Origin of the sequence: Sinorhizobium terangae, assembly GCF_029714365.1 — a bacterium.
Classification (GTDB): domain Bacteria; phylum Pseudomonadota; class Alphaproteobacteria; order Rhizobiales; family Rhizobiaceae; genus Sinorhizobium; species Sinorhizobium terangae.
Genome location: NZ_CP121660.1, coordinates 802,659 through 859,785, shown reverse-complemented (window position 1 = coordinate 859,785; position 57,127 = coordinate 802,659). Strand labels below are relative to the sequence as shown.

55 protein-coding genes and 2 pseudogenes (1 of these 57 running past the window's edge) are annotated in these 57,127 nt (G+C 60.3%); 27 read left to right on the top strand and 30 right to left on the bottom strand.

From position 1 onward, the window contains the following. Window positions 1–7: 7 nt before the first annotated feature. From QA637_RS22705 to QA637_RS22665, 9 genes are all read right to left on the bottom strand, one after another. Window positions 8–886 carry a beta-keto acid cleavage family enzyme gene (locus QA637_RS22705; protein ID WP_283067046.1) on the bottom strand — a complete coding sequence of 293 codons (879 nt, stop codon included), beginning with the start codon at window positions 884–886 and terminating at the stop codon, window positions 8–10. Next, complete coding sequence (locus QA637_RS22700; RefSeq protein WP_283067045.1) at window positions 886–1,638, bottom strand: SDR family NAD(P)-dependent oxidoreductase; 753 nt, start codon at window positions 1,636–1,638, stop codon at window positions 886–888. The genes QA637_RS22705 and QA637_RS22700 overlap by 1 nt, the downstream gene beginning before the upstream one ends. Continuing rightward, on the bottom strand, window positions 1,638–2,576 hold the full coding sequence (locus tag QA637_RS22695; protein ID WP_283067043.1) for a dioxygenase family protein: 939 nt from the start codon (window positions 2,574–2,576) through the stop codon (window positions 1,638–1,640). Before QA637_RS22695 ends, QA637_RS22700 begins: the two co-directional genes overlap by 1 nt. Before the next feature lie 25 nt (window positions 2,577–2,601). Then, window positions 2,602–3,375, bottom strand: a complete 774-nt coding sequence (locus QA637_RS22690; protein WP_283067042.1) for a glutathione S-transferase family protein — start codon at window positions 3,373–3,375, stop codon at window positions 2,602–2,604. A 75-nt stretch (window positions 3,376–3,450) separates the two neighbouring features. Further along, entirely contained in the window at window positions 3,451–4,497 is a 1,047-nt protein-coding gene (locus QA637_RS22685; protein WP_283067039.1) for a branched-chain amino acid ABC transporter permease, read from the bottom strand. Next, window positions 4,494–5,372, bottom strand: a complete 879-nt coding sequence (locus tag QA637_RS22680; RefSeq protein ID WP_283067037.1) for a branched-chain amino acid ABC transporter permease — start codon at window positions 5,370–5,372, stop codon at window positions 4,494–4,496. Before QA637_RS22680 ends, QA637_RS22685 begins: the two co-directional genes overlap by 4 nt. Before the next feature lie 10 nt (window positions 5,373–5,382). After that, a complete protein-coding gene (locus QA637_RS22675; protein WP_283067036.1) occupies window positions 5,383–6,111 on the bottom strand; it encodes an ABC transporter ATP-binding protein in 729 nt (242 codons plus the stop codon). Then, window positions 6,111–6,860 (bottom strand): ABC transporter ATP-binding protein, encoded by a 750-nt coding sequence (locus tag QA637_RS22670; protein WP_153437303.1) that lies wholly within the window; start codon window positions 6,858–6,860, stop codon window positions 6,111–6,113. Before QA637_RS22670 ends, QA637_RS22675 begins: the two co-directional genes overlap by 1 nt. A gap of 74 nt (window positions 6,861–6,934) precedes the next feature. Beyond that, the gene (locus tag QA637_RS22665; protein WP_283067033.1) at window positions 6,935–8,224 is read right to left on the bottom strand and encodes an amino acid ABC transporter substrate-binding protein; all 1,290 of its coding nucleotides are present in this window, start codon (window positions 8,222–8,224) and stop codon (window positions 6,935–6,937) included. A 281-nt stretch (window positions 8,225–8,505) separates the two neighbouring features. Between QA637_RS22665 and QA637_RS22660 the strand changes: the two genes are divergently transcribed. The 8 genes from QA637_RS22660 (at window position 8,506) to QA637_RS22625 (ending at window position 19,613) form a co-directional block, all read left to right on the top strand. Next, entirely contained in the window at window positions 8,506–9,561 is a 1,056-nt protein-coding gene (locus tag QA637_RS22660; protein WP_283067032.1) for a LacI family DNA-binding transcriptional regulator, read from the top strand. Between the two features lie 149 nt (window positions 9,562–9,710). Further along, the gene (locus tag QA637_RS22655; RefSeq protein WP_283067030.1) at window positions 9,711–10,760 is read left to right on the top strand and encodes a glycoside hydrolase family 25 protein; all 1,050 of its coding nucleotides are present in this window, start codon (window positions 9,711–9,713) and stop codon (window positions 10,758–10,760) included. Window positions 10,761–11,110: 350 nt separating this feature from the next. Further along, entirely contained in the window at window positions 11,111–11,494 is a 384-nt protein-coding gene (locus tag QA637_RS22650) for a hypothetical protein (protein ID WP_283067028.1), read from the top strand. 420 nt (window positions 11,495–11,914) lie between these two features. After that, window positions 11,915–12,361, top strand: a complete 447-nt coding sequence (locus tag QA637_RS22645) for a hypothetical protein (RefSeq protein ID WP_283067026.1) — start codon at window positions 11,915–11,917, stop codon at window positions 12,359–12,361. A gap of 22 nt (window positions 12,362–12,383) precedes the next feature. Continuing rightward, complete coding sequence (locus tag QA637_RS22640; RefSeq protein WP_283067024.1) at window positions 12,384–13,331, top strand: glycoside hydrolase family 19 protein; 948 nt, start codon at window positions 12,384–12,386, stop codon at window positions 13,329–13,331. 77 nt (window positions 13,332–13,408) lie between these two features. Further along, entirely contained in the window at window positions 13,409–15,433 is a 2,025-nt protein-coding gene (locus QA637_RS22635; protein WP_283067022.1) for a C1 family peptidase, read from the top strand. Continuing rightward, window positions 15,381–17,300 (top strand): caspase family protein, encoded by a 1,920-nt coding sequence (locus tag QA637_RS22630; protein WP_283067021.1) that lies wholly within the window; start codon window positions 15,381–15,383, stop codon window positions 17,298–17,300. The genes QA637_RS22635 and QA637_RS22630 overlap by 53 nt, the downstream gene beginning before the upstream one ends. A gap of 489 nt (window positions 17,301–17,789) precedes the next feature. Further along, a complete protein-coding gene (locus tag QA637_RS22625; RefSeq protein ID WP_283067020.1) occupies window positions 17,790–19,613 on the top strand; it encodes a hypothetical protein in 1,824 nt (607 codons plus the stop codon). 83 nt (window positions 19,614–19,696) lie between these two features. Here QA637_RS22625 and QA637_RS22620 read toward each other — a convergent pair whose 3' ends face one another. Both QA637_RS22620 and QA637_RS22615 read right to left on the bottom strand, forming a co-directional pair. Next, on the bottom strand, window positions 19,697–20,431 hold the full coding sequence (locus tag QA637_RS22620) for an SDR family oxidoreductase (protein ID WP_283067018.1): 735 nt from the start codon (window positions 20,429–20,431) through the stop codon (window positions 19,697–19,699). Between the two features lie 139 nt (window positions 20,432–20,570). Beyond that, window positions 20,571–20,948 (bottom strand): Atu4866 domain-containing protein, encoded by a 378-nt coding sequence (locus QA637_RS22615; RefSeq protein ID WP_153437312.1) that lies wholly within the window; start codon window positions 20,946–20,948, stop codon window positions 20,571–20,573. Window positions 20,949–21,047: 99 nt separating this feature from the next. Between QA637_RS22615 and QA637_RS22610 the strand changes: the two genes are divergently transcribed. Next, window positions 21,048–21,944, top strand: a complete 897-nt coding sequence (locus QA637_RS22610; protein WP_153437313.1) for a LysR family transcriptional regulator — start codon at window positions 21,048–21,050, stop codon at window positions 21,942–21,944. 106 nt (window positions 21,945–22,050) lie between these two features. On the opposite strand, the gene QA637_RS22605 is transcribed toward QA637_RS22610, so the two are convergent. Together QA637_RS22605 and QA637_RS22600 are read right to left on the bottom strand one after the other, a co-directional pair. Then, window positions 22,051–22,842 carry an EAL domain-containing protein gene (locus QA637_RS22605; RefSeq protein ID WP_153437314.1) on the bottom strand — a complete coding sequence of 264 codons (792 nt, stop codon included), beginning with the start codon at window positions 22,840–22,842 and terminating at the stop codon, window positions 22,051–22,053. 67 nt (window positions 22,843–22,909) lie between these two features. Then, the gene (locus tag QA637_RS22600) at window positions 22,910–23,725 is read right to left on the bottom strand and encodes a hypothetical protein (protein WP_283067017.1); all 816 of its coding nucleotides are present in this window, start codon (window positions 23,723–23,725) and stop codon (window positions 22,910–22,912) included. A gap of 614 nt (window positions 23,726–24,339) precedes the next feature. On the opposite strand from QA637_RS22600, the gene QA637_RS22595 reads away from it, so the two are divergent. Beyond that, entirely contained in the window at window positions 24,340–25,740 is a 1,401-nt protein-coding gene (locus tag QA637_RS22595; RefSeq protein WP_283067015.1) for a sensor histidine kinase, read from the top strand. Further along, window positions 25,737–26,387, top strand: coding sequence for a LuxR C-terminal-related transcriptional regulator (locus QA637_RS22590; protein ID WP_153437018.1), 651 nt, complete (start codon window positions 25,737–25,739; stop codon window positions 26,385–26,387). Before QA637_RS22595 ends, QA637_RS22590 begins: the two co-directional genes overlap by 4 nt. Before the next feature lie 54 nt (window positions 26,388–26,441). On the opposite strand, the gene QA637_RS22585 is transcribed toward QA637_RS22590, so the two are convergent. From QA637_RS22585 to QA637_RS22530, 12 genes are all read right to left on the bottom strand, one after another. After that, window positions 26,442–26,924, bottom strand: a complete 483-nt coding sequence (locus tag QA637_RS22585; protein WP_283067013.1) for a hypothetical protein — start codon at window positions 26,922–26,924, stop codon at window positions 26,442–26,444. A 478-nt stretch (window positions 26,925–27,402) separates the two neighbouring features. Further along, window positions 27,403–28,347, bottom strand: a complete 945-nt coding sequence (locus tag QA637_RS22580) for a LysR substrate-binding domain-containing protein (protein ID WP_283067012.1) — start codon at window positions 28,345–28,347, stop codon at window positions 27,403–27,405. Next, window positions 28,295–29,185, bottom strand: coding sequence for an alpha/beta hydrolase (locus tag QA637_RS22575; protein WP_283067010.1), 891 nt, complete (start codon window positions 29,183–29,185; stop codon window positions 28,295–28,297). Before QA637_RS22575 ends, QA637_RS22580 begins: the two co-directional genes overlap by 53 nt. Window positions 29,186–29,195: 10 nt before the next feature. Then, window positions 29,196–30,305 (bottom strand): zinc-binding dehydrogenase, encoded by a 1,110-nt coding sequence (locus tag QA637_RS22570; RefSeq protein ID WP_283067009.1) that lies wholly within the window; start codon window positions 30,303–30,305, stop codon window positions 29,196–29,198. Window positions 30,306–30,317: 12 nt separating this feature from the next. Next, on the bottom strand, window positions 30,318–31,550 hold the full coding sequence (locus QA637_RS22565; protein ID WP_283067007.1) for an NAD(P)/FAD-dependent oxidoreductase: 1,233 nt from the start codon (window positions 31,548–31,550) through the stop codon (window positions 30,318–30,320). Beyond that, window positions 31,547–32,536, bottom strand: coding sequence for a fatty acid desaturase (locus tag QA637_RS22560; RefSeq protein ID WP_283067005.1), 990 nt, complete (start codon window positions 32,534–32,536; stop codon window positions 31,547–31,549). The genes QA637_RS22565 and QA637_RS22560 overlap by 4 nt, the downstream gene beginning before the upstream one ends. Before the next feature lie 150 nt (window positions 32,537–32,686). Further along, window positions 32,687–34,180 (bottom strand): sugar ABC transporter ATP-binding protein, encoded by a 1,494-nt coding sequence (locus tag QA637_RS22555; protein WP_283067003.1) that lies wholly within the window; start codon window positions 34,178–34,180, stop codon window positions 32,687–32,689. Between the two features lie 4 nt (window positions 34,181–34,184). Beyond that, window positions 34,185–35,735: a xylulokinase gene (locus tag QA637_RS22550; protein ID WP_283067002.1), complete on the bottom strand. Its 1,551-nt coding sequence runs from the start codon at window positions 35,733–35,735 to the stop codon at window positions 34,185–34,187. 137 nt (window positions 35,736–35,872) lie between these two features. Next, window positions 35,873–36,817, bottom strand: coding sequence for an ABC transporter permease (locus tag QA637_RS22545; protein ID WP_153437027.1), 945 nt, complete (start codon window positions 36,815–36,817; stop codon window positions 35,873–35,875). Between the two features lie 68 nt (window positions 36,818–36,885). Beyond that, entirely contained in the window at window positions 36,886–37,875 is a 990-nt protein-coding gene (locus QA637_RS22540) for an ABC transporter permease (protein ID WP_167528142.1), read from the bottom strand. An 83-nt stretch (window positions 37,876–37,958) separates the two neighbouring features. Then, window positions 37,959–39,254, bottom strand: coding sequence for a sugar ABC transporter substrate-binding protein (locus QA637_RS22535; protein ID WP_283067000.1), 1,296 nt, complete (start codon window positions 39,252–39,254; stop codon window positions 37,959–37,961). Window positions 39,255–39,339: 85 nt separating this feature from the next. Continuing rightward, a complete protein-coding gene (locus QA637_RS22530) occupies window positions 39,340–39,678 on the bottom strand; it encodes a non-heme iron oxygenase ferredoxin subunit (RefSeq protein ID WP_180942813.1) in 339 nt (112 codons plus the stop codon). Window positions 39,679–40,022: 344 nt separating this feature from the next. On the opposite strand from QA637_RS22530, the gene QA637_RS22525 reads away from it, so the two are divergent. The 4 genes from QA637_RS22525 (at window position 40,023) to QA637_RS22510 (ending at window position 43,204) form a co-directional block, all read left to right on the top strand. Further along, complete coding sequence (locus tag QA637_RS22525) at window positions 40,023–40,979, top strand: AraC family transcriptional regulator (protein WP_283066997.1); 957 nt, start codon at window positions 40,023–40,025, stop codon at window positions 40,977–40,979. A gap of 182 nt (window positions 40,980–41,161) precedes the next feature. After that, window positions 41,162–41,779, top strand: a complete 618-nt coding sequence (locus QA637_RS22520; RefSeq protein WP_283066995.1) for a nitroreductase family protein — start codon at window positions 41,162–41,164, stop codon at window positions 41,777–41,779. 34 nt (window positions 41,780–41,813) lie between these two features. Next, complete coding sequence (locus QA637_RS22515) at window positions 41,814–42,359, top strand: carboxymuconolactone decarboxylase family protein (protein WP_283067304.1); 546 nt, start codon at window positions 41,814–41,816, stop codon at window positions 42,357–42,359. 149 nt (window positions 42,360–42,508) lie between these two features. After that, a complete protein-coding gene (locus tag QA637_RS22510) occupies window positions 42,509–43,204 on the top strand; it encodes a glutathione S-transferase N-terminal domain-containing protein (protein ID WP_184108793.1) in 696 nt (231 codons plus the stop codon). Between the two features lie 134 nt (window positions 43,205–43,338). Here the strand turns inward: QA637_RS22510 and QA637_RS22505 are convergent. Then, a pseudogene (locus QA637_RS22505) lies at window positions 43,339–43,530 on the bottom strand (DUF2255 family protein); the annotation flags it as partial. A 120-nt stretch (window positions 43,531–43,650) separates the two neighbouring features. On the opposite strand from QA637_RS22505, the gene QA637_RS22500 reads away from it, so the two are divergent. From QA637_RS22500 to QA637_RS30920, 7 genes and pseudogenes are all read left to right on the top strand, one after another. Further along, window positions 43,651–43,851: a cold-shock protein gene (locus tag QA637_RS22500; protein ID WP_153437040.1), complete on the top strand. Its 201-nt coding sequence runs from the start codon at window positions 43,651–43,653 to the stop codon at window positions 43,849–43,851. 936 nt (window positions 43,852–44,787) lie between these two features. Then, entirely contained in the window at window positions 44,788–45,462 is a 675-nt protein-coding gene (locus QA637_RS22495; RefSeq protein WP_283066994.1) for a spermine/spermidine synthase domain-containing protein, read from the top strand. Between the two features lie 66 nt (window positions 45,463–45,528). Then, window positions 45,529–46,557 (top strand): annotated as a pseudogene (locus tag QA637_RS22490) (fatty acid desaturase). Window positions 46,558–46,903: 346 nt separating this feature from the next. Continuing rightward, window positions 46,904–48,283, top strand: coding sequence for an enoyl ACP reductase FabMG family protein (locus QA637_RS22485; protein ID WP_283066993.1), 1,380 nt, complete (start codon window positions 46,904–46,906; stop codon window positions 48,281–48,283). Window positions 48,284–48,638: 355 nt separating this feature from the next. Next, window positions 48,639–48,884, top strand: a complete 246-nt coding sequence (locus QA637_RS22480) for a type II toxin-antitoxin system MqsR family toxin (RefSeq protein WP_283066992.1) — start codon at window positions 48,639–48,641, stop codon at window positions 48,882–48,884. Between the two features lie 62 nt (window positions 48,885–48,946). Next, window positions 48,947–49,141, top strand: coding sequence for a hypothetical protein (locus tag QA637_RS30925; protein WP_346283783.1), 195 nt, complete (start codon window positions 48,947–48,949; stop codon window positions 49,139–49,141). Beyond that, window positions 49,117–49,374: a type II TA system antitoxin MqsA family protein gene (locus QA637_RS30920; RefSeq protein WP_346283782.1), complete on the top strand. Its 258-nt coding sequence runs from the start codon at window positions 49,117–49,119 to the stop codon at window positions 49,372–49,374. Before QA637_RS30925 ends, QA637_RS30920 begins: the two co-directional genes overlap by 25 nt. Before the next feature lie 519 nt (window positions 49,375–49,893). Here QA637_RS30920 and QA637_RS22470 read toward each other — a convergent pair. Both QA637_RS22470 and QA637_RS22465 read right to left on the bottom strand, forming a co-directional pair. Next, window positions 49,894–51,414 (bottom strand): methyl-accepting chemotaxis protein, encoded by a 1,521-nt coding sequence (locus QA637_RS22470; RefSeq protein ID WP_283066990.1) that lies wholly within the window; start codon window positions 51,412–51,414, stop codon window positions 49,894–49,896. Between the two features lie 291 nt (window positions 51,415–51,705). Continuing rightward, window positions 51,706–52,326, bottom strand: a complete 621-nt coding sequence (locus tag QA637_RS22465) for an FMN-dependent NADH-azoreductase (protein ID WP_283066988.1) — start codon at window positions 52,324–52,326, stop codon at window positions 51,706–51,708. A 234-nt stretch (window positions 52,327–52,560) separates the two neighbouring features. Here QA637_RS22465 and QA637_RS22460 point away from each other — a divergent pair, with 234 nt between their 5' ends. Further along, complete coding sequence (locus QA637_RS22460) at window positions 52,561–53,073, top strand: TetR/AcrR family transcriptional regulator (protein ID WP_428843161.1); 513 nt, start codon at window positions 52,561–52,563, stop codon at window positions 53,071–53,073. 109 nt (window positions 53,074–53,182) lie between these two features. Here QA637_RS22460 and QA637_RS22455 read toward each other — a convergent pair whose 3' ends face one another. Next, complete coding sequence (locus tag QA637_RS22455) at window positions 53,183–53,722, bottom strand: TetR/AcrR family transcriptional regulator (protein ID WP_428843160.1); 540 nt, start codon at window positions 53,720–53,722, stop codon at window positions 53,183–53,185. A 497-nt stretch (window positions 53,723–54,219) separates the two neighbouring features. Between QA637_RS22455 and QA637_RS22450 the strand changes: the two genes are divergently transcribed. Together QA637_RS22450 and QA637_RS22445 are read left to right on the top strand one after the other, a co-directional pair. Beyond that, the gene (locus tag QA637_RS22450) at window positions 54,220–54,426 is read left to right on the top strand and encodes a hypothetical protein (protein WP_283066983.1); all 207 of its coding nucleotides are present in this window, start codon (window positions 54,220–54,222) and stop codon (window positions 54,424–54,426) included. Window positions 54,427–54,533: 107 nt separating this feature from the next. Then, window positions 54,534–55,028: a Pycsar system effector family protein gene (locus tag QA637_RS22445; RefSeq protein ID WP_283066982.1), complete on the top strand. Its 495-nt coding sequence runs from the start codon at window positions 54,534–54,536 to the stop codon at window positions 55,026–55,028. Window positions 55,029–55,140: 112 nt separating this feature from the next. Here the strand turns inward: QA637_RS22445 and QA637_RS22440 are convergent, their stop codons facing one another. Continuing rightward, complete coding sequence (locus QA637_RS22440; protein ID WP_283066980.1) at window positions 55,141–55,770, bottom strand: TetR/AcrR family transcriptional regulator; 630 nt, start codon at window positions 55,768–55,770, stop codon at window positions 55,141–55,143. A gap of 205 nt (window positions 55,771–55,975) precedes the next feature. Here QA637_RS22440 and QA637_RS22435 point away from each other — a divergent pair, with 205 nt between their 5' ends. Both QA637_RS22435 and QA637_RS22430 read left to right on the top strand, forming a co-directional pair. Continuing rightward, window positions 55,976–57,040 (top strand): efflux RND transporter periplasmic adaptor subunit, encoded by a 1,065-nt coding sequence (locus tag QA637_RS22435; protein ID WP_283066978.1) that lies wholly within the window; start codon window positions 55,976–55,978, stop codon window positions 57,038–57,040. Window position 57,041: 1 nt separating this feature from the next. After that, window positions 57,042–57,127: the 5' end (the start) of an efflux RND transporter periplasmic adaptor subunit gene (locus tag QA637_RS22430; RefSeq protein ID WP_283066976.1), read on the top strand. 1,012 nt of this gene lie beyond the right edge of the window; the window shows 86 of its 1,098 coding nt (coding positions 1–86); it begins with the start codon at window positions 57,042–57,044; its stop codon lies off the right edge, out of view.

Here is a 57,127-nt window from a genome sequence, read left to right as displayed (position 1 = left end):
CGGCCGCTCAGGCCTTCAACTGCAGGATCTCTCGGGCTTCGAACGGGCTGGCGATTTGCCCGCCGAGCTTCTCGACGATGTCGCGGGCACGCTCGACGAGCTCGCCGTTGCCTTTCGCGAGCACGCCCTTGGCGATGTACGAGTTGTCTTCGAGACCGACGCGGACGTGTCCTCCCAGCAGGTAGGCCTGGGCGGCCATCGGGAATGACATGCGGCCGACACCGAAGCCGGTCCACACCGTGTCGCGCGGCAACATCCGCGCGGCTAGCGCCATGGCGTCGGGCGTCGACGGCAAGCCGTATTTCACGCCGGTGACGATCGTGAACATCGCCGGAGACTTGAGCACGCCCGCCTTCAGGAGGTCGTGCGCGAGTCGGATGTCGCCGGTGTCGAAGACCTCGAGCTCCGGCTTGACGCCGGCCCCATTGATGAGATCAGCCATGATCTTGACGTTGCCGGGCGTGTTGATCACGACTTCGGTGCCGAAGGTCATCGTGTTGAGGTCGAGCGTCGCGATATCCGGCTTCAACTCGAGAATATGTTCGACGCGCCGTTCCGGGCGCATCAGCGTCGTGCGCGGACCGGCGACCGCGGGGTTCTCGTCGCTCGGGTGATAGCGTCCGCCCGGCCCGGTCGTGACATTCAATATCACGGCGCTATTTTTCGCGCGGATCCGATCGATCACCTCGCGGTAATATCGGATCTCCATCGACGGCTTCGCCGTTTCTGGATCGCGCACGTGGATATGAACCACGGCCGCGCCAGCGTCCGCCGCGTCCAGGCAGGAGCTGGCGATTTCTTCCGGGGTCACCGGCAGGCCGGGGTGGTTTTCCCTGGTGGTCAAATTGCCGGTGACCGCGCAGGTGATGATGACTTTCGGCTGCATCAGAGGTGCCTCCCCCCGTCGACGACGATCCGGGTACCCGTCGAGAATTTCAAATGCGTGGCACAGGCAAGGATCGCCTCGGCGACGTCGGTCGGAGTCGTCAGGCGCTTGAGCGGCGTTGCGGCCGCTGCCTTCTCCTTGAACTCCTGCCCGCGGCCCGGAACGAATTCGGTATCGACGACGCCCGGCGAGACCGCCATGACGCGGATATCCGGTGCGAGCGCGCGCGCGAGCGAGTTGGTCATGATGTCCAGCCCTGCCTTGGCACCGCAGTAGGCGATGTTCGAGCCGATGCCGGTAAAGGCAGCAATCGACGAGACATTGACGATCAGCCCGTCCCGATGCGCTTTCAGCGCCGGGGCGAAGGCGCGCACGGTCGAGAAAACGCCCCGCCAGTTGTTGACGAAAATCTGATCAATCAGTTCATCGGTCAGGCCTTCGAGGTCGGCGTGGGCGACCGGGCTCGTCACGCCGGCGGTGTTCACGAGGATGTCGGCGCGCCCAAGCGCAGCGAGCGTACGGTCCCGAAACGCATTGATGGTCGACGTATCCTCGATCGACACCGGCAGGGCGATGTGTCCCTCGCCCGGCAAGGCTGCGACGATCGCCTCTGCCCTCTCTTTTCCGGAGCGGTAACCAACCACGACTCGGGCGCCGGCTTCGGCAAACAGGCGGCAGGCTTCCCGCCCGATGCCGCCGGAACCGCCGGCGACGACTGCAACTTTTCCCGACAGGGCATCAGACAAACGCATTACCGATGCCCTCCCGATTTGCTGCCGGAGATCGGCGGAACCGGATAGGTCGGTTCACCCTCGATCAGCTTGAACTGGTATTCGCAGCTGTAGAAAGGCAGCGGGGTCTCCGGGTAATCGGGATGCTGCTCGGTATGCTCGACGAATTTGCCGACGATCTGGGTCTTGGCTCCGAAGACCACATCCGTCACCAGCGCCTGCGGCGTGTCGGAAAAGATCTGGGTGATCAATGTCTTGTGACCCGGGGCCGATACGATGAAGTGGATGTGCGCGGGTCGCATCGGGTGGCGCCGCTGCGCCCGCAGAAGGTCGCCTACGGGCCCGCCGGTCGGCACCGGATAACCGGCCGGCTTCACCGAGGTGAAGTGGAAGCGTCCGTCGGCATCGGTGCGGAACACACCGCGGAGATTGAAATCGTCCTGCTCCGCGTCCTGATTTTCGTAGAGGCCGACCGGGGATGCCTGCCAGACGTCGAGTTTCGCATCGGCAATCGGCTTGCCGTCGACGCCCGTGACCCGACCCTTGAAATAAAGCGTCGGACCGGGCGTTTCGGAGCGCGCGATGCAGTCACCGCACTCGCAGGCCGGCGCTTGCCCACGATAGAAGGGACCGAGCAGCGCCGACATCGTCTCGCCCTGCATCCCGTCGTTGTTGATGAGGTCGATCAGCGTCGAAGCGCCGAGCACGTCGGCTGCGAGCACGACCTCGTTGTTGGTCTCATGGGTGTGGTGGCCGAGCGCCGCGATCCAGCGCAGTCCATATTCGAATTCCTCCTCGGTCGGTCGCGTCTCGATGATGAATTCGTGGAGATGGCGCACCATGGACTCCATCAGTTGCTTGAGCCGCGGGTTGGATGTGCGCGACATCGCGCCCAATACGGTCGGCGTGACGTCAGCGACGGTTTCGATCAGTTTCGGCTCGACTGTTACGTGTTGCATCCTGCTTCTCCTGTCGTTTGCCGTTTCAGGCGGCCGCTGTTTTCAAGGCCTGGAGATGTGGATATTTCTCCGTCAGCAGCGAGCCGTGGTAGTAGGTCTTGGGGAAGGCCTCGGTCGCGCGAATGCGATCGAGCCAGGCAGCGATTTCGGGAGAGCCGCCCCACAGGCGGCCGAGATTGATATCGTCCATCCGAACGATCACCGGCATGATGGCGACGTCGGCCAACGTCATCTCCTTGCCAATCAACCAAGGCCCGCCACTTTCGCTGAGCCAGCGCGCCATGCGGTCGATCCCGCGTTGCAGCCGGGCAAGTGCTTCATCCATTTCCGATTGCGGAAAGCCGGTACGTCCCATCTTCATCAGGAATTCGCGGCGGAGCGGCTTGCTCTCGCAGACCGCCAGGAATTCCTCCTCCGTCATCGCCTGGTAATGCGGCAGGAAGGCGAGGTTGTAGGACGGCACGCGCACGGCCGGCGTCGGCACTTCGTCGATGTAGCGCATCATCGCCCGCATCCGCGCGACCTTGAGCGGGTCCCGCGGGCGCAGCGGCGCAACGTCGCCAAGGATATCCTCGAGATATTCCATGATCACCGAGGAATCGATCACGGAGGCACCTCGATGGACGAGCGCCGGGACCAATCCGTTCGGATTGATGGCGAGGTAATCGGGCTTCAGCTGGTCACCCTTGAAAAGGTCCAGTTTGTGCTCCTCGAAGGTCCCCCCCTTGGCATGGAGCACGTAGCGCACCCGTTGGCTGCAGGTGGATTGCGGTGCGTTGTAAAGCACGTATTCCGACATGACTTCCTCCTCCCGCCATTCCGGCAGGTTTCAATCCTTGAAGTTCAGGAACAGGCACTCCGGCGGGACCGGCCATCAATCCCAGTTGAGCACGCGTGGCAGCTTGCCCTTTTTTGCGAGCGTGCCGACCAGCCCCAGCGGGAAAAATATGAGGCCCACCGCCATCACCAGGCCGGTCCCCAGGATGTTGACTTCGGATGCGCCCATCGTGGCGACGAAGAGTTCGTTGAGCGCAACGATCAGGATGGCGCCGACCACCGGTCCGGCAATCGTGCCTTTCCCTCCGAGGATCGACATCAGCACGAGGTTCGCCGAAACGAGGATCAGGAGAAAAATATTTGGGCGTAGATAGGTCAGATATTCGCCCCAGACCGCGCCGGTCATGCCGACGAAGAAGGCCGAAAGCGCGAAAGCCATGACCTTGTAGAAACGCGTGTCGATGCCCGCACTTTCCGCCTTGATCTCGTCCTTCGAGATCGCCCGAAGACCGAGGCCGAACTTGGAGTGCTTGATGCGGTAGGTCGCCCACACCGTGAAGGCCGCGATCACGATCATCCCGTAGTAATAGGGCAGCTTTGCCCACTGCACCGGCAGGTCGTTGGTCGGGAGCGTCAGGCCGTTGGCGCCGCCAATAAACTCCCAGTTGTCGAACAGGATACGGGCGATCATCAGAAGCGCGATCGACGAGATGATGAAACTGGGTCCGCGCACCTTGAGCGTGATCAGGCCAACCATGTAGCCGAGAACAGCCGCGACGAGACCGGCAAGAGGCGCCGTGATGATGGTCGAGATGCCGTAGCGCGCCAAGAGCATGCCGGCGAAATAGCCACCGACGCCGAAGAACACGCTGTGACCCAGCGAGACGTAGCCGGCGAAGCCACCAAGGATGTTCCATCCCGAAGCCATCGCCACGTAGGAGGCGGTGAACAGGACAAGATGAAGCACGTAGTTGTAGTTACCCACGAATTGCAGGAGCGGCAGCGCCAGCAGGACCAGCAGCAGCGCCAGGGGAAACCAGGTCGCTCTCGTCTGATCGGCCCTGCGGGCCAGTTTCTCGTTATGTGCGCGCCGTGCCTCGAGGACGGAACTGGCGCTCGATTGTTGAAGGGTGACGGTCATCATGCCATCTCCGGTTTTTCGCCGAACAACCCCTGGGGCCGGATCAGCAGGATGAGGAAAAGGGCGAGGAAGAAGGTCATGGTCGACCAGGTGGCTCCGATCCATGTGCCGACGAAGGCAGCAACGACCGACAGCAACAGAGCAGCCACGACGGTGCCCAGAATGCTGCCCATGCCGCCGAGCACCACGACCGACATCAGGATCGCCACCCATTCCCAATGCTTGGCCGGGAAAAAGCTGAAGACGAAGCTGACCAGCGAGCCGGCAGCCCCGGCAAGGCCGATGCCGATCGCAAAGGCGAGAATGCTGATGAAGTTGACATTGACGCCGAGGAGCTCAGCCGCCTCGCGGTTCTGGGTGGTGGCGCGGATGGCATAGCCGAGCCGCGAATATTTGAGAAAGAGCGTCAGCGCAGCGATGATCGCGAGCGACAGCACCCCGGCATAGAGCTGCCCCTTCGGAATGAAGACGTCGCCGATGAAAAAGGCATCCGTGGCATAATCGGGTGAGGTCACGCGCTGGGTGTTGGTGAACAGACCGCCGAGCACGCCTTCCGCCATCATCGCGAGTGCGAAGGTCAGAAGCACGGTCATCTCGGAATATTTCGCGTTCTTCGTCTCCCTCTCGAACATCAGGCGATAGAGCAGAACGCCGATCGCCGCCATGATGGCCGCCGACACCGGCAGCATCACGATCGGGTCGATGCCGAGAACTTTGAACGCCCAGTAGGCAATGTAAGCACCGGCGATGATCAGCGATGGATGCGCGAGATTGACGATGCGCATGACGCCGAAGACGAGCGAGAGGCCGGATCCCATCAAGGCGATGACGCCGCCAAGCGCCAGGCCAAGGATCAATATCTGAAGGATGTCTGCCATGTTTCCCCCTTCAGGCGGCCTTCTTGCCGCCAAGGTAGAGTTCCTGGATGCGCGGGTCGGCGAGCACGTCGGCGGCCGGCCCCTCGAACAGTGTGCGGCCGAGGTCGAGCACAACGCCCCAATCGGAATTCTTGAGTCCCATCAGCGCATTCTGCTCGACCAGCAGTACGGTGACGCCTTCGGCCGACATCATCTTCATGATGTCGAACATCTCCTGGATTACTTTTGGCGCCAGCCCGAGCGATGGCTCGTCGAGCATGACGATCGCCGGCTTGATGATCAGCGTGCGGGCCATGGCGAGCGTCTGCTGCTGGCCGCCCGACATCGTGCCGGCGTGTTGCTCGGCCCGCTCGCGCAAGATCGGAAAGCGCTCGAGAATTCCGTCGATCCGGCGGTCGAGCTCCTTTTGATCGTTGAGGATGAACCCGCCCATGCGCAGATTCTCGCGCACGGTCATCTTTGGAAACAGCGCCCGCTCCTGGGGTACGAAGCAGATACCCTCACGCAGAATCTGATCCGGCCGCATCCCGTTGAGGCGCTTGCCCTTGAAGACCACATCGCCCTTGCGGATGGTCAGCATGCCGCATATCGACTTCAGCAGAGTCGACTTGCCTGCGCCATTCGGTCCGATGATGCAATGGACCTTGCCGGGCTCGACGGTCAGATGCGCACCGTCGAGGATGGCCGGTCCGTCGCCATAGCCGGCGGTGATATTGTTGACCTGGAGCAGTTCGCTCATCAGGCAGCCTCCTCTTCGAGGACGCCGCCGAGATAGGCGTCGAGCACTTGTGGGTCCTTGCGAACCATCTCCGGCGGTCCGTCACAGATCACGCGGCCTTGCGCCATGACCACCACCCTGTGGGAAAGCCGCATGATCAACTCCATGTTGTGCTCGACGATCAGGACCGTGAGGCCCTTCTTCTCGTTGAGAGCCCGGATGTGGCCGATGATCTCCTCCATCAGGGTCGGGTTGACGCCACCGGCCGGCTCGTCGAGCAGGATGATCTTCGGGTCCGACATCAGGAGGGCGGCGAGGTCCATCAGCTTCTTCTGGCCATAGGAGAGGTTGTGGCCGTCTTCGTAGGCGATGCGGGTGATGCCGAGAAAGTCGAGGATGGCCATCGCCTTGTCCCGTTCTTCCGCGCTCATCGCCGGCCGCAGCAAGCCGCGAATGCCCTCGACGCGAGACTGCACGATGACGTTCTCGATCACCGTCATGTCGGAAAGGTTGCGGGAGATCTGGAACGTGCGGCTGAGGCCTTTGGCGGTGATCTTGTGCGGCCGCAATTGATCGATCCGCTCTCCGTCGAGCCAGACTTCACCGGACGTCGGCGTCACCGTGCGGCTGATGCAGTTGAACGCAGTCGTCTTGCCCGCCCCGTTCGGTCCGATCAGGGCGGTGATCGAGCCCCTTTCGACGGCGAATGTCGCGCCGTCGACGGCCTTGATGCCCCCATAGTGCTTGCAAAGGTTCTTCACTTCGAGCATGCGCCCGACCTCCCATTTCCTCGACACGATTTCTTGCGGTCCGGACGCGGGCTCATGCCCTCGCCCGGATGCGCTCAGAAGCCAGCCTTGGGATAGCTGAACGGCACGACGCCTTCGAACTCGCCGGTCGGATAGACAAAGTTGAGCTTGCCGTCCTGCCACTGCGTCATGATGTGCGATTTGTCCTTGGCGAGGCCGCGTTCGTCCCATGTGAAGCGGCCGAGAACCGTGCGCACCGGATCGTCCTTGGTGCGCGCATGCAGCCATTCCCCCATCTTGGCGTTGTCAGTGGTGCCGGCACCATTGATCGCCTGCTCGATCCCCTGGCAGACGGCAAAGGGAATGGCGCTGTCCTCATCCGGCTCGACGCCATATTCTGCCTCGAAGGCCTTGACGAAATCGGCATTGCTGAAGGGCTTGCCGGCAAGCGTGCTTTCGAAAGGCACGTCCTTGTGCCAGGTCGTGTGGATCATCACGCCGTTCGCGGCGTTCGCCCCCACGCCTTCGATGAATTCCGTCTGAGCGCCCTGGCTCAGATAGACGAGCTTGGGCGTAGCACCGACGGTTTTCAGGCTGCGGGTGAGTTGGACCGCCTCTTCCGCCGACGCGGTCAGGCCGATGATCATTTCGGCCCCCGAGCGTTTGATCGAATTGGCGAGGTTCAGCCAGTCGTTGAAGCCTTCTTCCGGCCACTTCTCCTGCATGACCACCTTTATACCGGCGTCGGCGAGGTAGCCGGGAGCGAGATCGGCGATCTCCTTGTCCGTTGCGGGATCCTTGACCTTTTCGCCAAGCAGGCCGGCGGCAATCGCATTGGCGAAGAAGTCGTCGGCGGAAACGATTGCCGCGGTTTTCGGACCCTGCCCCGCCGGGATGAGATCCTGGATTACGGCAACCACGTCCTTGCCGGTGTATTCAGCCGCACTGACCTGGAAATAGAAGAGGTTTCGATATCCCTGCTCATAGATGCGCAAGGCGCCGCCGGAGGGAACGGCGTGGACCATGTTGTATTTGGAAAGAATGCTGCCGACCGGAAAGGTCAGCCGGCTCGAAAATGTCCCGTAAACGGCATCGACCTTGTCGACGTTGATGAACCGCTCATATTGGTTGATCGCGGTCGCAGGATCTGAGCGGTTATCGCTCACCACCAGTTCGACCTGACGGCCGAGAATGCCGCCGGCTTCATTGATCAGCTTGGTGCAGAGTTCATATCCGCGCTTGTGCTTCTCGCCGCTGACCGACAGGCCACCGGTGATCGGCAACGACGCGCCGATCTTAAGTGTTTGCGCCTGAGCGGCAGTGGCCGCAAGCGCCAGAGCGGTCGTTGCCGCCAGAAATCTTCCAAGAGTTCTTCCAAGTCTCACTGATGCTCCTCCTTCTCCATCGCGAAACTATGCAATCGATTGCATGCATCGTCAAAAAATAAAGGCGGCAACTTCATGCCGCAGTTTTCTTGCGGGACTCCTCATTCCCGGAAGAAACGACCGTAGTCCGCCAACCAAACCGCCTGCGCTGAATGCAATGACTATGCAATCGATTGCAGAGAGACCTAACATGATCTTTGTCAAGCGTCAAGGAAGATTATGCAATCGATTGCTTCTCCGCTGTCTCGCTGTAAAATGGCGTACGCGTCGGGGCACTGGAAATGTTGAAAAAGAGAATTACTCTCAAGGATATAGCGCGCGAGACAGGTGTCCATGTCTCCACCGTTTCGCGAGCGCTCGATCCGGTCGAGCGCAAGAACATTACGGAAGAAGTCGTCAAGCGCATCCAGGCAGCAGCGGACGCGCTCGGCTATCGGCCTAACAGGATTGCGGCGGGCCTGAGGACCAACCGGACGATGAGTGTCGGCGTCATGATCCCCGACATCACCAATCTCATCTTCCCACCGATCCTGCGCGGCATAGAGAGCGTGCTCGAGCCACTCGGTTACGCCTCGATCATCGTCAACACCGATAGCGACAGAGACCGGGAGGTCAGGCTCATCGACGTTCTGCGCGATCGCGGCGTCGACGGCATCATCCATGCCGCGGTGTTGCGGAGCGACCCCTCGATCGCCAAGGCGGCCCAGGACGGGCTTCCGGTCGTGACCCTCAACCGCAAGGTGGAATTCTCCGACATACCCTATGTCATCAATGACGAAGACGCCGGCATCTGCCAGATGCTGCGGCATCTCCGCGAACTCGGCCACGAACGGGTCGCGCATATCGCCGGCCCCCAGGACCTTTCGACCGGGCAGCTGCGCCTCGCCGCGTTTCGGAATGCTGCGGACGACCTTTCGGTTGCCGTCGACGAGGAACTGATCGTCACCGCCACCCGTTTCGACGAGCACGAAGGTGGCCGATGCCTGGCGGCCTTGCTTTCGTCCGGCAAAGCCTTCACGGCAGTGCTTTGCGCCAACGACCGGCTGGCGCTTGGCGCGATCGAGGCACTGCGCGAACGCGGCATCGACTGCCCTCGCCAGGTTTCCGTCACCGGCTTCAACGACATGCCGCTTCTCGAACTCATCCGACCGAAGCTGACGACCGTCAGGATACAGCAGCACGGCGCCGGACGTGCAGCGGCGAATATTCTCTTGCGGCTAATGAATGCCGAGACGCGCAGCGTCGATCTTGAAACCGTACTGCCCGTCGAGCTCGTTGTGCGCGAAAGCACGGCGCCGGCCCCTCGCCTCCCGCTTTTCACGCGACCGCTTTCGTAGCGGCGCTTTTCTCGCGTCTCGATCGGAAACAAAAATCCGACGCCGGCAAGGATCGGATTCAGTCTTTTTTGGTAATTTTCCGTTAGCGATTCCCGTCAGTGGGTTCGGCGGCTTTCCGCTGTCACCGAAAGTCTTGCGTACGGGTTCCTATGCGTTTCACAGCTCTGCCAGTGGTCCTTCTTGCCGGCCTCGTTTTGTCGGGCTGCGGATTCAGTTCCAATCGCGACAGGGTTGCGGCCCAGCAACCGTCACGGGAAACGACGAGCTCCGTTGCCCGGTCGCTCGCCCCCATGCCTGCGGCGAATGTCGGCACGGCTGCGCCTCAAGCCGCGCCGCCGCAGGAAATGCTGGCCTGGGCGGGGCCGGTTCCAGAGCCGCAGGCGTTCGCGCCCGTGGCCAGAACAGCCGGCATGCCGGTGCCTTCGGAAAGACCGATCGCCCTGCTCGCCCCCGAAAACCCGGCGATCGAGGAGGCGCCGCCAAGACGCGGGCAAATCTACAGTCATCGCTTCCGCGACGCCAAGCCGATCAATTTCGGCTCACGGTCTCCGAGAAAGCTTGCTGTGCACGGCGTCGACGTTTCGCGCTGGCAGGGCGAGATCAACTGGACGAAGCTGCGGACGCAGGGCGCAAACTTTGCCTATATCAAGGCGACTGACGGCGGCGATCATCTCGATCCGATGTTCAAGAAGAACTGGCGCAGGGCCAAGGAAGCCGGGTTGAAACGCGGCGCCTATCACTTCTTCTATTGGTGCCGAACCGCCGGCGAACAGGCCGACTGGTTCATCCGCAATGTGCCGAGAGAAGCCAGCGCCCTGCCGCCTGTCATCGACGTCGAGTGGAACGGCGAGTCGAGCTGCAAGAGGCGCCCCTCGCGCGAACGCGTCCTGGAGAAGATGCAGGTCTTCATGGACAAGCTGGAAAGGCACTATGGCCAGCGTCCGATCATTTATACCGCGCCGGATTTCTATCGAGACAACTTGAAGGGCGCCTTCCCCAACCATCCGTTCTGGCTGCGCTCGGTGGCCGCTCACCCGTCCAAGGTCTATCCGGGGCGGAAATGGCTCTTCTGGCAATATTCCGGCTCCGGCCTTTCGCACGGCGTCGACGGCAGGATTGATCTCAACGTGTTCCACGGCAGCGAGGACGAGTGGCACAGCTGGGTAGCTGCAGGGTCCCGCTTGGCGAGCCGCGACTAGCCTGACCGTCCAAGAACAGGCGCAACCGACAAACCACTCCATGGTTTGCCCCCCAAAACTCGCCAGAGAGTGGGTTGGCCACGAGCCGCTGCGGCTCTCGCATGTGGCAACTCACTGTTGTCATGGTCTCTTGTGGTCCGCCGCGTGCGGGCATGCGTCCCCGCGCCGTGGGCGCCGGTTGATGCGGATCAAGGATCGAAAGGATTTGTCGGCTTAACTTTCTTTCGAAACGCCGAGCGTTTCGACGTAGACTGATGGCTCGATGAAAGTCCCTTCTACGCTCTTCGGCAGGCGGAAGGCCGCGCTGCCGACCGGACGAATGATGAGCCCGTGAACGAGGAGTCGTCTCGATGCCCAGCATGATCGCAACCCCCACTTCTCCGTCGCAAAGCTGGCCGGCGATGGCCGATGGTGCGAAATATCTTCTCTCGATGGGACGCTTCCAGACGGAAGCCGTGAGGATGGCGCTGCGCTATCAGGTCGAGATGCTGAATTTCCTGAAGAACCGGCGCGAGCAGGACCTGAAGCTTCTCGAAGACCTCCTCTCGCCGGATCATCTCAACGAGACCTTCGACCTCTGCTGCTGTTTCTGGCAGAACGCATTCCTAGACTATTCGGACGAGGCTGTGCGCATTGCCGAGATCGGCTCGGACGCAGCCGCCGAAACGGCAAAGCAGGTTCGCGAGGAGCAGGAGTTGCTGACCAAGGACATTGCCGGGCAAACGGTGATGTGAATGGGTTTTCTCGTCGCAAGCGTGCAGACGTGAGCTTTGCCGCGCGGTGAAACGGGGCCCCACAAGCAATGCCCGCGCCAACCGCGATCGGCTGAGATGTTACGTTTGTAACAAGCGTCAGCGCGTCGACGGGATATGATGATATATGCTGATGGGGAGTGCTACCGACGGTGCTTGAGTGATGAATCGCCGGGTAAAATCCTGCAACGGACTCGGGCTATTTTCTCTCACGGCTGTCAAAGGCAGTTCGTAATATCAGAAGCTTGGTGAGGCCCGGAAGCCGAACGACGTTCCGCGCAACGTTTGTCGTAAGTCTGCGCTGATTTCAGACGAGGCGTATTTCGCTCCCGGCACGTTCGCCGTTTCTTCGATGCTTATACCCTGATTATCGAACACGCATGGAAGTCCATGGCGCGGGTGATGACCCGCGACGATTCGGAACAACGCGAGACAATAGCTTTTGGGGTGATCATCATGCGAAACGTTCAATTGGCAGCAATAGTCATAATACTTTCACCCTTCGATGCCTTCGCGGCCTCAGGCGCCTATTCGTGCAGCAATGGCGAGTTCGAAATCCGTTGCAACGCCTACAAATGCGAAAGTTCAGAGGATTTCACGCCCGCTGGCGGTGGCGTCGATACAGGCACCAAGGATATGTCGGTATGTGCATATAGCGGGTGCTGGGAAGGCAAAGCTGACAGCATCATCGCTTCCGCAGGCCATATCATCGCCTACTCGGACCAACTCCAGGCAAACAACCCCGGTCTTCAGCCAACCTCGGCCGCGATCGTCATCAACCGGGAAACCTTGGGCGCAACGCTCAACGCATTCGGATTCCAATCACCGATGTCCTGTTCTCTCAAGTGAGCCTTGAACATAGGAGGCACGAATGCCATTCGATCGCACGTTCTTCTTCAACCAAGTTCGGCCGATGTTCGGCGGCCGGCTGACCCAAGGCCAGGTGGACGGGATGTCGGCCATAGTCGACGAGTGGGAGCAGAGGCTTCCCGACGGCGACCCGCGCTGGCTGGCCTATATGCTTGCCACGACCTTCCACGAAACGGCACGGCAGATGACGCCGGTAAAGGAGGCCTATTGGCTCTCCGAAGGCTGGCGAAGGCGCAACCTCCGCTACTATCCCTATTACGGGCGTGGATATGTCCAATTGACCTGGCGCGACAACTATCGACGCGCCGGAGACCACGTCGGCGACAATCTGGTCGACCACCCCGATCTGGCTCTGCGGCCGGACTATGCAGCCGCCACCATGTTTGCCGGCATGGGGGAAGGTTGGTTTCGAGCCGACAGCCGCGGCCGGCATAAACTATCGCGATACTTCGGTCACAACGTAAACGACCCCGTTGGGGCGCGCGCCATCATTAACGGGTACGAACCGGGGATTGCAGAAGCGATCGCGAGATATCACGCAAGGTTTCTGGGAGCACTCAGGCTCGTCGTGCCTGTCAGAGGCGGGCTCGAGGCTGCCTTTGCGCCCGAGCTTGTGCAAGCGATCGGCACCCGTTCGGCGCTTCCGACCGCCGCAGCCCACTACGATGGTGACTCGGAGTTCACAGAGGCGCCCAGGGCTCCCGTGTTCCCTGTCGGAGGCCTGGACAGCGACCTAGCGCAACCGGATCCGATATTGCAGATGACTGCCGAGATCGTGACGGGGTTCGTCAGCAACAATAAGCTTGATCCCTCCAAGATATCTGAACTGATCGCGGACGTTTACTTCGCACTTTCGAACTCCGACGACTTGTCTCGCCGCCGGCAGCTTGCCGAACCGGACGCCGAGTACCTCGAAGGGAGTGAGGAAGCGGAGCCGCGCGCCGCTTGAACTTCCGAAAAGTGGCGCCCGGCATTCCGCGCCGGGCGTCACGCAACCGAAAATCTATGCTTTTGGCGCTTATTGCCATGCAGGTCCTTTCTCGCAAGCGGCAGGAGATGGTGCGCAACATTCCGCGCGATCCGATCGATTTGCGCGACCAGATCTACACGCCGAACCTCCGCCCGCTCCTTCCCGCGCTGTCGCCGGCAGGAATCGTCCTCGAGGCGCTGAAGCGCGCCGAGCCTTTGTATTGGCTGCCGCGAAATCAGGGCACGGAGGGCACCTGCAGCGCCCAGGCGCTCGCCAGCCTTATCGATCTCCAGAGAATGCTCGATTGCCAGGACGCTGCGGCCAATGTGCCCGTCAGCGCGCGCATGCTTTACGAGATGGCTCGACCGCGCGAAGCAACCGACGGCACTGAAGGTCTTTCCCTTCGAGAAGTCATCAAAGGCTTCTACCACCATGGCGTTTGCCCCGACGATCTTTGGAAGTACGAACCGGGTGATCCCGGCGGGACGCTGAATGTAAGGCGTGCCAAGGCAGCACGCGAAGTGTCGCTCGGCGCCTATTATCGCCTGCGCCCAAGCCTCAACGACTATCATGCCGCCTTGAACGAGGTTGGACCCGTCCTTGTTTCGGCCGCGACGCATGCCGGCTGGAATATCGAAGCGGTGCGCGCCAGTGCCGGCAAGATCGTGCAGTCGACCGGAGACGGCGGCGGCCACGCATTTGTCGTCGTCGGCTACGACAGCACGGGCTTTCTGGTGCTGAACTCGTGGGGGACAGAATGGGGCGGCTATCTCGGCTGCAACGGATTGGGCCACTGGTCCTATCAGGACTGGGCCGACAACATCTTCGACGGCTGGGTCCTTCGCCTGGGCGTTTCGACACCCAGCGCCTTCGACCTCTCCATCGGAGAACAGGGCATCTTTTTTGCTCGCAAACCTGCCCGTGTTGCCGGTGTCCCAGGCTACGAGGTGCTGGGCCACCTCATCCACCTTGACGATGGCGAGGAAGTCAAGCGGCCGCCCTATCCCTACTGCGCCAGGACATTCGACGAGACGGTCCGGTTCCTTGGCAGGGACCACCACGACGATCAGCCGATCGCGCCTGTCTGGGCGCCGGAGCGCGACGCGGCGAACCGCGGCTACCGCGGAATTCTCCTCAGGTTCGGCGGCAGTTTGCTGGGGCTCGGTCAGACCGCCCAGCAGATCGCACGAGAAAAGAATGCGATAAAGCAGCATGGCCTTTACCCGCTGACGATTGCCTGGTGCAACGACTTCGTCGACCAGACCACTGCCGTCCTCTCCGGCCTTTTCACGGAAGCCACCAAGCAGGTCGATGTCCGCAGCGATCGGCTGGACCACCTGATCGAGGACCTTACACATGGGATCGGCCGGTCATTCTGGCGGGACATCGAGTCGGCCAGCCGGAAGTCAGCGGCAAGAAAAGGTCCGGTCGATCATGTCGTGCGATGCCTGTTGCCGCTCGATCAATATTCCTTGCACATCATTTGCGACGGCGCTGGCGTCCTGCTCTTCCGCGACCTCATCGAGAGGTGGAGACGTGACCGAGAGGCATCGTTCCACCTGCTCACAAGCCGCCTCGCGAGCCTCGACCTCATCACGCCGACCATTGACGCAAGGGACTTTGCCGACGGCTTCGCGCAACTGATATCGGCGCTCTCGTCTCCAAATCAAACCCGTGCGCCGGCCGTCACCCTCCACATCCCTGATTCCGCTACGGAAGACAGGCTGACCGTGGGGATCTACTCGAAGTCCATACTCGATCTTATAGAGAAAGCCTTTTCTGATCGCGCGAGCGGCCGGCCGCCGGTCTTCATCGGCAAGTCGCTTCGCAAGACCGGGATCGCTGAGATCTGGAAGGATCACCCCGCCTTCTCGAAAATCCAGATCAACGAAGTCTCGATCCCGTCCCGTCTCGGAGAATTGCTCCGGCAGGAAGATCTTCAGCTGAAGACCGACCTCATCGCCCAGATACTCAACCGCATCGCGCCCGTGTCGGATATTCCCGACCGGCAAAGAGGGAGAACGCGCTATGACGTCAAGCAGCAAAATATCTCTGGAAGAACTGAACAGGAAGCTTGCTGATCCGAGTCTGAGCGAGCAGGAGCTTCAGAAATACTTTACGGTCGACGACGAGAAGTCGGGTCCCTTCAATCCGGTGCTCGAAATCAATCGCGAGCTCGTCACGGTGCCCGCAACACCCGAAGGCCGGGCCCGCAGTGCCGCCCTTCTCAACAGCGCCAATTTCATCTCGCGCCTGCGCCGCCAGGCCGCCTTCCACAATCGCATCGGCAGCGGAGACTACAAGGGGCCGGTCATCGTCTCCGAGGGCGACAGCTGGTTTCAGTATCCGTTCCGGCTGATGGACGTCATCGACCAGTTGATGAAGCACTACGCGATCTTCAGCCTGGACGCCGCTGGCGACACCCTGTCGAACATGCTGAGGCAAGCAGAATACATGGATGCGATCGAGAACACGGGAGCATCCATCTTCCTGTTCAGCGGCGGCGGCAATGATGTCGTGGCGGGCGGCAACCTCGCCGCTCATCTCTTCGATTTCGATCCGGCCTTGCCGCCCGAGGGACATCTCAGGCCCTCGTTTGAGACGATGCTCGACGATGCAATCGGCATGTATGGCAAGCTCGTTCGCCAGGTCGCCAAGGCTTTCCCGAAAGTGCAGATCCTTTGCCATGGTTACGACTACACGATCCCGGCAAAGGGAAATTGGCTTGGCAAGCCGATGGAATCGCGAGGGATCAAGGACCCGGATTTCCAGCGGGCGATTGCCCGCGTCATGATCGATCGCTTCAATGAACGCCTGTCGTTACTGCAAAGCTCCTCGGCGCGGCTCAACTACATCAACTGCCGCAACACGGTCAACACCACGGAGTGGTTCGACGAATTACATCCGACGGACAACGGCTATGCCAAGGTGGCGCAGAAATTCGCGGCCCTGATCGAACAATTTGCCGCGAAGGCGCGCGACGTCGAGCATAAGGCGAGCAAGGCGCGCGCCGCGAGATCGAAGGCACCGTCGGCCGCGACAGCGGCTGTCGAGACACCTGCCCGCCTGGCGGCCGCCGGTTCGCGGGCTACGGACGGTCCGTCAGGAATGTCGCTCCACATTGGCCTGAACATGGTCAGCGCCGCTCACTACGCGGGCTGGGAAGGACCGCTGCGCGCCTGTGAATTCGACGCGAGTGACATGCAGGAGATCGCGAATAGTCTCGGATACGAGACCACGTCACTCCTCACCAAGGAGGCGACGCGGCAGAACGTGATCCGCGAGATCAAGAAGGCCGCAAGGGACCTCAAGCAAGGCGATATCTTCCTGATCAGCTATTCGGGCCACGGCGGTCAGCTCCCGGATTTCAACAACGATGAAGACGATTCCACCGACGAAACCTGGTGCCTCTATGACGGCCAGCTTGTCGATGACGAGCTCTATGGCCTGTGGTCCGAATTCAGGGCGGGCGTGCGGGTACTGGTCGTGTCGGACAGTTGTCACAGCGGTACCGTTGTGCGTGCAGGCGTCCCCAACGGACATGCATTGGCGAACGGCCACGCGGTTGCCGCGGGAATACCGCGCGCAATGCCCATTGACGTCGCCACGCGGACTTTCCGCCAGAACCGCGACTTCTATGCCCGGTTGGGCGCATCCATGGCACTGGGCGAAGGACGCAATCTGACCCGCGAGATCACCTCGCCAATCTCGTGCAGCGTTCGGCTGATTTCCGGATGCCAGGACAATCAGGTCTCGCTCGACGGGATCGGCAACGGTGCCTTTACCGCCGCGTTGATCTCCACCTGGAACCATGGTCGCTTCAACCGCGACTATGCCGCCTTCCACCGGGCGATCATGATGAAATTGCCACCCGATCAGACCCCCAATCATTGGCAGGTCGGACCGAGGAACCCGATTTACGACGCGCAGACGCCCTTTGCGATCTGATCATCTCCGAGCAGGTAGATGAAAGGATGCATGGGTAAAGATGGAACTCCGCCTGTCGGCTCCTCACGAGGGAGCCGACGTTGCCTCTAATGTCACCGGAAGTGCCGCGATCGGCCCGCCGATGCAGTTCGCCGTTTCACAAGCCCGTATCGCAGGCAAAAGGCACTTGGGTTTCACACAGCCGAAGAAACCATAATGTAACAAATGTAACATGCCCGGTGTTCAACACGCGCTATTATGTAATATCCACAACCCGACTTCGTAGACGAAGAGACTATTCTTTTCCCAAGTCGGCTTTGTATCGGAACTCAACCATCTCACGCCTGAAACGTGCCGCGAGATCTATTCGTGGAGCTGGCCATGCGAAGGAACTTCCTCCTGACCCTACTTTTGGCAGCCACCATAGCATGCGGGCTGGTTCCCGCTGCCTCGGGGGAGGCGAACGCGCAATGTAATCCGCAAATCAATCGATGCTGAGGGGTGAACACCATGGGCACCGCGCTTACGATTGGCTGGTTGAGTGACCCTACGACCCTGACCTTCCTTTTCGGGGCTTTGACAATCGCTTTTCATTCAAGGAAGCGCGTTGAGTCCCTCATAACACCGCCGAGAGGCGAGGAATTCGACTTCGTACGTCTTCTTTCGCTGCCGGCGATTGTCGGCAAGAGCGTTTTCCGCAAGGCCTACCTCATCTACACGGTGTCACTGGAGATCCTCTATTTCTTCATGTGCGCCTCACAGCCGATCATACGCGTCCTCGCCGAGGGAAAGCTCGAGGGTTTCGAAGGCCCAGCATGGCCGCTTGGTGCGGCCCTTATTGTCATAGGCGTCATCCCCTCCACTCCCTTGTTCGCTCAGATCGAGCTTTCCCTGCGCAGCATGGCCCACAGCGTGTCCAACATTCCCGACGAGTTCTTTGAGCGGGTCACCAAGCTCTCCCAGAGCGAGATCGAGGCCTATGTGGGAAGGGATCCGCGCTATGAGCCGGACCTGCAACGGTTCCGCAAGATTCAGAGTCTCGCCCTTTATGCGGGCTGCTCACGCGAAGAGGCTGACAAAGTGGCGAGGCGGACGGTGGGCGCGGAACTGTTCGCCAGATGGACGATCAATGGCCAGGACATTTGGTCAGCGGGAGAGTTCGACAAGTACCGCGATATCCTGGACGTTCTCAGGCCCAAGTCCGAAAGCTTGAAGCAGGAAGTAAAGGAACTTGTTTCGAAGACCTCATCGTCACCGGTCGTGAGATACATAATTGAAAAAAGCAACACTTCGCCGGAAGTCCCGATCAGGGATAGCGATTCGCAAAGAATTCAGTCCCTTTCCGCCGAAATTCTCGCTAATCCAGCGTCGACTTTCGCCTCGTTGCAGCAAGAGGATATTCGGTCCTACCTGACGCTTGCAGACCTATGGCGTGCGAAAGCGACGGAGATCGGCACATCCAACCGCAGATTGAGCGCCCTCTTTGCGATCATCGCTCTCAATGACACGCGGGTGATGAGGGCATATCTGCATCCGGACCAAGGGGCTCGGTCCTTGGACGTCGTCCTGAGAGAATTGCTGTTGCTCGTGCGAAGGAGCCGCAGCAAGCCTCGGCCATGGAACAATGCAACCCTGTTGTCGACCTTCACCGCATTTCTAGGCTGCGTGATCCTGCTCACAGCGTACCATAAAATCCATGCAGTCTTCTTGCCCGGCGGTTTGAGCGTAGGTCCGTTCGAAGAGGCTTTCTTCACGTCGGCATCACTCTTTACAAGCTTCCTCGCGGCCGGGATTTGCGCGCTTTTCATACGAACCCACAAGATCGACCAGGGTACCTGGATAGCTTTTTCGGATATTCGGAGTTTCCCACTTTCTCAGTATGGCGGCATCGTCTTTGCTGCGATGACGTGCGCCTTCGCGACAGCCATCATTTGGGTCATTTTGTACCAGTGGAGATATGACAGTGTCACTGCGCTGTTGCAGATCGGCCAAGGAGGGATTCTTGTGCTGACGGGGTATTACGCCATATGCTCACTCATCCCGGCAATGTATGGCGTCGGTATCTGCGTAGTAACGGATTGCGTTACCGAGAGCCAAGAAAGATCTGAAGGCCTCAGACTCCCCCTCTATTGCTTCGCAGCGATATTCATCGTGATCTATGTCCTGCTTGAGACGAGCATCCTGATCGAACCCGCCTATCGAGCGACATTTCTGGTTAGCCTAGTATCCAAATCCCTGTTCTCGCTGATCGCGCTCGTGACATTCGCTTTGAGCTTGCAGTCAAATGGTCAGACCAGAAACCACGCGGCTTTAGTCGGTGCACGGCCCCTGTAATTGCGCCCGCGGCGCAGCGACTATCAGTTCGGTGCACGGCAACGGCGATGGCGGGCTGCCACCGCTGTTGCAATACGCCGTGCTCAGTGTGGGCTTGCCGTCGGTCGAATGATGATTTCACTGACATCGACGTCGTCCGGCTGGCTGACCGCATAAAGGATCGCGTTGGCGACCGCTTCGGGGCTGATCGTGATCGCGCGCCAAGCCGTCATCGCGTCGCGGGCCGTCGGGTCGGTAATGGTGTCGGCGAGTTCGGACGTGGTGGTTCCTGGCGAGATGACTGTGACGCGGATTTTGTCGGTCTCCTGCCGCAAGCCGTCGGAGATGGCGCAGACGGCGAACTTGGTCGCACAATAGACGGCGGCCGTCGGCGAAACGCTGTGACCGCCGATCGACGAAAGATTGACGATCTGCCCGCGCCCCTGCTCGCCCATGATCGGCAATACCGCTGCAATGCTGTAGAGGACGCCCTTGATATTGACGTCGACCATACGGTCCCACTCGTCGACCTTGAGCGCGGCCAGCGGCGACAACGGCATGACACCGGCGTTGTTGACGATGGCGTCGAGACGGCCGAACTCTGATCGGGCGTGGCGCGCAAAGGCTTCGACATCCATTCGGCTGGTCACATCCAGTCTTCTGACGCGAACGGAACCGCCGGCAGCAGCGATCTCGTCAGCGAGGCGCTCCAGCCGATCCATCCGCCGTGCACCGATCAGCACATGGGCTCCCGCGGCCGCGAGAACGCGTGCCGTGGCCTCGCCGATGCCGCTACTGGCTCCCGTGATCGCGACAACTTTGCCTTGAATATTCGACATTTCTAACTCCATTTCCTATTCACCTCGCGGTGATGCGAGGGCTTCCTGTTTGAGAAGGTTCGACTTTCGGCGCGAAATCAGCGCCTCGCCTGGCGTCCGGCCACGTGCGGCTTTGTCGTTCGTGGCATCTGCGGGTGCATCAGCGACGGCGAAGGATCATGCCCCCGTGGTGAAGCGTGTCCTCGTCCACAAAATCGCCGTCGGCGGTGAAGCCGGTATCGTCCCAATATTCGATATGATTGCCGGACACTTCATAGCGCCCCTGGTAGGCGCTCTGACGGGTGCCGCGGGCTTCATCGTAGCGCCCATTGGCGAGGAGCTCGTGCCGGACATGCCCATTGTCCGTCATCCACAGGCCGACATAGGGATGCGGTGCCGTTGCTTGCTGCTTCGTGTGTTGATGCGGTGACGGATCGTGGATCCGGGCTTCACCGGAGCCGGAACTCACCGATCTGCAGGTCGCAAGCAAGGTGATCGCCGGGCCGAGCGTAAGGCTTTTGGAAAAGGAATTGGACATGTTTCCTCTCATGAAGGTCTATAACGATCGCAGAATATGCGCCTGACAGGTCGCGATCGAGTTGCCAAATCCGGATGCGTTGGTTAGGTTCTCTAACCAATGGCTGACGATTTCGAAGGCATCTCAGTGTTTCTGGCGATAGCCGAAGCGCGCAACTTCCGCGTTGCGAGCGAGCGGCTCGGCGTCACCCGTTCGGCAGTGAGCCAAGCGCTTCAGCGTTTGGAAGATCGCATCGGTGTGGCGCTCGTACAGCGCACGACACGCAGCGTAAGGCTCACGGAAGCGGGCGAGCTTTTCTACGAGACCGTGCGCATATCTGCCGCCCAGGTAAGCACGGCAGTGCAGGCACTACGTGAGATCGAAGCGCATCCGAGCGGCCGCCTGCGGATCGCCGTTTCGTCGATCGCCGAGGGCTTCCTGTCCGGCGAGTTGCTCGCGGGTTTTGTCGAGGCCTTTCCGAAGGTGAAGCTGGATCTGACGATCACGGACGAAGAGTTCGACATTGTCGAAGCCGGCTTCGATGCAGGCGTGCGGCTTGGCGAAGTGATCCAGCAGGACATGATCGCGGTGCCGGTGTCGGCGCAGCAAAGACAATGCGCCGTCGCCTCCCCTGGATATATCGAACGACACGGCGGGCCAAACCATCCCCGCGACCTTCCGATGCATGTTTGCGTCGGCTGGCGGCCGCGCCCGGATGCTGCGCCCTACCGCTGGGAATTCACGGAGAACGGTCGTGACTTCGATGTCTCGGTAGAGCCAGCCGTGACGACGAACGACATGGGAGTGATGATCCGTATGGCCAGGGCCGGCGCGGGCATCACATTCGGGATGATGGAGACGTTCCAGCCCTATATAGAGCGCGGCGAACTGGTGCCGTTGCTCGAAGCGTACTGTCCGCCCTTCGCAGGCTTCTACGTTTACTACCCCACACGCCACCGGCAGCCGCTGAAGCTCCGCGCGTTGGTCGAATACATTCGGACATCGAGAAAGACTTGAATGAGCAGATTTCGCGAGGTCTGTGACCTGGCCAGTAGTTAACCCTTCGCCCGGCGAACGCCGCGTCTCTGGCGCAATCAAGCCGAGGCGCTTGGACCAAATGGGCTCACATCATCCATTTGGCGGCGACCGCGTGCGGGGCGGAATTCACCCATCCGTAATGGACGGGTGGCAGGGTTGGCTCGGACAAGAGAAACCCCTGCACATGTGTTGCTCCGGCTGCTTTTGCAGCCTCTAACTGGGCATAGGTCTCGATGCCTTCGACGACCACAGTGGATGCCGCGCAAGACGCCAGGCCGACCATGCACCGGAGGAACCGCTCCGCTGTATCGCCGCGGTGCTGCACGAAAAACCCGTCGATCTTCACGATATCGACGCGAAGCGCCAGAAGCGTTTCGGGCGTCGAACAACCGGTGCCGAAGTCGTCGATCGCAACCTTGTATCCGAGTTCCCGAACGCTCTGAAGCAAGTCGGCCGCGGCGGAGAGCGGCGCGATCGGCAAGCTTTCCGTTATTTCGACAACAAGACGGGGGGCAATCGCCCTGTGCCTGTGAAGCAGATCGTAGAGAAGCGCCCAGCTTTGTTTGTCGGCGATATTTTCTGCCGAGATGTTGCAGCCCAAAGCGTCTGATGGATGGCGGGCCAACCAGTCGGATGCGAGCTCAATCACGTGCCGGTCAAAAGCGGGAGCGCGCCCCGACGCTTCGAGAAAGGCTATGAACTCGCTGCTCGTCCTGATTGTGCCGTCTGGCTCGATAAGCCTCCCAAGGCATTCCGAATAGAGAACTTTGCCTGGATCGTCGATCGAGTTGATCTGCTGCAGGGAAAATCCGATCCGTCCATGTTGCATCGCATGTGTTACATGGCGCACGACGCTGCTGAATTTCTCCAGGTTCATGGAACGAACCGCCCCTTTCGGATTTAAGGCCGGCAGCGGCGATCGTCGCTGCCGGCCAGGCTCAGGTTCAGTTTACGGTTTCCAACTCCGGATCGGTTGCCTCAGGTTCGAGCTCCGGATCGGTAACTTCCGGCTTCGGAAGCGTCTCACGGATCTCGTCGATTTTGCCGACAGCCGGGCCGACGCCGAGTATGTCCTTGGCGTCAGCAAGGGTGTCGTCCGTCACGACGCCGTCCTTCGTGAAACTCTCGAGCGCTTCGCGGAGCGCTTCGTCGCTCAAGGCCGGATCGGTCGGAACAGTGTCCGGGCCGTTCTCAGCCTCGAACTCGGCGTAGGCTGTCGCATAGGCGGAAACGGCCGCCATGCGAGGATCTTTGGAATTCAGATAAGCGTGATAGTTCCGGTTCAGCGAACTGAGATTTGCTGTGTCGGAAGTGGTGGCCTCCAACTCGGTGACCGTCACTGTTTCCGTATCTACGGCCTCCGCGGCCTCCGGATCGGTTGTATCAGGCTCCAGTTCCGGATCGGTAGGTTCCGGTTTCGGAAGCGTCTCGCGGATCTCGTCGATTTTGCCGACAGCTGGCCCGACACCGAGTATGTCCTTGGCGTCAGCAAGGGTGTCGTCGGTCACCACGCCGTCCTTCGTAAAACTCTCGAGCGCCTCGCGGAGTGCTTCATCGCTCAAGGCCGGATCGGTCGGAACAGCGTCCGGGCCGTTCTCAGCCTCGAACTCTGCATAGGCGATAGCATAGGCGGAAATGGCCGCCATGCGGGGGTCCTTGGAGTTCAAATAGGCGCGATAGTTCCGGTTCAGCGAACTGAGCTTTGCCGTGTCGGAAACGGTGTTCTCCGGCGTGGTTGTGGTCACCGTTTCCGTGGTCACGGCCTTGGCCGCCTTGACGGGCGAGCCGGTTTTCTTGTGTGTGCCAACGGATTTTTGCTTCGACGTACCGTGATTACCGCTGCTTTTCTGGCTCGTCCCTGACGTTCCCGATTTGGACGTTCCCGATTTGCCGGAACTGGAATGCGAGCTGCCGTGGCCGCCACCACTTCCGCCCCGTGGCCGCCGCCGTTGCCGCCTCCCCCGCCATTCCCACCGCCATTGCCGCCCTTGGCAAAAGCAGCAGTCGGTGCGCCGAAAGTAACGGCTGCAACAGGAGCGACGGCAAGCGCCAGCGCTACGAAGCTTCGTCCGATTGTCTTGGAAATGGTCATGAACTTCTCCATGTCTTTTGTTGTGCGGCCTGCCGCCGATGGCGCTGATCGAACCACATTCGAATTGGTGCAACGTTAACTTGCGCCGCTGGAGCATGCCACCGTCCCCGGACCATTGCTTCCGTGGATCAGACTTAGGTCCGATCAGCCCGCCATCAAAAGTCCGATGGACTTTGACCGGGATCACGTGGCATTGACCGGTCGCCCGGACGCATTACTTTTACCGGCGCGACTGCGACCGATGTCCGGCCATTTTGTTGAGCGCATAAATCCGAGATTCCCTTGCGTGCCAGTAACCTGATCAAACGATGGAACGCACAGCCGCTGGCGAGGCAGTTCCTGCTGATCGGCGGCATTGTTGCAGCCTCCGCCATGCTCGTGGTCGGCGCTTTCGTCACCAGCCTCATCGAAGGCGCCGTCACCCGAAACTCGGCAGCGACGACTGCACTCTACGTCGACAGCGTGATTGCGCCGCTCTTGCCCGACATGCAGACGACCCAGGTTCTCGATGACACGGTTGCGCGCGCGCTCAACGAGACGCTTGGGCAAGGAGCTCTCGGAAATCGGTTGCTGGCCTTTCGCCTGTGGCGCTCCGACGGCACCATTCTCTACTCGAACGAAGAGAACATGGTCGGTCGGCGTTTCGAGCTCGGCGATGAGTTGAAAACGGCATTCAGCGGCGAGATGGTGGCTCAGTTCAAGCCGGCCGAGGACACCGCGGACGAAACGAACCAAGGCGCGAGCAAGCCGCTGCTCGAGATCTACAACCCTGTGCTTCAACCGTGGTCCGGGCAGGTCGTCGCCGTTTCGGAATTCCATGAAATTGCCCACGATTTCGAGCTTAGCCTCAGTCAGGCCCGTTTTCTGACCTGGCTCGCCGTCGCGGGCTTCACGCTTGCCTTCTTCATCATGCTCTCGGCGATCGTCATGCGCGGCAGCAGAACCATCGAGAAGCAGCGTCACGCCCTTCGCCAGCGTGTAGACGAGCTTTCGGCGCTGCTCTCGCAGAACGAGGCCCTGCGTGGGCGCTTGCAGCACGCTTCGCAACGCGCAACGGCATTGAACGAGAACATGCTGCGCCGGATCGGGGCTGATTTGCATGACGGCCCGGCGCAGCTCGTTGCCTTCGCCTCATTGCGGCTTGACAGCAACAAATTGGTCAGCGCCTCGACTTCGGCGACGGTGCGCGAACAGGAAATCACGGCCATCAAGGCAAGCCTCGACGAGGCGATGCAGGAGATCAGGACGATATGCAGCGGACTGGTCCTGCCGCAGATCGAGACGGCCAGCCTGCCAGAACTCCTGGGGCGCGTCGTCCGCGCCCATGAAGAACGAACCGGATCGACTGTCGAGTTGTCGCTGTCCGATCCGCCCGAGCGCCTTTCTCCGTCCGCAAAGATATGCATATACCGCTTCGTGCAGGAGACGCTCAACAATGCTTACCGCCACGGCGGCGGTGTCGGGCAACGTGTGGTGCAGAGCACGGAAGGCGACAGGATCTGGATCGCGGTTGCCGACGGCGGAGCCGGTTTTGATCCCAATGACATTCGGCCGACAAGCCTCGGTCTTGCCGGGTTGAGGGAACGGATAGAGAGTTTGGGTGGCACATTTGAGATCGACGGCGCCGGCCCCGGCACGATTATTAGGATGTCACTCGGCATCGAGGAGATTGGACAGCCATGATTGCAGCGATACGCGTGGCAGTAATCGACGATCACCCTCTGTTCAGAGAGGGCGTGACGCGAAGTCTTTCGGAGATCGACGGGTTTGAGATCGTTGCAGAAGGAAGCTCGCGCGACGACGCGCTGAGAATTGCCCAGAACCTCTCTCCCGACGTCATGCTGCTGGATATCTCCATGCCGGGAGGCGGACTGAACGCGATTCCGCTCATCCTTGAATTGGTACCGCTGCAGAAGATCGTGATGCTCACCGTGTCCGAGGCCGGTGACGACGTCACGGCGGCTCTCAATGGCGGCGCCAAGGGTTATGTCCTGAAGGGGATCGGATCGAGGGCGCTGGCGGACGTCATAAAGACGGTGGCCTCGGGCGAGAGCTATGTCGCTCCGACGCTCTCTGCCAAGCTGCTCTCGAATCCTTCGGCGGCCACTGTGAGCAAATCCGACCTCATCGCGGAACTGACCGCGCGGGAGCACGAGGTTCTGCGCCTCGTGGCCTCCGGCATGAGCAACAAGCAGGTCGCAAGAAAGCTCGATCTCCAGGAGAAGACCGTCAAGCACCACATGACACAGATCATGACGAAACTTGGCGCCGCCAACCGGACAGAAGCGGCGATGGTGCTGCGCGACGCTATCGACGGTCGCTCCGGCTAAGCCGAAGCTCCGGTTCCAAGAACCGGAGCGCGCCGCTTTCTCGACGAAAGCGCTCTAATCAACGAAGGCTTGAAGCCGCTTTTCATCTGCAGAGGTTGCTCGCCGGTTGACGATCGTACGCCCGCGTGAGTCCTTCATGATGTAACGGCCGCCCCTGATCTCCTCGCTTATTCCGTCGGAATGGCGAACGCTCAACCCCGAGCCGTTGTCTCGAACAGTCGTGCTCTTTCCGCTCGGCCCGGTCGAAGCGTTGGTCGACCGGCTATTGCCCGAGCCGCCGCCCTTTCCGTTGCCACCGCCGTTCCCGTTGCCACCGCCGTTTCCATTTCCGCCGCCGTTGCCGTTGCCACCGCCGTTGCCATTTCCGCCGCCGTTGCCGTTTCCATTTCCTCCTCCGTTGCCATTCTTGGCCAAGGCGGATTGGGAAGCGATATCAAGCGTTGATCCGGACACCGTGACCTTGTACGGGAGGGCCGCGATGGCGAAGCCGATCGACGCGGTACACAACACGGTGATGAACTTTCGACGCTCCATCATTTCAGCCCTTCAGTAACTTCCATCGGCGCTTCGCCCACCCGACCACGGCTGGGAAACGTTCGCGGGAACCATCCGGTCTCAAGGCGGTTCGCGGCCTCCGTCGACGCAACAAGCCCCGAGCGAAAGATGCCCGGAGCGGAAGCACCCTAAAATCATTGCGCACGCTTCGGTCCCGCCGTCAACTCTGGGCGCCGAGAACCCCGGCCGCCCCGGACTTTTAACTGTGTCCGCTCAGACATTCGTCCGGTCGGTTTAGGACCAAGGTCTGAGGCGATAGGGTCCGCGTGCGAAGGCGGATACATTCGCGATGCTTTGAGAACAGAAAGCGAACGGGGGTCTTGCCCGCATCTCTCATCCTTGCCTGCGACGCGTTACCGATCCGAAGACGGCCGCCGATCCCGCGACACGAGAAAGACGCGAAGGATGTGGTGGATGACCACGAAAGGGACCTCGAAGCCCAGCGAGAAAGCGACAAGGCTCAATCACTGTCCCGTTCCTCGCCGTGGGCATCCCGCAACTGGGACACCAGTTCCGAAGACATCTGCATAAACGCATCGATCGAAGGCAACGCCCGTCGCTCCTTGAGGCAGGCCGCAAACGAGCGCGTGCACGGGCTGTATCGTGCGATCGACAAGGTGCGGAGCCTCTGGTCTCGCGAGAACTCGAAATTCGAGATGATGCCGAGGCCCAATCCAGCCGCCGTCGCCTCGAGCACGGAGTCGCGCGGCAATTCCATGACGACGTTCGGGCGGATGCTGTTTGCGGCGAGGACCTCCTCGAGCGCACGCCGCGTCATCGAGCCTTTCTCGCGCATGATGAGCCGCTGACCATCGAGTTCCTCGATGTTGACCTGACTACGATGCGCCCAGGGGTGTGAGACGGGAACGGCGATGACAACTTCGTGCTTGCCGAGACAGACGAGATCCAGACGCGGATCGCTGTAGTCGCTGCCGATGATGCCGACATCGACTTCGTAATTCAGCAGCTTCTGGTATATGGAGTCGGAGTTGGCGCTCTCCACAGTCACATGCATGAGCGGATAGCGGTCGATGTATTTGGACAACTGCTTCATCACGAAGAAGGGGCCGACCGTACCGATGTGAAGTCGACCAGCGAACTGGTTGCCGACGGTATTCAGCAGCGAATGCGCCCGCTCTTCCAGGGAAAATATCTGCCTGGCGACCGTGAGCAGCGCCTCGCCTGCATCGGTCAGAGTTAGGTCGTTCGGCCCGCGCACGAAGAGCTGAAGATTATAGGTCTCCTCCAGTGCCTTCACCTGGGTCGTGACGGTCGGCTGGCCTATGCAAAGCAGTTCGGCCGCCTTGGTGAAGCTCAGCTCGCGCGCAACCGCGTAAAACGAGCGCAGCTGGTTAAAGTTGACGTAGTTTATTCTGTTTCTTGTAATCGTTTCGCCTGCCGGCACAATCTCCCCCCATGCCAACCATCCCTTCAATCACTCGAGCTATAGCCGAGTTCGCGGAAAGAAGATCCATTAGAATTGTGTAATGATTCAGTCCAGTGAGGTCGAACAGGGCTGCATCGTGTCCCGCAGCATTCAGCTCGCCGGTGAAGAGCGCCGCCTGCCGGAGAAAACCGAGGGTTTCGTCCGCACCGACGAAAACACGATACTGGCCCGTCGGCAGTTCATGGCCTATCGGACTGAGCCTTGCGGCCCTACGGATTGTCAGTTTGAGCGCCTTGTTGAGACTGGTGCCGACCAGCGGTCGTACGTCGAAGATGCCGCTGATCGGCACCATGCCCGCGAAGGGAACGGACGCGACGATGGGATCCGCCGAGGCATGCATGCCTGCCCAGATCGAAAGGTGCCCGCCGGCCGAATGTCCGGTGGTCAGAAACGACGACGGCGGCGATCCGGTCTGTCGAGTGAGCGCCGCGAAAATCGCCGGCAGACACGATCTCGCAGTGCCGGCGATCGCTTCGAGCGGCATTTCGGGCGCGAGCGGGTAGTTCGGCAATGCGACCGAAAAACCTCGCGCCAGGAGCGACCTTGCGACAAAACTAAAGCGCTGCTTATCCAGGCTCTGCCAATAGCCGCCATGGAAGAATACCGCCAGGGGCGCATGGTTTTCGCCAGGAAAGAGGTCGAAGGTCATGCGCGGATGACGCCCATAGGGCAGATCGAACAGGCAGAATGCGTCTCTCCGCATCCGCTCGCTCTCTTTATCGTAGAGCGCATAGACATCGCTGCGCTCCGGATGGCGATCGCGAAAAATGTAATCGGGTTCGTCCAGCCGTGCCACGCCAGCCGTCCTACTCGAACATCACGACGCTTCGCACCGAGACGCCGTTTCGCATGAGTTCGAAGCCGTCATTGACCTGCCTGAGGGCCAAGCGGTGGGTAATCTGCCTGTCGATGTCGATTTCGCCTTGCATGAAGCGATCGATCAGCGCGGGCAGTTCGCTTCGTCCCTTTATCCCGCCGAAATAGCTGCCGAGGATAGACTTTCCGTAACGCACCTGCACGGGGGGAAACGACAATTCGGCACCCGCCGGCTCTACACCGAGCAGCACGCTGGTCCCCCAGGCCGGCTTGCAGCAATCCAGAGACTGCCGCATGACCTTAAGCAAGCCGGTGCATTCGAAGGCGACATCGACACCACCTCCTGTCAGGTCCCGGATCGCGGCTACCGGATCGGCTACCTCCTCACCGGGGACGATTAAGTCGGTCATCCCGTAGATCTTTGCGAGTTCGGTCTTGTTGCGGCTGATATCGATGCCGATGATGCGAGAGGCACCCGCGATTCTTGCGCCCTGTATGATGTTCACGCCGATGCCGCCGAGTCCGAACACTGCGACAGCGTCCCCTTCGCGCACATGCGCGAGCGCGGCACCGACGCCCGTCGTCACGCCACAGCCGAACAGACAGACTTTGTCGAGCGGCGCATCCTTTCGTATGTTTGCCAGCGCAATTTCCGGCACGACCGTATAGCGCGAAAGCGTAGACGTCCCCATGAAGTGATGGATCGGTTCCTGTCCACGCCGAAAGCGAGGCGACCCGTTCGGCAGGACGCCGCGATCCCGCGTTGGCTTGATGGTCCAGCAAAGATTGGTCCGCTTCGAACGGCACATGCTGCATTCGCCGCATTCGGGGCCGTAGAGCGGGATAACGTGATCGCCGGGCACCAGGCTCGTCACGCCGTTGCCGACTTCCACCACACGGCCTGCACCTTCATGGCCCGGTATCAGCGGATAGACACTGCTCGCATTGATACCCTCAAGGGCAGTCAGGTCGGTGTGACAGAGCCCGCTTGCCACGATCTCGACGAGCACCTCTCCCGTTTGAGGGCCATCGACGGTCACCGTATCGACTTCGAGCGGCTCATTGGGCGCCACGCAGATCGCCGCTTGCGAATTGATCATGTTCTATTCACCTCAGGCATCGGCAGGTTCGCAGGCGGCCAGGAATCCGGCGCCGCGCAATTCGTCGCGGCCCGCTACGGCGCCGCCGCGGAACAGGTTCTGGGCCTTTCGAAAGGCTTTTCCGGCATTGATACCGAATAGCCCTCTCATCCTTCCGTCCACCACGAAACAGGCGAGATAGCCGCTTTCGCCAGCGACGCCCTGCTCGTAGATTTCCGCTTTCGGCTCGAGCAGCCCGGCGATCTGGTATCGGCGCTCGAACTGGTCGGTCCAGAAATACGGCACGGAGGCTTCGTTCGGCGGCTGATTGCATATCGCTCTCGCCGCGTTGGACGCCATTTCCTCGGCATTCATCCAGGATTCGAGCCGCCAGCGGCGGTCGTAGTGAGGGTTCCGGTGCGAGGCGACATCGCCGATCGCATAGACGTCCGGATCACTTGTGCGGCAGTGATCGTCGACCACGATACCGTTATCAACGTGCAATCCCGCTGACCGGGCGAGCGCGTCGTTCGGTGTGCCGCCAATACCGACGAGGACGAGATCAGGGTGGATCGTCTCGCCGCTTCGCAACGTTATGGAGATCCGCTCGGGCGTCTGGACGATTTCGTCCATGGCCTCATTACAGAGTATCTTGATGGCGGCGCTCTCATGACGTTCGGTTATCAGATTGGCCATGCGCGCCGGCAGAACACGTCCGAGCGGTTGCGGCGCAGCTTCAATGACGGTCACCTCGGCGCCCAGTTTGCGGGCACTCGCGGCCACTTCGAGGCCAATGAAGCCGGCTCCTACAATCAAAAGCTTGGCACCCGTCTTGATGGCGTCTCTGAGCGCCCGCGCCTCCTCGAGCTTGTGGAGATAGCAGACGCGCGAACCAAGCACATCCAGCATGGGCAGCCGGCGCGGGGTCAGCCCCGTCGCGAGGACCAGCTTGCCATAGCCGATCTGCCTTTCGTCGGCGAGACATACTGTGCCGTTGCGCAGATCAATGGACCGGACGACTTGGCCCGCCACATGCTCGATAGCGAGCGCCGCCAGCATGTCGCGGTCGATCACGAAGGAGGGTGAAGGCTCGACCTCTTCGACCAGCACCGCTTTGGAAAGCGGCGGCCGTTCATAGGGAAGGCAGGGCTCGTCGCCGACGAGAATAATATTGCCCTGCCAGCCGAAATGCCTCAGTCGTTCGGCGCATCGGCCGCCGGCATGTCCGGCTCCGACGATCACGACGGGAAGATTTGAACCCGTCATGCCGCCCGCCGTGCTTCACGCTGGAGGCGGAGCACCTCGCCAAGGATCTCCCGGTGGACCTGGATATAGCCCTTGCTGACGTGCTTGAGGTGCGGCTCGACGTGGTCGTGCAGCTTGCCCAACGCATGGAACGGCACGGAGGACGCAAGATGATGCTCGGCGTGAAAAGGCATGTTCCAGTACAGCTGTCGGATAATGGGATTGACCAAAGTCGTTCTGGTATTGGCGAGAAGATCGGGGCTCTCGTCCGCGCCGGTATGCTCCGCCATGCGGATCGCACGCAGAACCGGCTCCCCGATAACCCGAGGGAAAAACCAGTAGATGAGAGCGATCGGGCTTGCGAAATAGACCGAGACGGCGGCGATGGCCACGTAGAGCAGGACCAGCAGTCGGATTTCGAGAGATACCTGCCCCCGCACCGATGCGGGCAGGAACGTCCTTTCTTCCTCGTTGTAATTGCCCGTGGAGCCGCGGACCAGCGTGCCGACAAGCTTCGGCCAGAACGACGCGCCGAGAATCATCGAGAAATATTCCCTCAAGCTCGTCGGGAACGGCACGATATCCGGGTCACGTTCGTCGTGCTGCGTGTAAGTGTGGTGCGCCGCGTGCCGGTACTTGAAGTAGAGGAATGGGCGCATGGTGATCGCGCCGATCGCGAATCCGACGACATGGTTGAGCCAGCGGGACCGGAAGGCGGTGCCATGCGAGCATTCGTGCAACGGCGCAAACATCAATACGATGACCGTTCCGTTGAGCAGCATCGCGGGCACCTGCAGCCAAGGATTACCCGAAGTGAAGTAAATGAGAGACGCTGTCGCCGCCAGGGCGAGAACATGTACGGCAAGATTATAAAGTCCGGGACCATTCGTTCGCACGCGCAATTCCTTGAGTTTTTCGCGAGAGACGACTTCCGGTCCCGTCAGTGGCCAGATATTACTTCCAACGCCGCCGATGCCAGCGTAACTAGCTGAAGAATTTCCTTCCATGATGTCCTCTACCTCAGAGTTATATTCGTCTTATTCTACCGGTTGATCTGCGGCGGGAAAAATTCATTGTACCGATAGGGTCATTGACTTGGCGCTAGGGCCCGGGCAGGCCCAAGGGAGTGTTCCTGCCCGGGCGACGCGGTTCGTCGCTTACGCGAAGAACCGCTGTGTAATGGCCTCGGCCGAAAACTCGGATCGTTGGAACTCACCGGTGATGCGGCCGCGGCTCATAACGATGATGCGGTCGCAGACATGCAGCATTTCCTGCAGCTCCGTCGTCAGGAGGATGAGCGCCTTGCCTTCTTCGGCCAAAGTCTGCAAGGCATCCCAGATTTCAGCCTTCGCGCCGATGTCCACTCCGCGGGTCGGGTCCTCGGCGATGACGATCCCACTCTTTCTGGCGATCCATTTGCCGATGACGATCTTTTGCTGATTACCGCCCGAAAGCTGGGAGGCCTTCTGCGAAAGTCCGCTCACTTTGATGGAAAGCAGCCTGACCAGATCCGATGCGAGGCGGCGGACCTGTCTCCGGCGAAGCACACCGCACTTTCCGACGGAGTCGAGGGTGGTCATCGACGCGTTGTCCGCGACATTCATCCCCAGAACGAGGCCCTCGTTTTTCCGGTCCGCCGGCATATAGGCAACGCCCAGCCGTATCGCGTCATGCGGAGTTTTCAGCTTCACCGCAGCGTTTCCGATGACAATCCTGCCGCCATCGGTTTCCGTCGCGCCAAACAGAGCCTGGGCGACGGCCTCGCGATTGCAACCGAGCAGCCCGGCTACCCCCAATATCTCGCCCTTCCTGAGTTCGAAGGAGATATCCCGGAACTTCCCCGCCTTGGACAGGCCGTCGACCTTGAGCAGCATCTCTCCGAGCCGACGGGGCCGATAGGCGCTGTATGCGTCGGTGCTGGCCTTGCCAACCATGTGGGAGACCAGTACCGGCTCGGTCAAACCCGCCGCAGGAAGCACCGTTACGACGCGGCCGTCCCTCAGAACCGTGATGCGGTCCGAAATTTCCAGCACCTCATTGAGGCGATGGGACACATAGACGATCCCCAGGCCGCGCGATTTCAGCATTTTGACGATGCCGAGCAGATGCGCCACCTGGTCGTCGTTGAGCGAGGCGGTCGGTTCGTCAAGCACGATCACCTTAGGTTCGGTTGCTAGCGCCCGGCAGATCTCGACGATCTGCTGTTCGTTGAGGCTGAGCGTCCCCAGCTTCCGGTTCGGTTCGATACGCACACCGATGGTTTCGAGCAGTTTGCTCGCCTTGCGATTCATCGTTGCACGGTCGATCGTGCCAAGGCTACCGCGCGGCTCGCGCCCCAGAAACATATTCTGTGCAACAGTGAGATTCGGGCAGAGAACGAGCTCCTGATGGACCATTGCCAGATGATGATCGATTGCGATGCTAGGCGTGGCGAGCGTGACCTGCCGGCCGTCGATCAGGATCTGGCCCTCGTTCGGTTGCTGCAGTCCATTCATACAGGACAGCAGCGTCGATTTCCCCGCGCCGTTTTCACCGACGAGCGCGTGGACTTCCCCGGCCTTGAGGTCAAAGGAGACGTTCGATAGGGCCCGGACGCCCGGAAAGCTCTTGCTGAGATTGCGAAGCTCGAGAATTGGCGCGCTGTTTTCCATGACCTCAGCTCACCGAATATTTCTCAAGCAGACTGCGGTGTCGGTCCATCGAGCCAACCAGGCTCTGATAGACAGCGCGCCACTCCTCGAAGAAATCGACGTAGCGACGGTTCGCGACGGGATCGGGATCGATCGTTTCCTTAATCTTCACGATATCGGCGAGCGGCGTGACCGGGTCGGAATATATTCCGGCGGCCACAGCAGCCAGAACAGCGTCGCCGATCGGGGCCGCCTCTCCGATATCCGGCACCTTCAGCGGCCGGTTGACCACATTCGCGGTGATCTGGTTCCAGAACCGGCTCTTGGTCGGCCCGCCATTCAGAACGAGCGTGTCGATTTTGGCGCCGGCCGCCTCGGCGATGCGGAAGTTGGAGAGGAGATCGAACGCGACACCTTCGATCAGCGCACGGATCATCGTCGCCCGCGTCGTGGTCGGCTGGACACCGAAGAAGACGCCGGTGGCCCTGCTGTTCCAGTTGGGCGCCAGCGAATTGCCGAGATAGGGCAGGTAGAGCAGTCCATTCGAGCATGCCGGTACGTGCTTTGCCTGTTCCGTGAAAAGATCGAATACGTTCTGGCCCATGCGCTCGGCTAGACGGAACTCGGCATCGCCGAACTGGTCCCGGAACCACTTGAGAGAGGCTCCGGTGAACGCCATCGGAGCGTCGAACATCGTCAAGCCTGGCAGCACGTGCGGCCATTTCAGGATACGGTATTCGTCCACCGTCTGTTCGGTCGGGATCATGATGCCGAGATTTGATCCCGTCCCCATCGAATAGAAAGCCTCGCCGGCCTTGGTGACGCCGACGCCGAGCGCCGCCGAGCTGATGTCGGTGCCGCCTGCGGCCACGACTGTCCCCGGACGCAGGCCGGTCTCCTCGGCGGCCTTGCTGGTGATCTCGCCGACGACTTCGTGCGACCTGTAGAGCCTGGGGAACTTCTCGATCGGGATTCCGATCGCGTTGGCGACCACGGGGTTCCAGGCCTCCTTCTGGTATTCATAGGCATAGGCGAGGCCGGCATCGCCGGTATTCATCGTGAAATTGCCGCACATCCGGTAGGTGCAATATCCGGCGGGCGACAGGAACTTGTGGGTCGCGGCAAAAACATGCGGTTCATGCTTGGCGATCCAGAGCGCCTTCGGGTCGATGAACCAGGGCGCGACGCGATTGCCATTGTTGCGGTTGATCTCCTTCTCGCCGATCGTATTGCGGATGTCGCTGCATTCCTCCTCGGAACGCGAATCCATCCAGATCATCGCGGGGCGGAGCGGCCTGCCCTTGTCGTTGACCGGAAGCGTGACGCCGACGAGCCCCGAAATTGCCACACCGGCGATCTGGTCGGCGAAATTGCCCTGCTCGAGACATTGCCGTATCGACGAAGTGACGGCCTGCCAATAGTTGTCTGCCTCCTGCTCCGCCCAGCCCGGCTTGGGATGGAAAAGCGGATGTTCCTGCGATCCGAAGGCCACTACCCTCCCCGTCTGCGTGTCGAGCACGCAGGCCTTCACATTGGTGGTGCCTATGTCGATTCCGAGTGTGAAATGCCTAGCCAAAAAACTTCCTCCCATGCCAGACGATTTTCGTAACTAAAGCGCGTCGCGTTTAAACGGCCTCATGCAATGCGCTTTAGGTCTTTGTTTTCATGCATGTCGTTGTCCCAGAACCGCTGCACACTTTTGGGCGACATGCATTAGTTTTTGTGGTTAAGGCGGGTCAGGCTCACCGCCAGGACCAATACTGCTCCGATTGCGAGGTTCTGGTACCACGTCGGCACGCCCCATATGGCCAGCAGGTTGAGCCCCGCGGAAAAGCCTATGGCTGCAGTCAACACGCGCCAAAGTGATCCCGTACCGCCCGCGAGCGCCACGCCTCCGAGTACTGCAATCGCAATCGCAGTCAGCTCATAGCCCTGCGCGAGCGCCGCCTCGACCGACTTCAGCCGCGCGGTGAAAACCAACCCGGCCACCGCCGCGAACAGCCCGCTCAACGCGAAGGACGCCACGATGTATCTGTTCGTCTTGATGCCGGAATAGAGCGTCGCGGTCTCGTTGCCGCCGATCGCGAACAGCCGATTCCCGGCCACAGTTCTAGACAGGAAGGCATCGGCGAACAGGACCAGGACCACGAGAAGCGTGAAGCTGACGGGTACGCCGAGCCAGAGCTGGTCACTCAGCCAATTGAAGAACGCGCCCTTGAGATAGAACGGTGCGCCGTTGGTGGCGAGGTAGCTCAGGCCGCGCAGCGCCGTCAGCGATACGAGGGTCATGATGAAGGACGCCACCTTGAAATAGGCGACGCCGATTCCGTTGAGCGCGCCGATCGCAGTGCCGGTCAGTAACGAGATGACGACGAAGATCAGAGGCGATCCTGCGAACGTATTGCCCTTCACGATCCACCGCAATCCCAGCTCGCGACCTATCCAGGATGTAACCACGACAGCGATGATCACCGAGAAAACCATGTTCGCAGCGACCGACAGGTCGATCCGGCCGGTGACCAGGACGATGGTCATTCCGGTTGCCAGCATTCCGACGAGGGCAGCGTTGCGCAACAGGTTCTGGATGTTGAGCGCCGAGAGATAATGCGGCGACGTCAGCGCCCCGAGGACCAGGATCGACAGGACGAGCCACAGCATCGGCTCTCTGATGATTTGCGCGGGTCCGGAGGCCCGAACGGCCGGCGCAGATGTTGTTTCGGCAATGATCACTTCACGAACCTCCGATTGCGCATGCCGGGCACGACGACGACAAGGATCACAAGTGCGGTGACGACCTGTTGCATGTAGAAACTGACACCCATCTGGTTGAGCAGGTTGTTGACGACTCCGATGATGAGCGTCGCGACGAGCGTCCCGAACACCGAGCCGGTGCCGCCTGCAAGCGCCGCGCCGCCGAGGACGGTGACGGCCAGAACCTTGAGCTCAAGACCGGGAAAGGCAGCAGGATTGATGTAACCGAGCCTTGCGCTCTCGATGAGTCCGGTGATCGCGGCACAGAGGCCACAGAATGCGAAGACCACGATCTTCACGCGATCGATCCTGATGCCTGACAGCAGTGCGGCGCGGGCATTGCCACCCGTAGCGTAGAGCTTGCGGCCGAAGGTCGAATTTCTCGTCATGAAAACGCAGGCGAGCGCCATGACAGCGAGAAGCAGAATCGGCACCGGGATGCCGAGGAGTGCCCCGCGCCCGAACCACATATATTCCGCGATCTTCTCCGGATAGGTCGCCTGACCCGCCGAGAAGATGTTGGCGAGCGCGCTCGCGATCCCCAGCATCGCGAGCGTCGAGATCAGGGATGAAACACCGAGCTTCGCTACGAAGATCCCGTTGACGAGCCCAAGACCGAGACCGCAAAGCAGTGTGGCGCCAATGATCAAGGCGGGGGACCCGGTGGGCAGCAGCAAGCCGCCGATGACGATGGAAAGCACGGCGACGCCGGCCACCGAGAGATCGATTTCCCCGGTTATGACGACCATCGTCATCCCGAAAGCCAGAATCCCGATTCCTGCAACGGCAGTGAGCACCACGCGCAGGTTTTCCGGTGACAGGAAGCCGGGATAAAGGATCTGGCCTGCGACGACCAGCACGCCAAGGACGACGATGCGGCTGAGATCGCCGATCTCAGGCAGGAAACGCATCTGCGCCCACCCGCCAGCTGCATTGATGGAGGACTTCTCTTCTATGATGGTCATTGAACGATCCAGTCGGAATGTCTGGCGGTCGCACCGCAGCCGATGAAGGCTGCGGGGCCACGGTCTTGAAGACAGATCACCAATCAGTTGACGGCGGGTCCGTAGGCATAGGGCCATTCGTCCGGGGTCATCGTCTCCACCCCTTCGATGACCATCTTGGTCTTGGTGATCATCGGCAGATTGGGTGTCATGATCAGCTTGGGCGGAGCCTCATTGAGACCCTCCTTCGCGCCGATGTGCTTGATGACGGCGCGGATGCCGATATCGCCGATCAGCGGCGTGTAGGGCGAGACCATGTCGATGTTGCCGTCGGCGATCTCCTTCAGAACTTCCTTCGCGTCGTCGTTGGCGAGGATGATGATCTTCTTCCCGTCGGGCGCGGAATTCAGCCGTTTTGCCTCGCGGATCGCGTCGAGAGCACCCATTGCCTCCTCGCCGCCCGTATTGAAACTGACGGAAATGTCGTTGAAGGCCTGCAAGGCATCCGCAGTCGACTGGAATGCCAGCGTTCGCTGACTGTTGGTATGGTAGTTGCCCTGGATGCTGAAACCGTCGACATTGCCGATCACCTCAAGGAAGGCACCCGTCCGGATCGAGTCCGCCGTGCTGCCGAGATCCTTGCGGTTGAGGACGATGTTGCCGGCCTTCAGTACCTCTTTGAGATAGAGGCCCTCCTGCAGGCCATTGGCGTAGAAGTTGCCGAGAACTTCGGAACTGATCTTTTCCGACGAGGTCCGGCGGTCGACGCTGACGACCGGAATGCCGGCGTCGATGGCACGGTCGACCGGCGGCCCCATCGGCGCTTCACGCGACGGCCAGAGCACAATTCCATCATATTTCTTGGCAACCCAGGTATCGATGACCTGGCCCATCTTGTTGTCGTCGAATTCGGCGTCGATCACCTCGATCTCCACATTCGGATGGCGGGCGGCCTCCCATGCGGCGGTATCGGCAAGGCTGATCAGCCAGGGATGGTTGAACCCATGGAAGACGAAGCCGATCTTGTAGGTCTTTTTGGGATCGAGTACCGGTCCCTCGGGAAGCGGAATGTAGTCGGTGAAGGGCGCCTTGATCTCGAGCTTGCTGTAGGGGCCGGTGAAGGTGGCCCCCATGCCTGGCTTCCAGACGAAGCCATCGGCGAGCCCGCCCACCGGATAGGCGTCGAGATAATCGCGGAAACCATCTTTTTCAAAGAGTTCACTGACGCTCTTGTTGCTCATTCCTTCCTTGGCGTGCTCGGAATAGGACGCGATCAGGCCATTCAGCACGTCGTGGACGCCCTCCGCGTGGGCCTGGGCGGTCAGACAGCCCTGGGTTGCCGCGAAGACAGCGACGCTCATCACGCCACCGATGGCGGCGCGCCTCGTGAATTTCAGCATTATTTCCTCCCATGATTGGACAAGATTGTCCTATTCGGTCGCGCCATTTCCTCCGGGCACGAACCGAACTCCCCCAACGTGTCATCTAGTCGACCAACACATAGACCTGACCGTTCTCAATCTTAGTCTTGAAGGTTTTCAGGTTCTTGGTGACGGGTGGCGAAAGCGCGGCACCCGTGCGAATGTTGAACAGCCCCTGATGCAGGGGACACTCGACGGTTTCGCCATCGATGTATCCTTCGGACATGAAGGCATGCTCGTGCGTGCAAATTCCGGAAGTCGCATAGAACTCGCCGGACAGGTTATAGACGGCGATGCATCTTCCCTTGTGGGTAAACCGCATTGCATCCTCCGATGCCAACGCGCTCGCCTCTACCGCCATGACCCACTCAGCGGCGGTTACGCTGGTATTCTCCTCACTCATAACAGTCTTTCGCTTATCTTCGCTTCGTCAGCAGTTTAGGTTCGCTCCAATCTTTTTGACGACTTGATAAATCTCAAATTCATTCTTTGAATGGGGTCATTGGCGACTGCAGTCGGTTCCGAATTCGCTGCCTTGGTGAACAAGGAGCGCGTGTGGAGACCTTGCTGTTCAGCACGTGGCAGACGACCTGGTCGGGACGCACGCTTAGCTCTGTGACCCGTGGATTTTCGAGAACAAGACCACGCAAAAAGAGGTCGCGCGGCGGGTTTTGGAGTGTGGCCGACAAGTACAACCGGTGCGCAACTACGATAAGATGCTTGAGCGTTTCAAGTCCCCGAGGTCCTATGTCCCAAGTCGACTGGCTAAGCCATCTACTGCAAATGATCACCATCACCGGCCAGCTGGAGGTCCGCTGCGCCTACGGTGCGCCATGGCGTGTGGCCTGGCCCCGGTCGGCGGCGCACGAGATTCCCTACCACGTCGTGCTCACGGGCCGAGCCATTATCGAGAATCCAGAGACGGAGACGGCCAAGGAGCTGGTGGGCGGAGATATCGTGCTGTTGCCTCACGGGTCGGCGCACGTGCTGCACGATGGCAGCGGCCAAGCGCCGGGCCGTACCTACCAACGCCGGGGCTCCGCCGGATGGACGCTCAGCGAGAATGATGGACAGGGCGAGCATCTAGATCTGCTGTGTGGGCGTTTTTTCATCGGGCCGCCTCATGATCGGCTGATCCGCAATTACCTACCCACGAATCTGGTAGTACGGGCCATGGACAGCCATGGTGAGGAGGGTATTGGGTCCGCTTCGAACCATCTGGCCAGTCTCGTAGGACTGATGCGGATGGAGTCCGCTGGCGACAAAGCGGGAGGACGCGCCATTCTCAACGCGCTTTCTTCGGCCCTGTTCACACTGGTACTGCGCGCTGCAAGCGAATCCGAGCAAGCCCCAGCAGGCCTGTTGGCACTGGCCGGCCATCCACGACTGGCCCCGGCCATTTCAGCTTTGTTCGCCGATCCGACGCGGCCCTGGAAGCTGACCGATCTGGCCGACTTGTGCAGCATGTCACGCGCCACCTTCATGCGGCACTTTCAGGACAAGCTGGGACGCTCGGCCGCCGACCTATTGACGGACATCCGGATGAGCATGGCCGCCAACGAGCTAAAGAAGCCGGCGATGACCACCGAGGCCGTGGCCGAGTCGGTCGGGTATCAATCCCTATCGGCATTCCGGCGTGTGTTCACCGAACGGATGGGGATGACGCCGGGGGATTGGCGCCGACTGGCACACCAGGGCGAGTAGACGCGCTTCGCTTCGGTGCGGTCTGAATGAGGGGGTTAGGCATCGTTGTATCGCGGTAGCCACTGCTTCACGAGAACGCGGCAAATTGATCCTTTCGAGCACTTTATTGAGCTTATCTAGTCTCGAAAATAGCATCTGCTGATTCTAATTTGAGGCTCGTAACCACCTGATGAGGACGAGCCATGATCAACCCTGTAATCGAAACCATTTTGAGCCGCAGCGCCGCCAAGTACTACGACCCCGCTGCCACCCTGAATGACGACCAAATCCGCGAACTGGTGCGAATCGGCACTTCAGCGCCGACATCCTTCCACTTGCAGAACTGGCGCTTTATCGCGGTACGCACGCCTGAGGCCAAGGCTCGGCTGCTGCCGATCGCCTGGAATCAGCCAGCGATCAGCGATGCGGCCGTTACCTTCATCATCGTCGGCCAGCTGGCCGATTCCAGTACGATACCACAGCGCCTGGCACCGGTGGTGGAAGCAGGCATCATGCCGGCACACTTGGTGCCGGATTGGGAACTTCCCGCGCGCGGTCTGTATTTCGAGCAGCCGCAGCGCCAGCGCGACGAGGCGGTACGCTCCGCCACCTTTGGCGCCGCGGCGATAATCTACGCGGCTCGCTCGCTGGGCCTGGGTTCGACGCCGATGATCGGTTTCGACGACGTTGCGGTGCACCGCGAGTTCGGCCTGGCCGAGGACGAAGTGCCGGTCATGCTGTTGACCGTAGGGCTCGAGCGCGCCGGGAACTGGCCGCAGAAGCCGCGCCTGCCGGTGGCCGATGTACTGGACTTCGCATAACCCTTTTTCAATTCAACAACCTATGGAGATTACAATGGCGAGAGCTGTAGCCTTAACACCGGACCAGGTGCCGGCCGAATCGAAACCGACCCTCGATGCGTTCACCAAGAACATCGGGTTCACCCCAAACATGATGGCGACCTTCGCGCAGAGCCCGATCGCGTTCAACGCATGGGCCGCCCTGCTGGGCTCCTTGAGCAAGGCGCTCGACGTGAAGACGCGTGACAGCATCGGCCTCGCTGTCTCCGAAGTGAATGGGTGCAACTACTGCCTGACGGTTCACAGCTTTACGGCCGAGCACATGGCCAAGCTGCCGGCCGGTGAAATCATTCTCGCTCGGAAGGGCCATGCCAGCGATCCGAAGCGGGACGCCGCCGTCCAGTTTGCGCGCAGAGTCATCGAGGCCCGCGGCAACGTCACTGACGCCGATCTGAAAGCGGTCCGCGATGCCGGCTATGCGGATGCGAATGTCATGGAGATTGTCGCGCTGGTGGCCATGTACTCCCTGACGAACTTTTTCAACAATGTGTTCGATCCCGAGAAGGACTTTCCCGCCGTTACGCCGGCCGGCTCGATCTGAACTCGATCCGCTCGCATCGGTCATCTCCGAGGCTGCTGGGAGGTGTCATCTGATGCAGGCGTAACGCCAAAGCCCGGATGCACCCAGGAAAGAATCTTGGAAACGCGTCCGGGCTTTTCATATGAGCCGAAAAGTATAGGAGGAATAAAGTGACACTCAATCATCCAATTTTCACGCGCTGGCCGGCGCAGTACCCTGATCGGCTGCAACTCTTTTCCGCCCCGACGCCCAATGGGGTGAAGGTCGGCATCATGCTCGAGGAAACGGGCCTCGCCTACGAGCCGCACCGGATCGACATCATGGCGAACGAAAGCCACGACCCGGCCTTTCTCGCCCTCAACCCCAACGGCAAGATTCCCGCGATCTACGACCCCGACGGACCGGTCGGCACGCCGCTCGCGCTGTTCGAATCGGGCGCGATCCTCCTCTATCTTGCCGACAAGACGGGACAATTCATCTCGGCCGATCCGAACACCCGCTACGAAACGATCCAGTGGGTGATGTGGCAGATGGGCGGAGTCGGGCCGATGTTCGGCCAGGTCGGCTTCTTCAACAAATTCGCCGGCAAGGCCTATGAGGACAAGCGCCCGCGCGACCGCTACGCAACAGAATCAGCGCGACTGCTCGGAGTCCTCGATGAACGGCTTGCGGGTCGCGACTGGGTGATGGGCGCTGACTACAGCATCGCCGATATTTCGCTGCTCGGTTGGGTGCGCAACCTGATTGGCTTTTACGAAGCGCGCGAGCTCGTCGGCTTTGACCGCTTTCTTCATGTGCAGGCATGGCTCGACCGGGGCCTCGCCCGTCCGGCGGTGCAGCGCGGGCTCGAAGTGACGGCGGCCTAGAGGCTGTTAGGACTTGTGAGTCTTAAGGATTCAAAGGTTTGTGTGGAACTCCTTCGCAAGCCTTAAATCTGACGTATCCGATGAGGCGCTCCCAGCGCACCCCGATCGCCGAGCGTCTCAAGCGATCGGGTCCACTACCGGGCAGAACCGGTGGATATGAAAGTTTGCGCTTCTGCATTTGGAACGATCTTCACGGTCGCCGCGTGGGCGCGGTCGCCGATCGTCGGCGCGAGGTAGGCACTCGCGGCGTATTTGGCACGGTAGGCCTCGTCGATACGGTCGTTGAGAGCACCGTCGACGGGTTCGAAAGTCACCTCCTTCGTGAGCACGGAAGGTACATTCTCTTTTCAAGTGTCCCTCGAGAGCAAACGGAGGCATTGCGGCCACCGCCTCGCGCCTATAGGTTTTCGGCCCATCGTTCATCGCTGAATTCTGGAGATCAAATCATGGCGAACGGCACAGTCAAATTCTTCAACAACGAGAAGGGGTTCGGCTTCATCACGCCCGAGAATGGTGGAAGCGACGTTTTCGTCCATATTTCCGCAGTGCAGGGTGGCACTCTGAGCGACGGACAGCGCGTCAGCTACGACTTGGGTCAGGATCGCAAGACCGGGAAATCCAAGGCAGAAAATGTCCGCGTGCTCTAATACATTCTCCGAGCGCCTGGCAGACGCTGGCGCTCGTACCTCCCTATCACGCTGATCCAGCGTCCCTGACTGACTTCAGCGCCGCGGCAACCCTTGAAATCACGGTCTTGCAGGGAGTGGGTCCGCGGAGCGTGTTTGTCAGAGGCTCGCAATCGTAAGCGAGACTCGCCAATGCGTGCCGGGACGCGCGGCTGCGTGTGATTAAGGCCGGCACCATCATCGTTCTCGACTAGCGCTCCACGGTCGATCGTACCGCGAAAAGCCCTGCTCGGACCGCGCGGACATCAACGCCAGCAATTCCGGCCGACTTCGTCCCCTCCAACAAGGCAGAGGGTTTCGATACCAATAGCACGGTCACTTCATGCGACCGAACCTTGAACTCCCCTTTTGCTGGACGGGACCCTGGCAGCTACTAGCGCGATCAGGCGCCGCTGCCGCGGGTCATCTCATCGGCACGCGCGTCCGCGGCTGCGCAACAGCCTCGGTATAGAGTCAGTGAAAAAGCGTGGCCTAGCGGGACGGGTTGGCGCATTGGTTTCCAAACAGCGCATCGTTCGATTTGTCGGCTGAAGTCCAATCGCCGATAACAAGACGTGCTTCCCGGACGACGAACCATGCTGAACTTCATCGCTTTCGCCCTTCGCACTTCGAGCTGGCGTCACACCGAAGCCGGCATGGTGAAAATGAGTGGGCCGATGCTCGGCGCCTTCGCCTCGACTGACAATCCGCTGGCCATGATGCCGGCATGCCGGCGGAGACAGGGAAACCGAAGGCAATGTTCGTCGGCTGCAGCTTCCCCTCGCAAATCCGAGAGGAACGAGAAATCCAGTCGAGAACAGCCGGTTTGCATTCAATTCTACTATTCACCGATAATGTGATGTCTTCGGCACGACCGCCATGCTACGAGGCCTCTCAACAACACAATGAGATGGCCCAATGCTTCCCTGGATTCACCTTGATCGCGCGACCATTCCCGGTGATGTCGGCGAGCTGCGCCTGAAGCAGCGCGGTAGCGAATTTTCGATCATGCTCGGCTCGACGGAGCTCATGAACAGTAGGCTAAGCGGCTCGGAAGAGGCACTGGCAGCGCTTAGCTGCGAGCGGATTGCCGGCCGGAAAAACCCCAGCATGCTCGTCGGTGGCCTCGGCATGGGGTTTACATTGCGGGCCGCTCTGAACGTGCTTCCTCAAGACGCAAATGTCATTGTCGCCGAACTCGTTCCCGCTGTCGTCGAATGGGCGCGGGGACCTTTGGCAGATCTCCACGACGGCACACTCGACGATCCACGTGTCGATATCCATCTCGGTGACGTCGGCGCGCTCATCCGATCGAAGAAGGCGGCATTTGATGCGATTCTGCTTGATGTCGACAACGGCCCCGATGGACTGACGCGCACCTCCAACGACAATTTATATAGTCACGACGGTGTTCGGGCCGCCAAGGCTGCCCTCCGCCCGAACGGTGTGCTTGCCGTCTGGTCATCCGCGCCGGATCGCGCTTTCACGCGCCGATTGCGTGAGGTTGGCTTCGCTACCGACGAAGTGAGCGTGCGCGCCAACGGTAAGAACGGTGGTGCCCGCCACGTAGTGTGGATGGCGACCAGGCGCTAGCACCATCAAACGCATCAACTTGGTTCCCCAGCCGCTCGGGACATTACCGGAAGACGCTAACTGCCGATGAACTCGATAAACGCAATCGCCCCCAACGGCGCCGATCGTGAAAAAGCCTGGCTTAAGATCCTATCCGCCTATCGCAAGCCCCATCTTGGCCGAAGCACTTTCGAACTGGCCGTGACCCTCGTTCCGTTTGCTCTCCTGTGGGCCGGCGTATGGGCCTCGATGCACTTCGGTTTTTGGCTGGGCATGATCCTCATCATTCCTGCGGCGGGATTTCTCTTGCGCCTCTTCATTCTGCAACATGACTGCGGCCATGGCTCCTTCTTCGGCCGGCGCCGCTTGGATGACTGGACGGGCCGGGCAATCGGCGTGCTGACATTGACACCATACGACTACTGGCGTCGCGCCCATGCGGAACACCACGCCTCGGCCGGCAATCTCAACGAGCGGGGTGTCGGTGACATCACGACGCTCACGGTCGCGGAATATGAGAGGTCGACGCGCTGGCAACGGCTCGGCTACCGCCTTTATCGCCACCCACTCGTCATGTTCGGCATCGGCCCCGCCTGGCTCTTCATTTTCAAGCAAAGGCTGCCGTTCGGCATGATGAGGTCCGGAGCGCTGCCATGGATCTCGACGATGGCAACGAATGCCGCTATCGCCGCCCTGCTGGTCTGGATAGCCGGCCCTGTTCCGTTCCTCGTGATCCATCTGCCGATCGTGCTCGTTGCCGGAGCGGCAGGTGTCTGGCTGTTCTAGGTCCAGCACCAGTTCGAAGACACCCATTGGTCGAGGCCCCCGGAGTGGACGTTCCAGTACGCGGCCATATACGGTGCTTCGCACTACGACTTGCCCCAGCCTTTGCGTTGGCTAACCGGCAATATCGGGATACATCACATCCACCACCTCTCGAGCCGTGTTCCCTTCTACAGGCTTCCAGAGGTTCTGCGTGATTATCCTGAACTGGGAGACTTGGGACGCATCACGATCAAGGAGAGTCTCAGCTGCGTGAAGCTCATTCTGTGGGACGAAGCATCACAACAGTTGATTTCGCTGCGGGAAGCAGAAGCGCGCCGCATCGCCAAATGAAATTGATGACAACCCCGGGCGCCGCCCTGGCGGGAGGGCCAGCGCTCCGGCCCAGAGACCGGTCGTAACGACCAGCGGGCCTTTGACAGCGCCGATTGCCTCCGCAACTATCCCTAGAGGACGCATTGCCAGCCAATCATTTCGGTATCGGCACGCCGTCCTCCAATGGCCTCTGCATTTACCTGCTTTATTCGGTTCAGATACCGAGAAGTCCTTACGGGGACTTCACGCTTTGAAATGAACGGTCACTTAAAATGACTTCCCATTACGGGTCAGTGCGGTCATGTGATTATCGAAGCTCGTCTGAGCCACCGCTCGACGACTAACGGACCAAAGAGCTGACTGCATGGAAAACCCGGTCGCATTGACTCGCATCGCCGAAAACAGCGTCTTTCGTAAAGGTGATGTTTTCGTCCTCTTCGGCGAACTGTTCGGTCGCGGATATGCGACTGGCTTGCTCGACGAAGCCCGGCGGGCTGGAATGGAGATCGTGGGCATCACGGTCGGGCGGCGCGACGAGAACAACGCATTGCGGCCTCTGGACGCCGAGGAACTCTCTGCCGCCGAGGACCGACTGGGCGGCAGGATTATCAACATACCTCTTATGGCTGGCTTCGATCTCGACGCTCCGACAGGATGCCCCACTCCGACGGATCTCCTCGCAACAATGACGCTGGAGAGCTGGGAACATGACAGGCTCGACTGGGACTACATTGAGCAGTGCCGGGACATCGCCACTTCACGGTTCACGAATTCGCTTTCACAGGTGATGGCCGTTCTCGACGGAATGATTGCCGACGGCCGCAATGTCTTCTTCGCCCATACAATGGCCGGAGGCATCCCGAAAGCGAAGGTATTCCTGGTTGTTGCCAATCGAATCTACAAGGGACGTGGTCCCCGCCACATGTCGTCGCAAGCGCTGCTCGACAGCGATATGGGCAAGCTCACCCTGCAGAATTTCGACGAAGTCACCGCAATCACCTTTCGACATCTTATCGACTTCAGCGCGGCGATCCGTGAGCGCGTTGAGGCTTCGGGTGGTCAGGTGCGGTACACTGCCTACGGTTACCATGGAACTGCAATCCTGATTGACGGGAGCTATCGTTGGCAGACCTACACCAACTACACCCAAGGCTACGCCAAGATGCGGCTCGAAAGCATCGCGGAGGAAGCCTGGGCAGCGGGTGTCAAGGCAACCGTCTATAACTGTCCCGAAATCCGAACCAATTCGTCCGACGTATTTACGGGTATCGAACTTCCCCTGATACCGCTGCTACTCGCCTTGAAGAAAGAGAACGGTGGCCAATGGGCAGAGGACCAATGGCAGGCATGCCAACAGCTTCTGGCAGACGGTTTCACGATGAAGGATGTGTTCCAAAAAATTACCGATATGCAGGCCAACAAGGTCATGCGTCCGTTTTACGACTTCTCGGCGTGGCCCATGGCAAACAGCCAAGCACAGGCCGATCTGACCATCGGCACGTCCAACGAGATCACACAGATGCATCGGGACAGCAACGCGATGATCAGCGACCTCCTGAGTGCTCTCGTGGTGGAGGCGACCGGGCAGCTAATTTTTGGCGAGTCCTCAGATCCCTCCGGCCCCATCCAGTGGCTCAACCACGATATCGTGGCGCGCCGACTTAACGCTTCCCACCTGCAAAGGAAGTCTCCCGCGCCGTTGATCGCGCAAGGGGCGAAAGACTCTGAGCTTGAGTTGGCCTGACAGCCTCCCAATCTAGCTCGCTAGCCTCGGCGACTTAAGGGCGGCTTTCCCCTGCATGGTGGCCGTTCGTCCTAGATGTGGCGGGTCACCACTCAACACCCGCCTGAGAAGATCGATGGATGGCCGCTGATGCGACCTCCGCCCTCGGAAGCCGACTGTGCATCCAATCCCGTTCACGTCGAAAAAACGCGTGACAGGGCCTCGCGAGTACGATATCTCGCGCAACGATTACAAGACCCGGTCCCTTGGCGTGGTGAGAACTACCTTCGCGGCGAGCCGTGCATGGGCCAATCGCGCACTTCTACAAGCCTCACACGACCCCTTGAAACGCCACCATTAAGGTGGCATTTGGGGCATGGAGAAGTCACGCCCGACCTACGATCTCGAGGCAATCAAGACAGCGCTCGGATCGGTCGAGACGCTTGCGATGACCTCAACCGCGCTACGAGATGCCACAGCATTGGGATTCGACCGGGCGGGTGTTGTGGAAACGATCGCCGGGATCGAGCGGCGGATGTTTTATAAGTCAATGACGACCTTTGCGGATCATCGCGTTTGGCAGGACGTTTATCATGTGCCAGCACGCGGAATGGTTCTCTAGGTGAAGTTCCAAGCGGACGGCATCACCGAATTCGTGGTCATGTCTTTCAAGGAGAAATGAGCATGGCAGTATCGAAGCGGGATCTGCCCGACACGATGGTCTCCCCCGAGACCGGCAAGACGCTACGCCGCGGGGTGCGCCCCTTCGTGATCACCTATAAGGGCAAGAGCAAAACCATCGAACTTCCGGGATATCTGGAAAACGGTGACGAAGGCATTCATGTGGTGACGACATGGCCGTTACCGACGCGGTCTTAAGGGCATTGAAGGAGGAGGTCGAAGGTATTCCCTCGCCTGCCACCATAAAACGAGCACGCAAGAAACTGAAACTGTCTCAGCGTGAGGCTGGCGGCCTGCTCAAAGTTGGGGAAAATGCCTTCGACAAGTACGAGCGGGGCTTGGTCGAGCCAAGCGGCCCGACCAGCCAGTTGTTACGTCTACTCGATCATCATCCCGAGCTGATCGAGAAACTCCGTCAAGGTGCCGCCTAGTCGCTCACGATGCCGGTGTGGAGCGACGCAGTTCCCGACGATACCTTATGCGATCCTGTTAGCCCAGAACGTGAACATCTTCGCAACAAGCCGTGTGCAGGGCTTGTGAAGAACGGCTCGCTTCGACCCGAAGCGGACGATCAAAGGCAGAGTCGTGATTGGCCGCTTTGCGCCCCCATTTTGGACTTACACGGTCTTGGATGCACGCCCTGAAAGCGGACGCTGTGGTTTTAGATTTCCAAGGTCAGCAACGCGGGCTTTCAAGACGTTCGGATTGGCGGCTGGTAGGGACGAGTTCGACCCTAAGCGGCCATAGCTCATCGATGGCGCAAAGGTCCGCAGTAGCTGGTATCTCGTGTCGTTCCACTCGATCCAGTCGGCGCCATACCACGTCCGTCGGAGAGGCCGTTTGCCACCGGAATGTGGATACGCAGGATCCCCGCCTTGGCGGCCGCATCATGGCATTGCTTGATGTCCTATGTGAATAGCTCGGCCCGAGAGTGTAATTCAGGCCGAGCTCTAAGCAGCAACCCGGTAGCCGGACGCCGCGCTCGCCTTCGCACTGCCGGACGTCGTGAAGGCGCCGAGGCGCAGCGCGATCTGCTCGGCCTCGGCCGTCAACGCGTGGCTGGATGCATTAGCCTGCTCCACCATCGCCGCATTCTGCTGCGTAATCTGGTCCATCTGGCCGATGGCGCTGTTGACCTCACGGAGAGCCGTCGCCTGCTCGGCTGTGCTCGAACGGATGGCGTGGAACACCGCGCTCACCTCGACCACCTGGGCGACGATCTGCTGCAGCGATTGCGCTACCTGGTTGACAGAGGCGACGCCCTCCTCGACCTGGCCGCGCGACTTTGCGATCAGCGACTGGATGTCCTTGGCCGCATCGGCGCAACGCTGGGCAAGCGCGCGAACTTCCGAGGCGACGACCGCGAAGCCCCTGCCCGCTTCCCCTGCCCGTGCCGCCTCGATACCGGCATTGAGCGCCAGCAGATTGGTCTGGAAGGCAATGTCGTCGATTACGCCGACGATACGGGCGATACTCGCTGAGGACGTCTGAATTTCCTGCATCACGCCGATGGCGTGGCCGACGACCTCGCCGCTCTGCTCCGCATTCGCGCGTGCCGCCGTCACCGTCGAATTCGCCCGGTCGGCGCCTTCAGCCGTTTGGCGCACGGTGCGCGTCACCTGTTCCACGGCCGCCGCCGTCTCCTCGAGATTGGCCGCCTGGCGCTCGGTGCGCTGCGCAAGATCGTCGGCTGCCGCCGCGATCTCCTTGGCGTTGAGGTGGATCTGGCTGGCTCCGGCCCCTATCCCGCCTACCACGCGTCCGAGTTCCGCGATCGCATGGTTGAAGTTCTGCGCAAGCTCCTGGTAGGCCTCCGGGATATTGACGTCTATGTGGGCGGTGAGATCACCGGCGGCGATCCGTTGCAAGGCGGCGCCAAAGATGCGGCTGACGAGCGCCCTTTCACCTGCAAGCGCCTCTTCCTGCACGGCGCGCTGCTTGGCCACGTCGGAAGCATCCATGTAGACGGAAATGGATAGGTCCATGTCGAGCAGAATGCCCTTGATCAGGCTCGCAAGCATCGCGCTCATCTCTTCGGCGGAGGTTTTTTGGCGGCCAAAGGCGCCCGCCTTCGGCCAATGCGCCTTCACGACCTCGCCGACTAGATGCTCCGCGATTAGCGCATAGCCGCCGATATACCAGCGCGGATCGAGACCGATCCTGGCATGCACCTGGCCGATGGCCTTAACCCTCGCTCCATATTCCGCATTGAAATTGGCGTCGATGATATTTCCCCAATGGCCAAGCTGAGCGTTCTTCGCTCGGTTCATGTGCCCGTCGGAGGAAAAGAAGGCGTTCGTCTCCGGTGTCTGTCGCACCTTGGCGTAGAACCGGTCGAGCGCAGGCCCGAGTTCCTTTTGCAAGATCGGCTTCAGCGCCTTGAGGTTCTTCCTGGCGGCGTCATCGAGTGCCATGAAATTGAGACGGCCGGCAATGTCCTCATTGCCGCTGGCGACGCATTCCGTTTTCATCCGCGAAACTTCCCTGGGTGTGACATGATCAAATGGGGTCATGGAGGATTGGACCGGTCGCTGCGCGAAGTCATGGCGTCCGGGACTTGTTTCCCGCGTTCATGGCGGGCGCGCCTTTGGCGCACAATCACGTTCCCAAACGAGGTTAGGAGGTCGATGGTAAAGGGAGCCTTACGGGCAGCATCCGGTTCGCGCCACGGATCGGAGGGCTACATACGTCCTCCCCGCCGCGATTTGCAGGGAACGATCTCTCTCGAACGCCAATCAGCGCACCCCCGTTGGTGATATAACTTATGCCGCCTCCAGGCCAGCTATCTGCGCCTTTGCCTCCTTCAGAGAGGACTCGCGCTGTTCGGAACTCACGTTGACGCCGTCGGCGACGATGACCTCAGGATTGGCGATGCCGATGAAGGCGAACACGCTCTTCAAATACGTCAGCGTGTGCTCGAAATTCTCGGCGGGAGAACCCGGTCCGTAGAAGCCGCCACGCGCCAGAGCTATGATCAAGCGCTTGTTGCCCACCAGGCTTTCAGGCCCCTTTTCGGTGTAGCGGAATGTCTTGCCTGGGACTGCGATGCGATCGATCCAGGCTTTCAGTTGGCTGGGCACGCTGAAATTGTATTGGGCTACCCCGAGTACGACCGTTTCGGCTGCCAGAAACTCTTCTAGAACGTTTCCGCCGAGTTCAAGGTCGGCCTGAAGTGCAGCATCATGGCCGGCTTCCAAGCCTCCCCTGACGACGCCCACGTAACCGCCCGAGAGGTGCGGGATCGGGTGAGCCGCGAGGTCGCGATATGTCACCTCAATTTTCGGATCGAGATTCTTGAGGCGTGCGACCACCGCCGCTGAAAGTGCGCGGCTGACCGATTTATCGCCGAGTATGCTGGAATCGACGTGAAGAAGGGATGGCATCGATAAACCTCACACATGGGTAATCATCAGGGGATGTGTAATAAGCCAGACAGGCAGCCCTCGGCAAATTCAATTGAACATTAGCGTCATTTCGACTATTTAGTCAATGCGAAATTGCGCCTGAGATGCAAGACGGGATGGCGAATGGCGAAGATTAACCTTGCGCGAAGAGCAAAAATCGGACGCGACCGACGGGCTCGGACGCGGGCGCATATCCTCGAAGCGGGGGCGACGTTGCTTGCCGAAGGGGCTGCGCTCACCATTGATGCGGTTGCAGAGGCAGCAGGGGTCGCCAAGGGCACTTTCTACTATCACTTCAACAACGTCGACGAACTGGTTGCGGCGGTAGGTTTGCAACTGGGACGGAGTTTCGACGAACTGCTGACACCCGCCCGGGCCAAGCTGCGGGACCCGATCGCGCGCCTGTCTTTCGCCTTCACGCAATCCTTGGAAAAAGCGATTTCTGACAATGAATGGGCGCGGTTAGTCGTTCAGACCTCGCAAAGGCCGAACGAGTTCGGCCGCACTGTGCGCGCTGATCTTAAAGTCGATCTTGCCGAGGCTATTGCACAAGACCAGGTGACAGTGCGCGACCCGGAACTGGCCGTCGACATAGTCGTTGGCATTTGGCTGCAGGTTACACGCGGCATTATCGAGCGAGCCGCTCGGCCCGAATTATCCAGCCAAGCTCTGGAGGCGGCACTTCGGGCCCTCGGCAGTGCCCCACGCGACAACCGCAGGCTCTAACCGACACCTATTGAAGCTGTCCGTGACGGCATGATAGGGCGATCATGCGCGACGTGGGGGATCCACCCTAGCAATTCGCAGACGCGCAGTTTGTCAGCAAGCATGCTCGTCAGTTCGCCGCGGCTTGAGAGGATTTCTCCGGAATGGTATTGGGCGGCAAGCGCTCAAGGACCGACTCCGCCTGTTGAGCACTGAGACCGATCGCGCGGAGGATGGCGCTAATGACAGCGTCACGATCGAGCGAGGACAACCTGCCCTCACCCAGAGCGCGCAAGATCTGGAGCATGATCCCGACGACAACCTCCAGCTTCAGCTCCGCAGACGTCTCTTCCAGCGATTCTTTCGAAAGCTGCTGAAGGTCTTCAAAGAGGCGGCGACGAATGTTCTCGCCACCCTTCGGAGTTGCTGCCGTCATTCTTGCCGCGACCGCAGCCCATCGCGAGTCAGTGAGAGCCTTGTCGATGAATAATCTGCAGCCGAAAGCAATTCGCAGGGCGGGATCGGAAATCGAGATCCGGCCCGGCTGCAGCAGTTCGTCGAACGACTGCACCAGTTCCTCCGCAACTGCTGCAGTCAATGCCTCCAGGCTATCGAAGTGCACGTAGAACGTACCCTTGGCGACCCCGGCCTCCTTAACCACGTCATCCACTGTGACAGACTCCACAGCCTGTCTGGCGAACAGCGACTTGGCAGCTTCGACAAGCTGCGCATGGGTTCTCGCGCGCTTTTCGCGCCCGATTTCGGCTCGGCGAGTCGGATTTATGTTCGCCATAGTACACAAAACCTCAAGCTCTTAACGAATAGGTCATACTGACTATAATGTCCAGGCTGAAGCCTGTCTATACGAGGGCCGTTTAACGGCGGAAGGCCTGAGCGCCACTCTTTCATTTTCGCACCTGCCAAATGCAAGGGGCTCCTTCGGCGGCACCCAGCCGGTGCGCAGTTAGCCGATGAACCAACCACAGCCGCGATCAGCGCATTCTTGATGCCCCGTCCGGCTACGCCTTTTTCGCATGGCACCCCTTCGCCATTCTCATATTGACTATTTAGTCGAATTGACTTATTGTCCAATTTAAAGCTCGAGCCTGCCACTCAGAGCATCACCACCATAAAACCCGACCCCCAATGTTTCGAGCGGAGGCTTTCATGCGCCCGTCGCCCGGCGAGTTCCTTAATGCCTGTGTTGTCTGCACCTGCCTCTTTACCTGGTCAGCCGTCGTGAGCGGACTCGCGGACACCACCGTGCTGACGCTGGTTTCTTTGGCAGCATTCTTTGTTGCAATGAGCCGCATCCCTGAGGACGCCGCGGATCCGGGCGCGATGACGGCGCTCGCTTTCGCACCCCAGCACTGACGGAAGACCCAGACATGCAGGAGACACCGTCGTCAGTCCGCTTCCTTCGATCGGATGCCGCAGTGCACCCCGAATACCGTGAGAACAGCCGCGACTATGCAGACAAGATGCTGCTTGCCGCCCTACAGGAAGCGCAAGTGACGGCGCGCTCCTACGACACCAAGGCGCAGATCGTTGGAGCCGGCTACATTCTTGCGCTCAATTTAGTGTTGCATTTCGGCGATCTCATGCCGACGCGTGCACCGCTTGGCCCGATGTTCTTCGCAGTCGTCTGGGGTATCGTCATCATGCCGATCCTGCAGTTCGGGCAAGTGCTCTATCCAACTCGGGCCCGCGCGGATAAGCAACTCGTCGCGAAAACGTCCGGCGGAGCTGAGCAGCGTGTCTATTATGTCGATCCCGACTTATTTACCGATCTCAAAGACTTCGTTCAACAGGCACTGACGTCCGACTGGACTTCAGTACTCGCCGCCGAACTGCTCAAAACATCCCGCGTCAGAATCATCAAGCAGGCGCGCTTCCGACGCGGCCTCATGATGGCCGTCATTTCTTTCGTCGTACTCGGAGGCGAGCAATTTGCACGAAGCCTCACCATCGCCTGACGTCGAACGCGCGGCAGATCGGCGTGAATGGAGGCGACCAACCGTGGCGCTCTGCCGTTCCAAAGCAGAAGTGTCCGTGGTGCGCGGATCGAACATGATCGAACCTCGCGCGCTACGGGCGCTGCAAAAGTCCGTTCAGGGCGAGATCAAAGTGTGCCTCGATGAAGGCCGGTGCGTCGATCGGCTTTCGGTCCGCAAACATCAGCCGCCACACGGTAACGTGAAGGATCGAACTGGCGACGACGTCGGGGAATGTTGCAGCGGCTCCACGGCGGAATTCGCCCGAAGACACTCCCTCCCCGACGAGTGCTCGGACGGCCGCGATCAGCGGGGCGATGAACTCGTCGTGGTGTCGGTCCACGATGTCAGGGAAACGCGTGCCGTCAGACAGTGTCAGGCGCAGGAGTTCCCGTGTTCTCCGGTCGTCGGGAATCTTCGCGTATGCAAGGAGCAGGAGTGCCCGCAGTCGGTCGGCGCACGAGCCTTTGACCGTGCCGACAGAGGCCAGCACGTCCTTGAACGGTGTCGACATGTGGCGGAACATCTCCTCGAAGAGCATCTCCTTTGTCGGAAAATACAGATAAATGGTGCCCTTCGTCACGCCGAGGCGGGCGGCGACGTCTTCCACCCGCGTAGCCGCGTAGCCCTTTGCGGTGAACTCCTCGAACGCGGCCTCGAGAATCTCCTGAGGGCGCCGGGCCTTTTGCTCTGCCCGCGAGGGCCTCTTCTCAGTCTTTGCCATCTCACTTCCATTTCTGCTGGGCCACGACGGTCGTTCGAATCGCGTGTTTACGGCGACTCTAACAGGTTAGCGGGCGGCTTAGGCGGGGATGCCTCTTCCGCTCTGACCGGTGGGGCAACGCGTGGCTTTGCTGTTGTTGACTAACTCGTTAGTCAGTGATACTAGCGCATCATCCCTTTGGTTGCAAACCGTAACGGAGCAAAAAATGCAGCCCTTTCGATTGATTGGAATTGGTCTCGCCTGCGCCTATCTCGCCGGCTGCGAAGACAAAGTTGAAGTCACGCCATCGCCGCAGCAGGTTCGGGCCGTGAGCGCCTCGCAGGCCGAATATCAGCCCAGAGCCGAAATCACCGGGGAGGTAAAGGCCCGAGTACAGTCCGACCTGTCCTTCCGCGTCAGTGGCAGGGTGATCGAGCGCTTCGTCGATGTCGGCTCGCATGTGCGCACCGGCGATGTTCTCGCCCGCCTTGACGACAAAGAACAGCGGGCCGACGTGGAAGTCGCCCGAGCCGGGCTCGAGTCGGCCCGCGCGATCGTCAAGCAGAGGACGCTGACGTTTGATCGGTACGAAGCGCTTTTGCGCTCGCGCTCGATCTCGCAGGCGACCTTCGATCAGGCCGACAAGGAGCTGCGGACCGCAAAAGCGTCGCTGGAAGCTGCCGAGGCGGCGCTGGCGACGGCCGAGGACGCCCTGTCCTACACCGAGCTGAAGGCCGACGCGGACGGCATCATCACCGCACGCGAGATCGAGGTCGGCCGCGTCGTTTCTGCGGCGCAGCCTGCCTTCACGCTCGCCCATGACGGCCGGCGAGATGCCGTCTTCGACGTGTTCGAGGCCTTCTTTCTGGAAGGGCGGCCACTGGCAGACGTTGAGGTGGCACCAATCGCGGATCGCGCCCTGGAAACGCAAGCGACGGTCAGGGAGGTCTCTCCCTTCATCGACACGAGAACCGGAACGGTCCGCATCAAGGTGGCACTCCCGGAAGATGCGCAATGGCCGCTCGGCACTCCGGTCGTCGGTGAGTTCCGTTCACCGACGCGCAAGGGAATCATCCTGCCCGCGGGCACGATCGCGTCGGCCATGGGCGAGCCTGCCGTGTTTCTCATAGACCCCGCAAGCCGATCTGTGTCGCTCAGGAAGATTGCGGTCGCGAGCTACCGCAAAAGCGATCTGATCGTCGCAGGCGGGATCGCCCCGCAGGACCTGATCGTCACGGAGGGCGGAAAGTTTCTCAAGGAAGGCCAAGCCGTGGCCTGGAAGGGCAAGTAAGATGGCTCGTTACCAATCTCACCTTTCGTTTTCACTCGTCGCAGCACTCGCGCTTCTTGCCGGCTGCGATCAGGATGCCGGCGCTGG

Bases quoted from the DNA above. Each gene is read 5' to 3' on its own strand.
- QA637_RS22705 (WP_283067046.1), bottom strand. From the start codon at position 886: ATGCAGCCGAAAGTCATCATCACCTGCGCGGTCACCGGCAATTTGACC.
- QA637_RS22700 (WP_283067045.1), bottom strand. From the start codon at position 1,638: ATGCGTTTGTCTGATGCCCTGTCGGGAAAAGTTGCAGTCGTCGCCGGC.
- QA637_RS22695 (WP_283067043.1), bottom strand. From the start codon at position 2,576: ATGCAACACGTAACAGTCGAGCCGAAACTGATCGAAACCGTCGCTGAC.
- QA637_RS22690 (WP_283067042.1), bottom strand. From the start codon at position 3,375: ATGTCGGAATACGTGCTTTACAACGCACCGCAATCCACCTGCAGCCAA.
- QA637_RS22685 (WP_283067039.1), bottom strand. From the start codon at position 4,497: ATGATGACCGTCACCCTTCAACAATCGAGCGCCAGTTCCGTCCTCGAG.
- QA637_RS22680 (WP_283067037.1), bottom strand. From the start codon at position 5,372: ATGGCAGACATCCTTCAGATATTGATCCTTGGCCTGGCGCTTGGCGGC.
- QA637_RS22675 (WP_283067036.1), bottom strand. From the start codon at position 6,111: ATGAGCGAACTGCTCCAGGTCAACAATATCACCGCCGGCTATGGCGAC.
- QA637_RS22670 (WP_153437303.1), bottom strand. From the start codon at position 6,860: ATGCTCGAAGTGAAGAACCTTTGCAAGCACTATGGGGGCATCAAGGCC.
- QA637_RS22660 (WP_283067032.1), top strand. From the start codon at position 8,506: ATGTTGAAAAAGAGAATTACTCTCAAGGATATAGCGCGCGAGACAGGT.
- QA637_RS22655 (WP_283067030.1), top strand. From the start codon at position 9,711: ATGCGTTTCACAGCTCTGCCAGTGGTCCTTCTTGCCGGCCTCGTTTTG.
- QA637_RS22650 (WP_283067028.1), top strand. From the start codon at position 11,111: ATGCCCAGCATGATCGCAACCCCCACTTCTCCGTCGCAAAGCTGGCCG.
- QA637_RS22645 (WP_283067026.1), top strand. From the start codon at position 11,915: ATGACCCGCGACGATTCGGAACAACGCGAGACAATAGCTTTTGGGGTG.
- QA637_RS22640 (WP_283067024.1), top strand. From the start codon at position 12,384: ATGCCATTCGATCGCACGTTCTTCTTCAACCAAGTTCGGCCGATGTTC.
- QA637_RS22635 (WP_283067022.1), top strand. From the start codon at position 13,409: ATGCAGGTCCTTTCTCGCAAGCGGCAGGAGATGGTGCGCAACATTCCG.
- QA637_RS22630 (WP_283067021.1), top strand. From the start codon at position 15,381: ATGACGTCAAGCAGCAAAATATCTCTGGAAGAACTGAACAGGAAGCTT.
- QA637_RS22625 (WP_283067020.1), top strand. From the start codon at position 17,790: ATGGGCACCGCGCTTACGATTGGCTGGTTGAGTGACCCTACGACCCTG.
- QA637_RS22620 (WP_283067018.1), bottom strand. From the start codon at position 20,431: ATGTCGAATATTCAAGGCAAAGTTGTCGCGATCACGGGAGCCAGTAGC.
- QA637_RS22615 (WP_153437312.1), bottom strand. From the start codon at position 20,948: ATGTCCAATTCCTTTTCCAAAAGCCTTACGCTCGGCCCGGCGATCACC.
- QA637_RS22610 (WP_153437313.1), top strand. From the start codon at position 21,048: ATGGCTGACGATTTCGAAGGCATCTCAGTGTTTCTGGCGATAGCCGAA.
- QA637_RS22605 (WP_153437314.1), bottom strand. From the start codon at position 22,842: ATGAACCTGGAGAAATTCAGCAGCGTCGTGCGCCATGTAACACATGCG.
- QA637_RS22590 (WP_153437018.1), top strand. From the start codon at position 25,737: ATGATTGCAGCGATACGCGTGGCAGTAATCGACGATCACCCTCTGTTC.
- QA637_RS22585 (WP_283067013.1), bottom strand. From the start codon at position 26,924: ATGATGGAGCGTCGAAAGTTCATCACCGTGTTGTGTACCGCGTCGATC.
- QA637_RS22570 (WP_283067009.1), bottom strand. From the start codon at position 30,305: ATGATCAATTCGCAAGCGGCGATCTGCGTGGCGCCCAATGAGCCGCTC.
- QA637_RS22565 (WP_283067007.1), bottom strand. From the start codon at position 31,550: ATGACGGGTTCAAATCTTCCCGTCGTGATCGTCGGAGCCGGACATGCC.
- QA637_RS22560 (WP_283067005.1), bottom strand. From the start codon at position 32,536: ATGGAAGGAAATTCTTCAGCTAGTTACGCTGGCATCGGCGGCGTTGGA.
- QA637_RS22555 (WP_283067003.1), bottom strand. From the start codon at position 34,180: ATGGAAAACAGCGCGCCAATTCTCGAGCTTCGCAATCTCAGCAAGAGC.
- QA637_RS22545 (WP_153437027.1), bottom strand. From the start codon at position 36,817: ATGCTGTGGCTCGTCCTGTCGATCCTGGTCCTCGGGGCGCTGACGTCG.
- QA637_RS22540 (WP_167528142.1), bottom strand. From the start codon at position 37,875: ATGACCATCATAGAAGAGAAGTCCTCCATCAATGCAGCTGGCGGGTGG.
- QA637_RS22535 (WP_283067000.1), bottom strand. From the start codon at position 39,254: ATGCTGAAATTCACGAGGCGCGCCGCCATCGGTGGCGTGATGAGCGTC.
- QA637_RS22530 (WP_180942813.1), bottom strand. From the start codon at position 39,678: ATGAGTGAGGAGAATACCAGCGTAACCGCCGCTGAGTGGGTCATGGCG.
- QA637_RS22525 (WP_283066997.1), top strand. From the start codon at position 40,023: ATGTCCCAAGTCGACTGGCTAAGCCATCTACTGCAAATGATCACCATC.
- QA637_RS22520 (WP_283066995.1), top strand. From the start codon at position 41,162: ATGATCAACCCTGTAATCGAAACCATTTTGAGCCGCAGCGCCGCCAAG.
- QA637_RS22515 (WP_283067304.1), top strand. From the start codon at position 41,814: ATGGCGAGAGCTGTAGCCTTAACACCGGACCAGGTGCCGGCCGAATCG.
- QA637_RS22500 (WP_153437040.1), top strand. From the start codon at position 43,651: ATGGCGAACGGCACAGTCAAATTCTTCAACAACGAGAAGGGGTTCGGC.
- QA637_RS22495 (WP_283066994.1), top strand. From the start codon at position 44,788: ATGCTTCCCTGGATTCACCTTGATCGCGCGACCATTCCCGGTGATGTC.
- QA637_RS22485 (WP_283066993.1), top strand. From the start codon at position 46,904: ATGGAAAACCCGGTCGCATTGACTCGCATCGCCGAAAACAGCGTCTTT.
- QA637_RS22480 (WP_283066992.1), top strand. From the start codon at position 48,639: ATGGAGAAGTCACGCCCGACCTACGATCTCGAGGCAATCAAGACAGCG.
- QA637_RS30925 (WP_346283783.1), top strand. From the start codon at position 48,947: ATGGCAGTATCGAAGCGGGATCTGCCCGACACGATGGTCTCCCCCGAG.
- QA637_RS30920 (WP_346283782.1), top strand. From the start codon at position 49,117: ATGGCCGTTACCGACGCGGTCTTAAGGGCATTGAAGGAGGAGGTCGAA.
- QA637_RS22470 (WP_283066990.1), bottom strand. From the start codon at position 51,414: ATGAAAACGGAATGCGTCGCCAGCGGCAATGAGGACATTGCCGGCCGT.
- QA637_RS22465 (WP_283066988.1), bottom strand. From the start codon at position 52,326: ATGCCATCCCTTCTTCACGTCGATTCCAGCATACTCGGCGATAAATCG.
- QA637_RS22450 (WP_283066983.1), top strand. From the start codon at position 54,220: ATGCGCCCGTCGCCCGGCGAGTTCCTTAATGCCTGTGTTGTCTGCACC.
- QA637_RS22445 (WP_283066982.1), top strand. From the start codon at position 54,534: ATGCTGCTTGCCGCCCTACAGGAAGCGCAAGTGACGGCGCGCTCCTAC.
- QA637_RS22440 (WP_283066980.1), bottom strand. From the start codon at position 55,770: ATGGCAAAGACTGAGAAGAGGCCCTCGCGGGCAGAGCAAAAGGCCCGG.
- QA637_RS22435 (WP_283066978.1), top strand. From the start codon at position 55,976: ATGCAGCCCTTTCGATTGATTGGAATTGGTCTCGCCTGCGCCTATCTC.